The following is a 56,749-nucleotide window of genomic DNA, read 5'->3' as shown; positions in this document are numbered from 1 at the left end:
ATCGCTTCGGTCCCGCTCCCTTAGACGTACGCCCAAAGCTCCCCACCGCCCCAACCCACCCCCACGACGGGTGCCACCTTCCCGCCAGCCGCCAGCCGCCAGCCGCCGACCGCCAGCCGCTCTCCGCCAGCCGCTCTCCGCCCGCCGCGCCAGTCCCGCCAGCCGCCAGTCCCGCCAGCCGCCAGTCCCGCCAGCTGCCAGTCCCGCTGGCCGCTAGCGGCCAACCGCCGACGGTGAGCCGCCCGTGGCGTGGGTGGGCGCACACGTTCGCGGCTCGTGAGCGCTGACTAACGCCATGGCGTTGCTGAAAGCGCACGCTCGGCTTCTGTGTGCGCCGGCTGCCGCCGGGCAGGGTTCGCAGGCGCGCACGGTGTGCGCTGACTTCTCGCAGCACGACATGCGCTGACTCCTCTCGGCACTCGTGGGCGCCCACCGTGTGCGCTGACTTCTGCGGCGCGTGGGCCCTCGTGGTCGGCACCGATTGCCCCCGATGATGGGCGGGCGGTGAGAGGTCCGACACGGAGAGTGCAACTTGGGTCCGAAATTTGTTGAAATTCCTTGACATGATGGTTGCGGAGTGTGAATCTAGAAGCACGCAGCGTCATTGGTGATCGGGGGGTCCCACGGACGCGCGCGGTACCAAACCGGGGGGATGAACGGGGCGGCGGGCTCAGGCCTGTCGCCCCGTTCGCTATTCCGCCCCGAGTCGCTCCGGACCGGGCTGCTTCGGAATGGGAGTGGGGCTTCTGGGGGAGCTCTCGCCCGTACGATAAATGGGGTTAAATCGTCCCCACCAACGGCCAGGAGCTTTCGATGACCAGCACGTTGCCGGCAAGTCGTCCCACGACGCTCGCCGAGGGTGACTTCAAGGTTGCCGACCTGTCGCTTGCCGCGTTCGGCCGCAAGGAGATCGAACTGGCCGAGCATGAGATGCCCGGCCTGATGTCGCTGCGCGAGGAGTACGGGCCCGCTCAGCCGCTGCGCGGGGCACGGATCACCGGCTCGCTGCACATGACGATCCAGACCGCGGTGCTGATCGAGACGCTGACCGCGCTCGGTGCGAGGGTCCGGTGGGCATCGTGCAACATCTTCTCGACGCAGGATCACGCGGCCGCGGCGATCGTCGTCGGCCGCGAGGGTACGCCGGAGAAGCCCCAGGGTGTGCCGGTCTACGCGTGGAAGGGCGAGACCCTCGACGAGTACTGGTGGTGCACCGAGCGGGTGCTGCTCTGGCCGGACGGCGAGGCGCCCAACATGATTCTCGACGACGGCGGTGATGCGACGCTGCTGGTGCACAAGGGTGCCGAGTTCGAGCGGGCCGGTGCCGTGCCGTCGCCGGAGACCGCCGACTCGGAGGAGTACGCGGTGATCCTGAAGCTGCTTGGCCGCAGCCTGAAGGAGGACGGCAAGCGCTGGACGCGGACCGCGGCGGGCATCAAGGGTGTCACCGAGGAGACCACCACGGGTGTGCACCGGCTCTACGAGATGCAGCAGCAGGGCACGCTGCTCTTCCCGGCGATCAACGTCAACGACTCGGTGACCAAGTCGAAGTTCGACAACAAGTACGGCTGCCGGCACTCGCTGATCGACGGCATCAACCGGGCCACCGACGTGCTGATCGGGGGCAAGGTGGCGGTGGTGTTCGGGTACGGCGACGTCGGCAAGGGTTGTGCGGAGTCGCTGCGCGGCCAGGGTGCCCGGGTCATCGTGACCGAGGTGGACCCGATCTGCGCGCTGCAGGCGGCGATGGACGGCTTCCAGGTGGCCACCATCGACGACGTGGTGGAGTACGCGGACATCTTCGTGACCGCGACCGGCTGCTTCGACGTGATCACCCACGAGCACATGGCCCGGATGAAGCACCAGGCGATCGTCGGCAACATCGGCCACTTCGACAACGAGATCGACATGGCGGGCCTGCAGAGGCGCTCCGACGTCAAGAAGATCAACATCAAGCCGCAGGTCGACGAGTGGCGCTTCGCCGACGGGCACTCGATCATCGTGCTGTCCGAGGGGCGCCTGCTGAACCTGGGCAACGCGACGGGCCACCCGTCGTTCGTGATGAGCAACAGCTTCTCGAACCAGACGATCGCGCAGATCGAGCTGTTCACCAAGACCGAGGAGTACCCCGTTGGGGTGTATGTGCTGCCGAAGAAGCTGGACGAGAAGGTGGCCCGGCTGCACCTGGACGCGCTCGGCGTACGGCTCACCGAGCTGACCAAGCAGCAGGCCGCTTACCTGGGTATCGCCGTGGAGGGACCGTTCAAGCCGGAGCATTACCGGTACTGACGTGCAGGAGCCCTCGCTCGCCCGCGGAGCGAGGGCTCGCATCCGCCCGGCGGTTGCCGCCACCGGGTTCGGCCTTCGCCTTCTCATTACTCCACGCCACCGGCCGCGGTGCAAGTGCATTGTCGGCTGTGCAACTTGCAAAGCCCTATCGATACGCCGATATGGTGACCACGTGGCGAGGCCGACATCGACTGCGCGCCGCGAGCTCGGGGGAGAACTGCGCCGGCTCCGCGGTGAGCGCCGCGCTGTCGACGTGGCGACCGCTCTGGGCTGGTCCGAGTCGAAACTGAGCCGGATCGAGACGGCACACACGGGGATCACCGAGTCCGACCTCGACCGGCTCCTCACCCTGTACGGAGTGGCTGTCGAGGACCGCGGCCGCCTGCGTGACCTGGCCCGCCGCGGCCGGACCCGGGCCTGGTGGACGCCGTACCGCTCGTCGGTGCCGGATCCGTACGACGAGTATCTCGCCCTGGAGTCCGAGGCGGTGCGGATCTCCGAGTGGGAGGCCCAGGTGGTGCCGGGCCTGCTCCAGACCGACGAGTATGCGAGAGCCGTCATCGAGACCGGGGCGGACATCGAGGACATGTCCACGATTCAGCGCCGGCTCGCCGTACGCATGGCTCGTCAGGCCGTTCTGACCCGCGACCCGCCGCCGGCCCTGCGGCTCATCCTCGACGAGGGCGTTCTGCTGCGTGAGGTCGGTGGGCGCGACGTGCAGTGCCGCCAGTTGAGCCGGCTCTACGAGGCCAGCACCCGGCCCGGCGTGGAGCTGTTGATCCTGCCGTTTCACGCCGGTGCGCACGCCGGGCTGACCGAATCGTTCCTGGTGATGGAGTTCGGCGAGGGTACGCGTAACCCCGTGGTGCACATCGAAGGGCTGACCGGTGGCCTCTTCCGGGTGAAGGCCGACGAGATAGACGTTTATCAAGATGCCTTCGATGACCTGCTGGAACGCGCATTGTCGCCAGATCAGAGCCGAACGGCCATCGCTGAGACGAGGGATCGATTGGCCCGGTGAGCGGCTGCCATGGGTTCCAATGGAGAGGCATTCCATGGAAGGAGATGACCATGCAGGACGCCAAGCCCACCTGGCGCAAGAGTAGCCGCAGTGGCGCTGCCGGGCACTGCGTCGAAGTCGCTGACGTTCCGGCCGCTGTGCTGGTGCGTGACTCGAAGGACGCCACGGGCCCGGTGCTCCGTTTCGGCACCGGGGACTGGACCGGCTTCATCGCCGGAATCCGAGCAGGGGAGTTCGACCGGCCCGGCGCGTGACAGGTTGCGTGCCACGGGCGGTCCCGGAGCGGGACCGCCCGTTTTTCTATGCCGATTCGTGTCCGGTTTGCGAATACCGGGCCGTCCTCCTGGGCAAGATCGACCCCCAGGTCGCGCGAAGGCTGGGACGACAGTGCAATATTGGACCGCATGAGAGCCCGGGTACTGGTCGTCGACGACGATCCCGCGTTGGCCGAGATGCTCGGCATCGTCCTGCGCAGTGAGGGTTTCCTGCCGTCGTTCGTGGCGGACGGAGAGCGCGCTCTGGCCGCCTTCCGGGAGAACCGGCCGGACATCGTCCTGCTGGACCTGATGCTGCCCGGGATGAGCGGCATCGACGTGGCACGTGCGATCCGTGCCGAGTCGGGCATCCCGATCGTCATGCTGACGGCGAAGAGCGACACGGTGGACGTCGTGCTGGGCCTGGAGTCCGGTGCCGACGACTACGTGGTCAAGCCGTTCAAGCCCAAGGAACTGGTGGCGCGGATGCGGGCCCGGCTGCGCCGGGGCGAGGACGCCGCGCCGGAGATGCTCACCATCGGGCCACCCGGCAACCAGATCACCATCGACGTGCCGGCGCACACGGTGTCGCGTGACAGCGAGGAGGTGAAGCTCACCCCGTTGGAGTTCGACCTGCTGGTGGCGCTGGCCCGCAAGCCGCGCCAGGTCTTCACCCGTGAGGTGCTGCTCGAGCAGGTCTGGGGATATCGGCACGCCGCCGACACCCGCCTGGTCAACGTGCACGTCCAGCGCCTGCGCGCCAAGATCGAGCCGGACCCCGAGCGGCCGGAGATCATCCTGACGGTTCGTGGTGTCGGCTACAAGGCGGGCACCGGCTGACCGCCAACAGCGGTTAACCTTGCCGCGTAATGCGTGCTCCGGCCTGGCTCCCCATGCCCGTGCGCCGCGCCCTGCGAGTGGTGCGGCGCCACTGGCGCGTGGTCGCGCGCCGGTTCCAGCAATACACGGCACCGGCCCGCCGGTCCTGGCGGCGCTCGCTCCAGCTGCGGGTGGTGGCGCTCACGCTTGTCGCCTCCAGCCTGCTGGTCGGCACGTTCGGCTGGTTCATCGCCGACCGCAGCGCCAAGATCCTGCTCAGCCGCACCCAGGACGAGGCCGCCACCGCCATCGACGCCAAGGTCCAGTGGGCATCCAGCCAGTTGACCGTGCACCCGGCGGCCCGCGATCCCGAGCTGCCCAACACCATCAACGCGACGGTCAACGAGCTGTTCGACGGCGACCCCGCTGAGGACGGCGGCTCGATCGTCTCGATCCGGGCGGCGGACTATCCGGACCTGCGCTCGGTGACCCTGCCCAGCGTCGACGCCCGCAACCTGATCACGCCGGAGATGGTTCGCAAGGTCGCCGAGTCGGGCCTCGTGGCACATCAGATCCGGACCGCGGAGATCAACGGCAAGACCACGAAATATCTTGTGTACGGGTCTCCGGTGCCCACCAAGTTCGGACATCTCGAGCTCTACTACATGGTCCCGCTCACCTCCGAGGATCAGGACGCCAACCTCATCCGGACCACGGTGCTCGCCACCGGCCTGGCCCTGGTAATGCTGCTCGGCGTGGTGGCGGGCCTGGTCACCCGGCTGGTGGTGACCCCGGTCCGGGTCGCCGCCCGGACCGCGCAGCGGCTCTCGGCGGGCCTGCTCGACCAGCGGATGAAGGTGGACGGCGAGGACGACCTGGCCCTGCTGGCGGCCGCGTTCAACCAGATGGCGGCGAACCTGCAGCGGCAGATCGTCCGGCTGGAGGAGATGTCCCGGCTGCAGCGGCGGTTCACCTCCGACGTGTCGCACGAGCTGCGGACGCCGCTGACCACCGTGCGGATGGCGGCCGACCTGATCTTCTCCGAGCGGGAGGACTTCGATCCCGCCGTGGCCCGCAGCGCCGAGCTGCTCCAGGCCGAGCTGGACCGCTTCGAGGACCTGCTCACCGACCTGCTGGAGATCAGCCGGTTCGACGCCGGCTTCGCCGCGCTGGATGCCGAGCACACCGACCTGGTGCCGATCGTGCGGCGGGTCGCCGACCGCCTGGCCGGCCTGGCCGAGCGGGCCGGTGTCGAGTTGGACCTGCGCCTGCCGGACACCCCGGTGATCGCCGAGGTCGACCCGCGGCGGGTCGAGCGGGTGCTGCGCAACCTGGTCGGCAACGCGGTGGAGCACGCCGAGGCGAAACCCGTGGTGGTCACCATGACGACCGACGAGGCCGCGGTCGCGGTCACCGTGCGCGACTACGGCATCGGGCTGAAAGCCGGCGAGGAACGGCTGGTCTTCAACCGGTTCTGGCGGGCCGACCCGTCCCGGGCACGGCAGACCGGCGGCACCGGCCTGGGGCTCTCGATCAGCGTCGAGGACGCCCGCCTGCACGGCGGCTGGCTGGAGGCGTGGGGCGCGCCGGGTGAGGGCGCCCAGTTCCGCCTGACCCTGCCGGTGCGCGCCGGCGACAGGCTGGTCGCCGCCCCGCTGCCGCTGATACCGCGGGACCGGCCGGCCACGACCGCCGGCGAGCCCGCGGAGGTGAGCTGATGCGCCGCTCCAAGCCTGTCGCGCTGCTGCCCGTGGCCACCGTCCTGGTCGTGCTGGGGCTCGGCGGGTGCGGTATCCCGGACGAGACCGCGGTGACCGAGGTCGGTCCGGGTCCCTCGACCGGCATCTCCTCCGGCGACAACGACACGCCGGCACCTGTCACCCGGACGACGTCGCGGGAGCGCGGCCAGTTCGTCCGCAACTACCTGGAGGCCGCGGCCGGCGACTACGACACCGCGCTGGACCGGGTCAAGGCGTTCATGACGCCGGAGGCGAAGGCCAAGTTCAAGCCGGCCACCGCACCGCGGGTGATCCGCCTGACCGGCGATCCGCTCGTCACGCCCGGCGAGAAGGAGGTCTCCTTCAGGTACCAGGTGATCGGCACGCTCGGCAAGAACGGCATCCTCGAGCCGGCCCAGGAGGCGCTCTCCGGTGAATACGAGGTCACCGTCGAGGAGAGTCCCACAGACGGTCTCTTCGTCGCCGACGCCCCCGAGTATGTGCTGCTCAGCGACACCGCGCTGGCGAAGAACTACGCCGAGCGGACGATCTACTTCTGGAACATCGATCGCACCGTCCTGGTCCCCGACGTCCGTTACATGCTGGACGAGGTGCCGGAGGAGCAGGAACCCACGATCATCCTCGGCTGGCTGATCTCCGGCCCCTCGCCGCTGCTCCAGGACGCGGTCGAGAGGCTGCCGGAGGGCACCGCGACGATCGGCAAGGTCGTGCCCCGCGACAACCGGCTGGAGATCAACCTCAACGCTCAGGCCGTGCCGACCGAGGGCGCGTCCGGCGCCCTGGACCGGTTGCGCAAGCAGCTCCAGTGGTCCCTGCGGCATCTGCTTCCGCAGACCCTCGATCTCAAGATCGGCCATCAGGAGACGATGCACTACTCCGACAACGACTACCTGTCGAGCAACCCGGCCAACCGCCTGGGCGCCACGCCGGAGCGGTTCGTGGTGTTCGAGGGCCGGGTCGTCCGCCTGGCGGATTCGCTGCGGGACGAGGAGCCGGTTCCGGCCATCCCGGCGGCGGCCAACAAGGACGTGCGGACGGCGGGGCTGAGCTCGTCGGCGACACACACCTTCGCGGCGCTGATCACCGGATCCGGGCGCGGCGAGACGCTGCGGGTCGGCGGCGCACCGTTCAACCAGGAGGTCACCCTGCGGGCGGTCTCCGGGCTGCCGGCCGGCGCGGGTTACCCGATCTGGGCGATCACGCCGAACGGGACGACCGAGGGCGCGGTGGGCCTGATCGTGGCCAACGGCCGGATCTACAGCTTCCGGGCGGAGGGCGGCCCGGCCCGGCAGGTGCCGTGGGCGGGCGGGACGGGCCGGGTCACCGCCGTCTCGGTGGCGCCGGACGGGCACCGGGTGGCGTTCGTGGCCGGCGGCCGGCTCTACCGCGCGGCCCTCACGGTCAGCGGCGACGGTGTGGCGCTGAACGACCCGGAGCTGCTGCACCCGCCGCTCGCCACCGTCACCGCGGTCGGCTTCAGCAGCGAGAGCTGGCTCACCGTCGCCGGTACGACGACCGGCCGGGACAACCGGGTCGCGATCATCGACGTGTCGGTCGACGGTGCGCTCCAGGGGCCGCGGCCGCTCGACATCGGCGACGGCGCGGTCAACTACCTGGCCGTCTACCCGGTCAATCCGGCCACCAACCAGTACCACTCCAACTCGGTGGCCTTCACCACCGGTACGGCGGCCTGGGACGCGCTCTCGACAGCGGTCCCGATCGACGTCGGCGACCTCGCCAGCCCGCCCGCCGATCCGCCGGCCGGCCGGATACCGACGGCGCCGTTCTACCTCGACTGAGGACGCGAAGACATGGTCGCGGGGCTCCTCGGTGAGATCGCCGACCTGGTTCTCCCGGGAGTGTGCGCGGGGTGCGGCGCTGAGCGGGAGCGGCTGACCTACGGGACCTGCGCGGCCTGTGTGGCGGCCCTGGAGGCGTTGCGGCCGCATCCGGCCGCACCGAGTCCGCCTCCGCGGGGCTTTCCGGCTTGTGTGACCGTTGGGCCCTACGCCGGGTCGTTGCGTGGTGCGCTCCTGTCGTACAAGGAAAGAGGCCGCCACCGGCTCGCCCGGCCTCTCGGTGTCCTGCTGGCCGGCGCGGTCGCGGCGATCGCGCCGCGCGACCGCCCGGTGGTGCTCGTCCCGGTCCCCTCCACCGCTGCCGCCCGCCGGGAGCGACACGGTGATCACATGGTGCGGATGACCCGGCACGCGGTGCGGCGTCTGCGATCAGCCGGGTACGACGCGAAAGCCCTTCACCTGCTGCGTGCCCTGCCGCGCCCTGACTCCACGTCGCTGGATGCTGCCGATCGGTTGACCGCAGCTGTCAATTCGCTGCGAATCACACCCCGAATCGGCGTTCTGCAACGCGGCGATCGGAACAGGCGCACGCTGGTGGTGACGGACGACATCGTTACCACCGGGGCGACGCTGACCGCGGTGGTACGCCGTCTTGAGGAGGCGGACATGCAGGTCACAGGCGCTGCGGTACTGGCTGCGACACAACTTCGCAGGACCACTCCCGTCAATTGACCGCGATTCCGCCCCGGGCTCCGGTAGAGGCGAACGTCAGCCTTCCGGTATCCCGAACGAGGGGTGACGGGCGGGCAGAGTCACGTTAGCGTCTAGGTGACGAGGGTAAGCGCGAACTCTTACCCGCCGCCGGGGGCGCCGATACATCGGCCTGGTCGCCGCACCGGAAAGGAGTCGTCTCACCCACGTAGGCCGCGTCAGTGGCTGATCACGCGGCGTTTTCCCTGAGCTGCACGAAGCGCCGTGGTTCGGCGCCCGCAAAGAACACCGTTGGGGGAGGTCACGAGTGGACATTGTCGTCAAGGGCCGCAACGTAGAGGTTCCCGACCACTATCGAGAGCATGTCGCCGACAAGCTGAGCAAGGTCGAGCGTTACGACCAGAAGCTGATGAGGGCGGACGTGGAGCTCTTCCACGAACGCAATCCGCGACAGTCCGACACTTGCCAGCGGGTCGAGATCACGGTGATGACCAAGGGCCCGGTGATCCGCGCCGAGGCACAGGCACAAGACTTCTACGCAGCTCTGGACTGCGCCATCAACAAACTGGACGGCAGGTTGCGCCGCTCCGCCGACCGGCGCCGCGTCCACCGCGGACGGCACGCACCCGTGTCCGTGGCCGCCGCCACCGCGAACCTTCCGACCGACCTGACCGGAAGCACCGCCACGCTGACCGCTGAACCATCTGTCGACACCGAGCTGGTCGAGCACGACGAGAACCAGCCGTGGCGCATCGTCCGGGAGAAGGAACATCCGGCTGAGCCGATGACCGTCGACGACGCGCTCTTCCAGATGGAGCTGGTCGGACACGACTTCTATCTGTTCCAGGACAAGGACAGCGGCCGCCCCAGCGTCGTCTACCGCCGCCGCGGTTACGACTACGGCATTCTCAGCCTGGCCGTCTGATCACCCTTCGCTGGAGGCCTGCGCCAGTAGGTCTCCAGCCAGGAGGACGTGCTGGATGTCGTCGTTGCGTGCGCCGTCCGCACCGGGCAGTCGCGAGCGCATGTATCCCTCACGCTGGAAGCCGGCCTTCTCCAGGACCCGCTGCGAGCCGATGTTGGTGGGCAGCGTCCCGGCGATCAGGCGCACGATGCCGGTCTCCGCGAACGCCCAGAGCGAGAGAAGCTGGGCGGCACGTGTCGCCATGCCCTGCCCGCGGAACGCCGGCAGCATGCTGTAACCGATCATCGCCTGCCCGGTGGGCGGCTCCTGGTAGTAGAGCGAGATCTCACCGGCCGGAGCACCCGTGGCGTTGTCGAGGATGACCAGGTCGGCGGTCGTGCCGGCCAGCCACTGCGCCTCGGAGCGGTTGCAGCGGCGGCGGATCTCGTCGGCGCTCTTCCGGACCGGCGGAACACTGGTGTTGATCACGTCGGGCAGGCCGTGCAACTCCGCGTAGAAGTCGAGGTCGTGCTCGGTGACCGGGCGCAGCGTCACCACGCCGTCGGTGAGCTCGCCGCCGGGCAGGTCGGGAAGCAGGCGGGTGCCCGGCTTCTCCGGGTCGCCGGCGACGCGGGTCCAGACGAGGAGGTCGTCGCGGCCACCGTCCGGGTTGGGAACGGCACTTCGGCGTACGCCCTCGCGGGTGTAGCCGGCCGCCAGGGCGACCCGCTGCGCCGCCGCGTTCTCCCAGTGGGTCAGGACCTCCAGCCGTTCCAGGCCGGTGCCGAAGGCATATCGGCTCAGCGACTTCAGGGCCGCCGTGGCGACGCCGCGCCGGCGTGCCGACGGCGCGACCCAGAACGTCACCTCGGCCTGGCGCCGGCTGGGGATCACCAGGTCCAGGCCGGCGCCGCCGAGCAGCTCACCGGTCTTCTCGTCGGCGACGACATAACCTGTGCCGGTGGTGAGGCCGGTGTCGGGCCGGGCGAAGCGGCGGAAGACCGGATCCTCGTACGCGAGGGCGAGCGCCTCCGCGTCGGACGGTTCGTACTCCCGGAGCCGGATTCCGCCGGCCGGTTCATCAAGCTTGGGGTTCACGTAGTCATCCTTTCCCGGGACGCGCCCGGGCGCCAAACTAGTTTGAACATGCCGGCGGCTGCGCTATCAGCGAACTCGCCGACACGTTTCATACTTTTTGCGCGCTTCACGGGAGGCTCGGGTCACAGGTCTAGGGCGAAGGTGCCTACGATGGTTCAGCAGACTGTCTAGGGGAGCGTTGACCCGTGTCGATATTGGAAAAGATCCTCCGCGCCGGCGAAGGCCGCATGGTGCGCCGGCTCAAGGCGATCGCGGACGCGGTCAACTCGATCGAGGACGACTATGTCGACCTGACCGATGACGAGTTGCGCGAATGCACCCAGCAGTTCAAGGAGCGTTACGAGGAGGGCGAGTCACTCGACTCGCTGCTCCCCGAGGCGTTCGCTGTGGCTCGCGAAGGTGCCAAGCGCGTCCTCGGCCAGCGGGCGTATGACGTCCAGCTCATGGGTGGCGCCGCGCTGCACTTCGGCAACATTCCCGAGATGAAGACCGGTGAGGGCAAGACCCTGACCGGCGTGTTCCCGGCCTACCTCAACGCGTTGAGCGGCCAGGGCGTGCACATCATCACGGTGAACGACTACCTCGCCCAGCGTGACGCCGAGTGGGTGGGCCGGGTGCACACGTTCCTCGGCCTCACCGTCGGCGTGATCCTGCCGAACCGGCCGGCGGCCGACCACCGTGCCGCCTACCTGTGCGACATCACGTATGGGACGAACAACGAGTTCGGCTTCGACTACCTGCGCGACAACATGGCGTGGGCGAAGTCGGAGCTCGTGCAGCGCGGGCACAACTACGCGATCGTCGACGAGGTGGACTCGATCCTCATCGACGAGGCGCGGACCCCGCTGATCATCTCCGGCCCGGCCGAGCACTCCGCCCGGTGGTACGGCGAGTTCTCCCAGATCGTCAACCGCCTCCAGAAGGGCAAGGACGGCGAGGGCGACTACGAGGTCGACGAGGCCAAGCGGACCGTCGCGATCACCGAGCGCGGCGTCTCCCGGGTCGAGGACCGGCTCGGCATCGACAACCTGTACGAATCGGTCAACACCCCGCTCGTGGGCTACCTGAACAACGCCATCAAGGCCAAGGAGCTCTACAAGCGGGACAAGGACTACATCGTCAGCCCCGACGGCGAGGTCCTGATCGTCGACGAGTTCACCGGCCGCATCCTGCACGGCCGGCGCTACAACGAGGGCATGCACCAGGCGATCGAGGCGAAGGAAGGTGTGGAGGTCAAGCAGGAGAACCAGACCCTGGCGACCATCACCCTGCAGAACTTCTTCCGCCTCTACGACAAGCTCGGCGGCATGACCGGTACAGCGCAGACCGAGGCCGGCGAGTTCAACAGCGTCTACAAGGTCGGCGTCGTGAGCATCCCGACGCACCGCCCGATGATCCGGATCGACCACCCGGACGTCATCTACAAGACCGAGCGGGCCAAGTTCGACGCCGTCATCGAGGACATCGCCGAGCGGCACGCCAGCGGTCAGCCGGTGCTCGTCGGCACCGTCTCGGTGGAGAACTCGGAAATCCTCTCCACCCTGCTGCGCAAGCGCGGCATCCCGCACAGCGTGCTGAACGCGAAGTTCCACGCCCAGGAAGCCACGATCATCGCGCAGGCCGGCCGCAAGGGCGGCGTCACCGTCGCCACCAACATGGCCGGCCGCGGCACCGACATCCTGCTCGGCGGCAACCCGGAATTCCTCGCCGCGACCGAGCTGGCCCAGCGCGGCCTCGACCCGGTGGAGAACCCGGAGGAGTACGCGAAGGCCCTCGAAGAAGTGCTGCCGAACTGGAAGGAAGCCTGCGAGTCCGAAGCCGCCGAGGTCACGGCGGCCGGCGGCCTCTACGTGCTCGGCACCGAACGGCACGACTCCCGCCGCATCGACAACCAGCTCCGCGGTCGTTCCGGCCGGCAGGGTGACCCGGGCGAGTCCCGGTTCTACCTGTCGCTGCAGGACGACCTGATGAAGCGGTTCCGGGCGGGTGCTGTCGAGGCGGTCATGGAGCGCTTCAACATCCCCGAGGACGTGCCGATCGAGTCCAAGATGGTGACCCGGCAGATCCGCAGCGCACAGACCCAGATCGAAGCGCAGAACGCCGAAATCCGTAAGAACGTCCTCAAGTACGACGAGGTGCTCAACAAGCAGCGCCAGGTCGTCTACGCCGAGCGCCGCCGGGTGCTCGACGGCGAGGACATGCACGACCAGATCACCAACATGATCGACGACGTGATCGCCGACATCGTCACGGCGGCCACCGCCGACGGGTTCGCCGAGGACTGGGACCTGGAGCAGCTCTGGACCAACCTCAAGCGGCTCTACCCGGTCACCCTCACCATCGAGGACATCGTCGCCGAGTCCGGCGGCGAGCGGAACACGATCGACCAGGAGTTCCTCACCGCACAGCTCAAGCAGGACGCCCAGGCGTCCTACTCGGCACGTGAGGAGGAGCTCGGCCCGGAGGCGCTGCGCGAACTGGAGCGCCAGGTGCTGCTGGCGGTCATCGACCGGAAGTGGCGCGAGCACCTCTACGAGATGGACTACCTGCAGGAAGGCATCAGCCTGCGGGCGTACGCGCAGCGCGACCCGGTGGTCGAGTACCAGCGCGAGGGCTTCGACATGTTCAACCAGATGATGGAGGGCATCAAGGAGGAGGCCGTCGGCTTCGTCTTCAACCTGGAGGTTCAGGTCGAGGAGCAGCCCACCGTCACGGTCGACCCCAGCCAGGCCTACGAACTGCCCAGGGTCGGCGGCGACGCACCGGACGACACCGAGCCCGAGCGCGTCGAGGTGCACGCCAAGGGTCTCGGCGGTCCCGGCCGCCCCCAGAACCTGCAGTACACGGCCCCGGCAATCGACGGCGAGGCCGGCGACGGCCGCCCGGTGATCCAGCGGCCCCAGCAGCCGTCGGGCCAGGTCGGCATCGGCCCGGGCGGCTCGCCGGTCCCGGCCAGCCCCGCCCACACCGGCGCCCGCGCCGCCTCAGGCCGCACCCAGTCCGAGTCGAACGGGCCGTCGCGCAACGCCCCCTGCTACTGCGGCTCGGGCAAGAAGTACAAGCGCTGCCACGGAGCACCCGGCGTGGCGTAATCCCGCCTCCACGCTCCTCAACCGGCGGTCGCGCTTCGACGCGGCCGCCGGTTCTTGTTGCCGGGGCGGCTCTAGCTTCGGTTCCTGTTGCCGGGCGCCCTAGCCCAGGTTCTCCTGCCCGGGTGGCCCTGGCCCGGCTACCGGCGACTGCGTTACCCGCCGGCGCGAGCCCGGGACGGCCGTCGCCTGTGCCGCTCGCCGGCCGCCCTGGGAGTTCACGCGCCGCCGCCCGCCGCCGCCGCCCGCGCCGCCCGCCCGCGCCGGCTCACTGCCGTGCCGCCCCTGGCCGCACCCACAGGACGGGCGCGCCGCTCGCGTTGGGCCGTGTGGCCTTGGGCGATCAGATCAGCCGTAGGACGGTGGCGGACCAGCTCTGCTGGTGCAGTTCCATCCGCAGCGCCATCGCCCAGGTCCGGTCGCCGATCACCAAGGCGACCGCCGCCTCCACAGCGCCCGGCCGGGGCTCGCAGAGCCGCAGCTTCAGGACCGCGACGGGAACCGGTCGCCGCGCCCGCCGGTTGCCCATCCGGCTCGCGTTGCGGAAGTCGGTGACCCGCCGTGCGCCGGCCAGCCCTTCGGACACCACATCCGCCGCGTCCGAGGGCAGGGACAGCCGGCGCAGGTGACCGGCGGGCCGGTATCCGTTGAGGACCTCGACGCAGAGGTGCACGAACCGCCGGACGGCCAGTTTCGCGTCGCTGGAGGCACCGGCAACCACCGGTGGTGCGTCGGCAGCGCTCAGCGGTGCGCCGGTGTCGACCGGCGGCGTTGCGGGAGACCGGGCCGAGTCGGTGGGATCCGGTGCCGTCGGCGCCTGAGAAACGGACCAGGTCAGCGGCAGCTGCCGGGCCGAAGCCCACACCTGTGGAGACAGCTCGTCGTCGAACGGGGGTTCATACCGCGGCACCGGGCGGAGGCGGATCGCCGGCCGAGGCCCGGTGGGCGCGATCCCGGACGTTGAACGCTGGCCTGTTGCGCGCTGGCCTGTTGCACGCTGGCCTGTTGCACGCTGGCCTGTAGCGCGCTGGCCGGTTGCACGCGGGACCGTTGAACGCTCGACAGTTACCGGCATTGCCACCACCGTTCCCTACGTTTGCCTCCGTTTGCTTACGACAGCCTGAAGTCTCCTCGGCAACCGCACACCGGTCAATGTGCCGCCATCGATCCGGGGGAAGGCGCAAAAAGGGTCACTCGGGCTCCCGCTCGATCATCGGGTTCTCCCGCACCCAGGCAGCAGTTTCCGCGTACTTGTGCTGGATGTATTCCTCGAGCCTGGTGCGTTCCACGCGCCACTGACCGCGCCCACCGATCTTGATCGCGGGCAGTTCGCCGCTGCGCACCATGTGGTACACCTGCGAGTCGGAGACGTTCAACTCGGCCGCGACGTCGGACAGCAACAGGAATCTGGGCTCCACAGCCTCAGTTTGCCATCGTTTGCGTCCGGCAGCGTACTTGAGGTGGGAAGCCGCCCGGGTCACCACGATCCGGAGACGCCTGGTGGAATGATGCCCTCCCGGCCTACCGCGGCGATGTACTGACCGGGACAGCGCGAGTACAGGAGGACGAAGTGCCGATCACCGAGTTGGTCCGGGTCTATCTGCCGGCCACCGTGCCGATGCTGGCGGCCCTCAAGGCCTCCGGCCACCTCGGCAGCGCGAAAAGCACAACCAGCGAGGCCACATCAGGGGAGGGCGTGACGATCGCGCACGCGGTGACGCCCGCCTTGCGCGAGTGGTACGCGGAGGGCGACGAGGAGGAACTCGAGTACGTCGCCTTCACCCGTGCCGCCCAGGCCGCCCTGCAACTGCTGCGGCACGACCCGTCGGCTCCGCGGCGGCGCGTCGTGATCTCGGCCGACGTTCCGGCGGGCAGCCTGTTACGCGAGGAGATCGAGCTGGGGTCCAGCACCGTGCGGCTGCCGCAGCCGGTGCAGCTGAAGGAGATCGCGAGCATTCACCTCGACGGCGCGGACGCGGCCGAGGCGGTCGCCGCCGCCGCCGACGTGGTCGAGGAGGCGCTGGCCGGCGATCCCGACGCGCAGTTCACCGTCGACAGCGCGGAGGATCACGAGTTGGAGTGGTACGCGGTCTCCGAGCTGGACGAACTCGCCTGACCCTCGTCGCCCTCCACCTCGTCCTCGTCGTCGTCCGGGGCGGGGGAGAGGGTCCGCCCGACGGCGAAGATCACTGAGATGGCTCCGACGAAGAGCACGACCAGGGCGCTGTTGAGCCGGGCGGTGCTGAGGATCTGCTGCGCGAGCTGGTCCATGACGCTGACTTTCCCGGCCAGCTCGAGCACTTCGGAGCCGGCGGTGCGCGACAGCACCTCGCCGAGCACCATGATCAGCCCGGGGCCGGCGCCGGCCAGCGCGTACATCGGCCAGCGCAGGTCCTCTCCGCCGGTGCGGCGGCGGGCCCGGCGCAGCATCGCGAACGCGATCAGGCCGGCTGCGAGGCCGCTGAGCGCCGCCTGACCGTAGGTGAACCACTGAGCCGCGTTCGCCGACGACTCGGTGTCGCCGGCGCCGAGCATGTCGAGCACCGGCGCCTGGAACAGGTTGAGCACGAAGCCGATGACGAAGACCCCGACGGCGGCGGCCGAGGCGGCGGCGATCACCGGCGGGATGCGGAACCCGGCGATGGCGCCGCCGATGGTGGCGGCCGCGGCGACCGTGCCGCCGACGATCGCGTAGAGCGAGCCGGCGGTGTTGATCGTGATGATCGGGATCGCACTGAGGACACCGACGAGCAGGCCGGCTCCGGTGGCGACGGCGAACCGGACGGTCGCGCCGAGCGTCCGGCGGCCGCTGAGGAGAGTGAGCACGAGCAGCGCCACGGCGGCACCGGCGACCAGGTCGGCGGAGACGGCACCCGGAAGTGCGTACGCCGTGGAGGTCACCTCCATCTCGGCGTTGGCGCGCCCGGTGATGGTCACCCGGGCGGACCAGATCATCGCCGCTGTCCAGGCGAGGGCGGCCACCGCGAGCAGCACCACGGTGAGCCGGGACTCCTCGACGGTCTCCGGCGCTGTCTGGCGGTCAGTCATGGGGCTCAGGGTATCCGGCGGGCCCGCGGCGACCCGACCGGCCAGCCGTGAGGTGCGAAGATGGACGAATGGGACCCCTCGGCGAGGACGACTTCGCTGTGCCGCGCACCGACACGGTGGCACTATCCGCACATGGGCTGAATGTCGTGTTTTGCATGAGCGGTGTGGGCGTTTTGCGGGGCTTCCTGCCTCCGATGCGCCGTCTGACCGTTTAACTGCCCCATTTTACCTGGTCAACTCGCTTCTGGACGGTAAAACGGCCGCGACGCGCGCTCGTTGTCGGACTGTCTGTGCGGGACAGTCGCTTGTGGAGGCGCAAACTGGACGGATCAGGCGAAATCCTGGACGGCGGCCCGACAAAATGGCAGCGTAGAAGGCATGCCCGACTTCCAAATCAATCCGACTGCGGCTGCTCTCCTCGGGCTCCTTCACGAGGGGCCGATGACCGGTGGCCAGTTGATGGCGGCCGCCGAACGCCGCCTCGGGCCCTACTGGTCGATGACGCGTAGCCAGGTCTATCGCGAATTGCCCGTACTGGCCGAGATGGGGTATGTGCGCCTCGGCAAGCCGGGCCCCCGATCCAGTCAGCCCTACGCCATCACTGCCTCCGGCAAGCGCGCCTTCAGCCGCTGGCTCGCCGAGTCGCCCGGCCGGGACGCTCTGCGCAACCCGATAGCTCTCCGGGTGGCCTTCGGCCAGCAGCACAGTGGTGACCAACTGCAGGAGCTCTACAGCACTGCCAACACCTACCACGCGGAAGCGATGGCGATGGCGAAGGAGCAGGCCAAGGAGGCGAAGAAGAACGGCGATCCGTACGGCGCCGCCGCACTGGAGTTCGCGGTCGCTTATCACAAGGCCGCACTCACGTGGCTCAAGGCCGTTCCGTCGGACTGACTATCCGCCCGCCTGGCCGGTTGTCCGACCAGGCGGCGTAGTCTTGAGTGTCGTGACAGCTGCCGACTTCCCCGAGCAACTCAAAGCCCTGGACGCCACCCTCCGCAACATCGAGAACGTCTTGGACGTCGACAAGCTCCGCCGGGACAAGGCTGACCTCGAGGAGCAGGCCTCCGCCCCGGACCTCTGGGACGACCAGGCACGCGCGCAGGATGTCAACAGCCGCCTGTCGTACGCATCGGGTGAGATCTCCAAGCTGGAGCGCTTGCGCTCACGTCTCGACGACGCCGGTGTCCTCCTCGAACTCGCCGAGGACGAGGGGGATGCCGGCTCGATCGCCGAGGTCGGTGACGAGCTCGCCACGCTGACCAAAGCCATCGAGGAGATGGAGGTCCGCACCCTGCTCTCCGGTGAGTACGACGAGCGCGAAGCCCTGGTGGCGATCCGCGCCGGCGCCGGTGGTGTGGACGCGGCCGACTTCGCCGAGATGCTGATGCGGATGTACCTGCGGTGGGCCGAGCGTCACGGCTACCCGACCGAGGTCTACGAGACCTCCTATGCGGAAGAGGCCGGGCTCAAGTCCGCCACCTTCACCGTCAAGGTGCCGTACGCGTTCGGCACCCTGAGCGTCGAGTCGGGCACCCACCGGCTGGTCCGGATCAGCCCGTTCGACAACCAGGGCCGCCGGCAGACCAGCTTCGCCGGTGTCGAGGTGATGCCGGTCGTCGCGCAGACCGACCACATCGACATTCCGGACAACGAAATCCGCACCGACGTCTACCGGTCCTCCGGCCCGGGGGGGCAGAGCGTCAACACGACCGACTCGGCCGTCCGGCTCACGCACATCCCCACCGGCATCGTGGTGACCTGCCAGAACGAGAAGTCCCAGCTGCAGAACAAGGCATCCGCGCTGCGCGTGCTCCAGGCGCGGTTGCTGGAGCGCAAGCGCCAGGAGGAAGACGCCAAGATGGCCGGCCTCAAGCAGGACACCACCGGATCGTGGGGCGACCAGATGCGTTCGTACGTTCTCCACCCGTACCAAATGGTGAAAGATTTGCGGACCGAGTTCGAGAGCGGCAACCCTTCGTCGGTGCTCGACGGCGAGTTGGACGGGTTCATCGAGGCAGGCATCCGTTGGCGCAAGCAGAACCAGGTTGTCTCCTGAGGAGATCCGTCACTCACCGCTACCCCGCCTGAACGCTGGGTCAGGCGGGGGATGCCCCATTTCGCTGTTACCGCAGGTCGCCAATATTCCGGCCCCCGGCAGGCTTGGCGATTTCGTTACACCGCGTAGACTCCCATCCCGTGATTCAGCTTGAGAACGTGACTAAGACGTATCCGAAGGCGTCTCGGCCGTCGTTGGACAATGTCAGCGTCGGGATCGAGAAGGGTGAGTTCGTCTTCTTCATCGGACCCTCCGGTTCCGGCAAGTCGACGATCATCAAGCTGCTCCTGCACGAGGTCGCACCGACCCGTGGCAAGGTAGTGGTGAACGCCAAGGACGTGACCACCCTCCGGTCGTGGAAGGTTCCGCACTTCCGCCGGTCGATCGGTTGCGTCTTCCAGGATTTCCGCCTGCTGCCCAACCGCACCGCGTATGAGAACGTCGCGTTCGCCCTAGAGGTGATCGGCAAGACCCAGGCCGTGGCCCGTCGTGTCGTCCCCGAGGTGCTCGAACTCGTCGGCCTCGGCGGCAAGGAGCACCGCTACCCGCACGAGCTCTCCGGTGGCGAGCAGCAGCGTGTCGCGGTGGCTCGCGCCTTCGTGAACCGTCCGCTGATCCTGCTGGCCGACGAGCCGACCGGTAACCTCGACCCGGACACGTCGATCGAGATCATGCGCCTGCTGGACCGGATCAACCGCACCGGTACGACGGTCGTGATGGTCACGCACGACTCCAACATCGTCAACCAGATGCGCCGGCGGGTCATCGAGATCGAAAGCGGACGAATCGTCCGTGACCAGGCCCGCGGTGTTTACGGTTAGGCCCGGCTCCGCCCCCGAATCGACAGCTGAAGCAACACGCGGAGTCCTGGAAGGATCCCCCCGATGCGCGTGAAGTACGTCCTCAACGAGGTCCTGGTGGGCCTGTGGCGGAACGTCACGATGACCGTCGCCATGATCATCACCATGTCGGTCTCGTTGACCATGCTGGGCGCCAGCGTGTTGATGTATATGCAGGTCGACCAGATGAAGGACTTCTACTACGACAAGATCGAGGTCTCGGTCTTCCTGACCGAGGACGTCAGCGAGGCGCAGAAGAGCGCGATCAACCAAACGATCGACTCCAGCCCGCTTGTCGAGACGAAGACCCACGAGACCAAGGAGCAGGCCTTCGAGCGGTTCAAGCTGCTCTGGAAGGACTCGCCGGACTTCGTCAACTCGATCAGCCCGGAGAGCCTTCCCGAGTCGTACCGCGTGAAGCTCACCAACCCGGAGAAGTACTCCGAGTTCGCGACGCAGATCGAGGGCCTGCCCGGCATCCGGCAGATCATCGACCAGCGCACCCTGCTCGACAAGGTGTTCAACATCTTCAACTCGATCCAGGTGATGTCCCTGGTCGTGGCGGCGGTGATGGCGTTCGCCGCGTTGCTGCTGGTCGGTAACACGATCCAGGTGGCGGCGTACAGCAAGCGGCGTGAGGTCGCGGTGATGAAGCTGGTCGGTGCCTCGAACTGGTTCATCCAGGCGCCATTCGTGCTCGAGGCGGTGGTCGCCGGCCTGGTCGGCTCGATCCTCGGCTTCATCGCGCTCTTCGTCGGCAAGGTGGTCCTGCTCGACAACAAGCTGCAGGCTCTCACCACGATCCTGACGCCGATCCCGGACGGCAACGTGTGGCTGATGTTCCCGCTGCTCGCCGGCGTCGGTGCGCTGGTCAGCGCGGTCACCGCGTGGGTCACGCTGCGCTTCTACCTCAAGGTCTGACGCGCAGGCACCCGAACGTCGTAGCGACGGCCGCGATCCCTTCAGTGGGGTCGCGGCCGTCGGGCGATTTACGGCTTTGCGAGTGATTAGTCAGAGTACGGTGACTCCTCGTGAGGTATCGCCGATCTGAGCCGCTGCTCGCCGTCTGCCTCTGTCTGCTCAGTTTCGCCGGACTGGTGCTTGTTGCTCCGGTTCCAGCGGCGGCTGACCGGGGGGACGACGCCGCCCGAGCGGTACGGCGGGCGGAAGCGCTCCTGGAGAACGCGAGCGCTGCTGCTCGTACCGCTGCCCGGAACTTGGCTCGTGCCACCGCCTCCCTGCCGGCGGCGCAGAATGAGGTGGCCACCACCCGCGGCGTGGTCGTCGCGACCCGGGTCGAGGCCGGCACGGCCCGGCGCCGCGCCGCGACCGCCCGCCAGGAATACGGCCGTGTGGCAGGCACCTACGAGGTCGCGGCCGAACGCGTACAGGGTGCCCGGGAGCGGGTCGACGAGATCGCCACCGCCAGTTACATGGGCAGCGGCTTCGCGCGGCTCAACGTCCTGGTCTCGGCCGGCGGGCCGCAGGACCTGATGGACCGCCTCGGGCTTGTCGATCAGCTGATGGAGCACGAGCGCGGCGAGGTTCGTACCCTTGTCGGTGCTCGTCGCGACGCCCGCGTCGCCTACGACCGCGCCCGGTCCGCGAAGCGTGCCGCCGAGGAGGCCGAGCAGCGGGCCGTCTCCAAACTCCGCGACGCGCACGCCGCGGAAGCCGCCGCGATCCGGGCCCGCCAGGCCCTCGACAGCCTGGTCGTCGCCCGCCGCACCGCCCTCGGCGCCGCCGAGGCGCAGCGGTCCACAGTGCTGGCGCAGTACCGCGCGGCCGTCACCGCGGAACGGCGGGTCCAGGCCGGTCTGCGCAGCTGGGAAGCACGCGCCGGCAACACCACCGGCAGCTACGGCGGAGGCCGGCTCACCATGCCGGTGCAGGGGTGGAAGAGCAGCGACTTCGGTAACCGGTACGACCCCTACTACCGGGTCTGGCAACTGCACGCCGGCGCCGACTTCGCCGCCGGCTCCGGCACCCCGATCCGCTCGGCCGCCTCCGGACGGGTCATCCAGGCCGGCTGGGCCGGCGGCTACGGCAGGTACACGTGCATCAACCACGGCCGTCTGGGCGGCTACGGGTTCACCACCTGTTACGGCCACCAGTCGCGGATCTACGTCGGCGTCGGCGAATACGTCCGCCGCGGCCAGGTGATCGGCCGGGTCGGCAGCACCGGCGCCTCGACCGGTGCGCACCTGCACTTCGAAACCCGCTTCGGCGGCGTGCCGCGAAACCCGCTCAACTACCTGCCCGGTTGTCTCTGCTGAGTCACGGGTAACCTTGAAGGCCGGGTTTCCACCTTCAGGAGGTTGCAGTCGTGCCACGGGAACAGGGGCGCAAGCTCGTCGCCTCCAACCGCAAGGCCTATCACGACTACGCCATCCTGGACACGGTCGAGGCCGGGATGGTCCTCACCGGCACCGAGGTCAAATCGCTGCGCGCCGGTCGCGCCTCGCTCGTCGACGCGTTCGGCCACGAGAACCACGGCGAGATCTTCCTGCACGGCATGCACATCCCCGAATACACCCAGGGGACCTGGACCAACCACGAGCCGCGCCGGGTGCGCAAGCTGCTGCTCAACCGCGAAGAGATCCACAAGATGGTGGGCAGGCTGCGCGACGACGGCGTCACCCTGGTGCCACTCTCGGTCTACTTCCAGAATGGGTACGCCAAAGTCGAACTCGGCGTCGCCAGGGGCAAAAAGAGTTACGACAAGCGCCAGGACCTCGCGGCACGGGATGCGCAGCGGGAGATCAATAAGGCGATGGGGCGCCGGGCCAAGGGCCACGACTGACGGGTATTCTCCCGGGCCTGAGCTCTCTTTGATCTTTCTCACGCCCCCTCCGAGGAGATTGCTCGTTGTCCAAGCACTCCGTCCGTCAGCTCACCCCCGCACGCCTCATCCTCGGCTCCGCCGCCGCGATCCTGGCAGCGCTCGTCGGCTGGGTCGCCATCCGCGCCGGCGGCCCCGCCAACGCCGACGAGCCGGTGATCGTCCACCCGACGGCCGCCCTCCAGGCGGCCACGCTGCCTCCCATCGACACGCCCCCACCCGCTTCCGCCGCGGCCTCCCCCTCAGTCTCGGTGCCGGTCTCGGCCTCCGCGTCAGCCCCCGGATCGGCCCGCACGTCGCCGCGTGGGTCGTCCCGCGCCTCAGCTACGGCGTCGCCCTCCCGTTCCTCCTCCGCTCGTCCCCGCGCTTCGGCCTCCGCCTCGCCCACACCCTCGCGCGCCGCATCACCCACCCCCGTGAACGACCTGGACGCCACCTACACCACCACCGCCTCCTGGCGTGACGGCTTCGTCGGCGCAGTCAAGATCGTCAACAACGGCTCCGTGGCGCGCGACTTCACTGTCACCGTCACCTACCCCTCCGGCGCAGACCTCCGTATCCGCGGCGACTGGAACGGCTCCGCCGAAGCCTCCGGCAACCGGGTGACCCTGCGCGGCACCGCCCTCGCCCCCGGCGCCTCGATCACCGCCGGCTACCAGGCAAGCAAGGACGGCAACGACAGTTCGAGGGCTACCGGCTGCACCGTGGGTGGCGGGACCTGCCGGGTGAGCTAAGATTGACAGGCTGTACCACTAGCCAGGGGGTGACTGGTTTCGACTTCGTACGTGGAGACAGGGGAAGCGAGCCGAGGAAGCCGACGTCGTCTCGAGAATCGGTCGTCGGAAACTTATAAGCGCCGATAACAATCGCGCTGAGTTCGCTCTCGCCGCCTGAGGCGAGTAGCGACTCTGTCGGGCTGGGAACACCTCCGTCCCAGACTTCCGGCATCAGCTAGGAGGTTGGCCAACAGGTCCCGGTCGCGGGGGCCTTGCGGCGAGATTAATCAGCGACTGGGCCCGTCATCCGAACTTGCTCACGTGAGTCGGAGGGCCGAGTAGAGGCATAGTGAGCTGCGCTCGGAGAAGCCCTGACGAAACACCGAAGGACCCGGGTTCGATTCCCGGCACCTCCACTGCAAGATGATCGACCGTGTCGCGGATTGCGACACGGTCGATGTTTTTTGCCGTCCCATCGCGCCAGCGCCTGACTGCTTTGACCCGGCGCCGGGTTGGTTACCTCAGGAGTTGAAGAAATTCGCCTGTGGTCAGGCCGGCCTGGCGGAGGATCGAGGCGAGCGTTCCCCGTTTGACCGTAGGGTGCTGGGGGACCACTGCGACCCGGCCGTTCGGATGCTGGTAGACGGCGTGGCTGCCTTTGGTACGGACGTGGACGAACTCCGCCTTCTTGAGGCGTCCACTACTTTTCGGAGAGGGAGATCGGCCAGAGCCGGGCTCATGCCGCCGAGGCGATCTGGAACGCGGTCACGAACGGCGTCGCCTCAATCTGGGGCTGAGCAACCTGCTCCAGGTATAGCTCCACCGCTTCGCGGAGATTCGTCAGGGCTTCATCCAGTGACTCGCCTTGGCTAGCCACGTCAAGTTCGAGGCAGCGGGCGACGAACCAGTCGTCTTCCCGGTGGACCGCGGCGGTCAGCGTTCGGGTCATGGTGTTTCCCCCGGGGGTGTGCTCAACGGTCCTCATTCTGGGTGGTCGCCGACGTCCGGCGGTCCGAGCGTGCGCCGCCGGCGGTCCGAGCGTGCGCCGCCGGCGTCCGAGCGTGCGCGTCGGCGTCCGAGCGTGCGCGTCGGCGTCCGAGTGCGGAGTTCGTGTGTGCGAGTGCTTGGTCGTTGGTATGTCGCCGATGCGTCAGACGGCCGGCAGCAGATCGGTCCGCTGGTCGACGCGCTCAACGCCTGGCTGGCGAGCGGGCCGCCCGAGCCTCCGATCATCGAGGATTGGCTACAGCGAGCCTGAGCGAGGCTGTTTCCGAGCCTGCTTGATTGGCATATCCCCTGGACACTGAGCTGACGAAGGCGGTCGGCTCCTGGGCGTACCCCTAAGGCAGTTCGAAAGGCAGTTTGATGCCCGCAAGGGCGTCGCCGCAGGGGCAGGTGCGGTTGGCAGGGAGCTTGCCCACCGCGTCGAGGAGGACCCCGCGCAGGCGTTCTGTGTTGTCGGCGAAGACCTTGAAGACCTCGTCCTGTGTCACGCCATTGTCGCCCTCGACGCCCGCGTCCAGGTCGGTCACCAGGGCGATGGCGGTGTAGCAGAGGGCCAGCTCCCGGGCCAGGACCGCTTCCGGGTGCCCGGTCATGTTGACGATGGTGCCGCCGATCGCTGTGAACCAGCGGGACTCGGCGCGGGTGGAGAAGCGCGGGCCCTCGATCACCACCATGGTGCCGCCGTCGACGGCGTTCACCCGCTCGGCGGAATTCAGCACGGCGGCGCGGCCGTCCGGACAGTACGGGTCGGCGAAGGAGACGTGCACGGCGCCGCTGTCGTAGTAGGTCTGCACCCGGCCGCTGGTGCGGTCGATCAACTGGTCGGGCACGACGAAGGTGCCGGGGCCCAGCTCGGGGCGCAGGCCGCCGACGGCGCACGGGGCGAGGATCTGCCGCACGCCCAGTGAACGCAGAGCCCACAGGTTGGCACGGTAGGGAATCTTGTGCGGAGGATAGCGGTGGTCACGCCCGTGGCGGGGCAGAAATGCCACCCGGCGTCCGCCCACGTCGGCAACGGTGATCTTGTCTGAAGGCGCGCCGTAGGGCGTCGAGACCTCGAGTTCCGTGGCGTTGTCGAGGAGCGCGTAAAGCCCCGACCCGCCGATGACGCCGATCTCTGCTGCCGTAGGTGGCGGGTTCATGTCCAGACCTTATCGGTGGCCGGAATCGCAGGCTAATGTGCGAGGCATGGCAACGTCGAGCGGACGGCGGTATGCACGTGTTCGGTGAGGGGCAGCGGATCGGAGGCCGGTCGGTGGAGTCGATGACCGGTCAGCTGCTTGTCGCCACGCCCACCCTCAAAGATCCCAACTTCGACCGTACGGTCGTGCTGCTGGTGGCCCACGAGACCGGCGGCGCCCTCGGCGTCGTCCTCAACCGCGCCACCGAGGTGCCCGTCGCCGAGGTCCTGGGCAACTGGGGTGAGCTCGCCGGCGACCCGGCGGTCCTGTTCGAGGGCGGCCCGGTCCAGCCCGAGTCGGCGATCTGTCTGGCACGCACCCGCCCCGAGGTGAAGAAGCGGGTGACCGGTTTTCACACCGTCAGCGGTGCGCTCGGCACCCTCGACCTCTCCGCCGATCCGGACCGCATGCGGGAGAACGTGGCAGGCATCCGCGTGTTCGCCGGCTACTCCGGCTGGTCCGCCGGCCAGCTCGAGGACGAGATCGCCTCGGGTTCCTGGTTCGTGTTCGACGCACTGCCCGGCGACCCCTTCGTGGAACGCCCGGACGACCTCTGGGCCATGGTCCTGCGCCGGCAGGGAGACATCCTGGCCGCTGTCGCCCACTTCCCGCCGGACGTCTCCCTCAACTGAGGGGGTGCTTCGGACCGTGCCGGAGAAGTGTGTAGTATTTCCAGCGTGCCCGGGCGACCGGGGACGATAGCAAGGGGCTGTGGCGCAGCTGGTAGCGCACCACACTGGCAGTGTGGGGGTCAGGGGTTCGAGTCCCCTCAGCTCCACCCCGAGCATCAGGGGCCTGATCGGAGTTTTCCGGCAGGCCCCTTTTCTGTGTCCGGAAATCGCTGGAGCGCAGCGGTCAGGGCCGAGGCGCAGGCCGAGCCCGAGAGGGTGGCGCTGCTTATCTCTGTGGTACTACCGGCGATACTATGCGGTATAGCTTCACTGGCGAAGCTCCTCGAGGAGATGCGAAGAAATCCGCAGAACGGCCCGCTGGCCACCGGCGGCATCGGCCTCCTTCAACGATCTCTACAAGGTGTGCGAGCACTACTTCGGTAAACCGAGGCAGCAAGGAAGCTCGCACGTGGTCTTCAAGATGCCGTGGCCAGGCGATCCTCGCGTGAACATTCAGGACGACAAGGGCAAGGCGGAGGCCTACCAGGTGAAACAGGTGCTCAGGGCGATCGACAAGATGGAGGCCGTGTGATGGGCAGCGACTCCCGTCCTAATGTTTCTCACTACGCCTACTGCGTGACCTGGTCCGCTGAGGACCAGGAGTTCGTCGCGACCTGCGCCGAGTTTCCGTCGCTGTCCTGGCTGGCGCCGTCGCAGGTCGATGCGTTCCAGGGCCTGCAGGCGCTGCTGGCCGATGTGATCGCCGATATGGAGGAGCGCGGCGAAGAGGTGCCGCTGCCGTTCGCTGAACGGAGCTACTCGGGCAAGTTCCAGGTCCGGATGGGTGAGAGCCAGCACCGGGCGTTGGCGAAACGAGCTGCTCAGGACGGCGTCAGCCTGAACCAGTACGTCGTGCGCAAGCTGGCCGACATCGGCTAGCGTCAACGTCAGGGCTACCACGAGCGCACCGGGCCGGACACCGGCTACGGGAGGTGTCCGGCCCGGTGCGCTTCGGGCTCAGGTGAGGGCGGCCATGACGATGCGCTCGGCGGCCTTCGGTGATTCGGTGCCGCCCATGTGCAGTGTGTTCACCGAGTAGACGAGGCGCCGGGAGAGGTCGCGGGTTGCGCCCATGGCGTTGTTGTAGCCGGGGCGATCGCCGCTCTTGACCCAGATCGTTTGGGTGCCCGACTGGAACTCGGTCAGCCCGGCGGAGTAGACCGCGTCCTTGTCCGTGCCGTAGATGTCGACGTCCGGGACGGTGAACATCTCCTCCAGCTGGCGCGGGGGCAGGAGGCGGCCGCGGAAGAGGGCGACCAGGAAGCGGTCGAGGTCGTCGGCGGTGGAGATGATCGAGGCGGCGGACCACTGCAGTGAGGGGTTCGCCTCGGTGACGTCGACCCAGCCGGTGTCGGTGGCCTCGTATCCGTGGGCGTGCGGGCCGTGGATACGCGGATCGTCACCGGGCACCGAGGTGCCGGTCAGGTGGAGCGGCCGGATGATGCGACGGTTGATCTCGGAGGCCCAGCTGTTGCCGGTCACCTTCTCGATCAGCAGTCCGGCGAGGATGTAGTCGGCGTTGCCGTACCGTTGCGCCTTTCCCGGATCGAATGCCAGTGGCTTGGTGAAGTCGAGTTGGCTGCCGGGCTCGAAGTGCTGGTAGCGGTTCGGGAAGAACCAGTCGGGGTTCTTCGAGTCGATGCCGGCGCCGTTGATGCCGCTGGTGAAGTTCAGCAGCGAGCGGACCGGGATCGGGGCGTAGGAGGCGGGCAGCAGGCCGGGCAGGTAACGCTGGACCGGCTGGTCGAGGTTCAGTCGCCGTTCGGCGGCGAGTTGCAGGGTGACGACGGCGGTGAACGTCTTCGTCATCGAGCCGATCCGGAACCTGCCGTCGAGCCGCGGTGGGGCGGTGCTGCCCAGCTCGGAGATGCCGGAGCTGCCCGACCAGCTGCCACCGCTGCCGCGGATCTGGACCAGGGCGCCGCTGACCTGGGCGTCGGGAAGGCCGGCGATGGCGGCCGTGAGGCGGGCGGGATCCAGAGCGGGCAGGGCGGTGGCCGCGGTGGCGGGGCTTGCGATGGAGCCGGCCAGGACAGCGGCGGCCAGCGCGATGCCGGCGGCGCGGCGGGTGATCGTCATGCGGTCACCCTGCCGTCCACAACGGAGGATCGAATCAGGTGTCACACCCAGGGAGAACCCTGATCTACGACTTGGGCTCGGTGAAGCGGATCAGGTTGCCGAAGGGGTCGCGCAGGCCACAATCGATACCGTACGGTCGCTCCTCCGGCTCTTCGGTGAACTCCACACCGAGGCCGAGCAGGGTTTCATAGGTCTTTCGGCAGTCAGCGGTCCGGAGGATGAGCCGGCCGCCCATCGCGCCCTTGGTCACCAGGTCGCGAACCTGTTGCGCGGTCTCCTCGGACATCGACGGCCCGCCCGGACGCTCCAGCAGGACCTGGTGGTCGGGGTCACCGGGGGCGTTCACGGTGAGCCAGCGCATGAAGCCCAGATCGATGTCGGTGTTGACTTCCAGGCCGAGCTTGCCGACGTAGAAGTCGAGGGCTTCGTCCTGGTCGAGAACGTACATCTGTGAGTGCGTGATCGCGTTGAACATGCTGTCGACGCTAGTGCGGCACCCTGGCGGAAAACTTATCCGGAACTGCTCGGTCTCATCCAGGCCATCGCGAAACAGGTCGGCACGCTCAGGGCCGCGGCGCCCTTGCGGTAGTCCCGGGGAGACCTTCCGACGATCGACCGAAAGGTACGGCTGAAGGTGCCCAAACTGCCGAAGCCGACCTGGAAACAGATGTCGGTGACGCTGCGATCGGTCTCCCGGAGCAGGAACATCGCTCGTTCCACCCGGCGGCGCTGCAGATAGCGGTGCGGTGTCTCGCCGAACGTGGCCCGGAACGTGCGGGTGAAGTGCGCCTCCGAGACGTGCGCGATGCGGGCCAGCGTCGGGACGTCCAGCGGCTGGGCGTACGCCCGGTCCATCGCATCCCGCGCCCGCAGCATGCGCCGGTTGGTCTGCTCGGTCGCGCGGCCCACCGCGCCATTGCATCACGGAGCGCCGAGGGGTCGCGCGGCTCACCGTCATTGCGTCACAAGCGGCGAGATCTCAGGAGCCGAGCTGGCGGCGGGTGATCAGCGACGAGCAGGCAAAAGGAACCGGCCGAGCCTTGAGGGCCCGGCCGGTTCAGAGGTGGTTCAGCTGACCTTCTCGGTCACCGTAGAGGTGACGTACGCGTTGAGCGTCAGCGACAGCGTGGTTCCGTTGTCGTCGGAACCCAAGGTGGCGCTATTGATCATCACTGCTCGTGGCTGCGTGCTCTGCAACTGCTTGACGAACCTGGTGATGTCCTCGACGTCGCCGTCGACGTTCAACGTGATGGGCAACTCCGTCACCGTGTTCACCGACTCGATCTTCACCGCGACCGAGGCGCTGTAACCGCTGACCTCGACGTTCATCTTCGTGCCCAGGGTCTGCAGCTGCTTGAGGAAGGCCGGGATGCCGTTGGTCTTGCTGGAGATCGGCAGTGCCGCCTGGTACTCCTTCAGCTGGTTCTGGTATTCGTTGAGCTTCTTGGTCTCCGCCTTGAGCCCCGCGAAGCTGCTGCGCGCTTTGGAGAGCTGGGCCGCGGTCTCTTCGGTGTTCACCTGAGCCTTGGCCTCGTCCACGTACTTGGGGCTGATCAGCAGGAACCAGCCGGCCACGACGAGCAGGACGACCAGGGCCAGTCCGCCGAAGAGCCAGATCTGGTCGATGCGGCGTGCGTTCATCACTTGCCTCCGGTCTCGCAGCTGGTGGTGAAGCGGCCGCACAGCCCCACATCGGTGATGGTCACCGTGAGGGTGTATTCGACGATGCCGTTTTCCTCGGTCACGTTGCTGACGAACGGGTCCGAGACGTAGGTGAGTCGGCCCAGCGCATCGACGTACTCGGCGATCTCTTTCTTGCTTCCCGCGGTGCCGGAGACCTGCAGCGTGCCGATGCTGCTGGTGTCCTCGGCCTTCGCGCTGCCCTTGTTGTCCACGGCCACGCCACCGATGATCTCGGTGACCTTGACCTTGGTACCGACGGCCGTATCGCGGATCAGATCCAGCAGGTCCGCCCAGGACAGATCCTTGGCGAGCAGTACGTTCAGCTCCTTGTCCAGCTGCGTGTTGCCCTGCTTCACCTTGATCATCCTCTGGACCTCATCGTCCTGCTTCTGCTGGTTCTGCACCACGGCCAGCTGCTCGAGGGTCTGGTTGTACTCCGTCTCGGCGGCGTTCTTCGCGGTGGTGGCGATGACGTACCAGCCGCCGAGGCCGGCCAGTACCAGTACCAGCATGATCAGCACGAGAGAGCGGGTGCGCCGGGCTCGCCTGCCGTCCCTGATCTCGGGTGGCAGCAGGTTGGCCCGGATGGCGACCACCCGAGCCGCCTGCTGCGGCGAGACCGTGGGATCCAGGGGCATCAGTGCCGTTGTGGTCATCGGGATGCTCCCAAGGTAAGGCCGATCGACACGGCCGCGGACGGCACGAAGCTGTCGAATCCGCGTTCCCGTGCCTTACGGGTGTCACGGAGCCGGGTGGCGCTGTCCGCGTACATCACCGCGACGCCGAGTTGCTGCTGAAGGTGTTCGGCGAGCCCGGGCATGAGTGCGCCGCCGCCGCAGAGCGAGATCCGGGTGACCTGCTTCTGCCGTTCGCCGGAGGCCAGGTAGGTGAATGAACTGCGCAGCTCGGTGGCGAGCGGGCGGACAGCGTCGGAGAGCGCAGCGACGCTGTCCGGGTCGCCGTTGCCGTGCAGGCCGTGCCGGCGCTTCAGGTCCTCGGCCTCGCCGACGCTGAATCCGAGCCGGGTGGCGATGCTCTCGGTGATCTCGGCGCCGCCACGGGGGAGCGTCCGTACGAAGATCGGCTCGCCGTCCGCGTGCACCACCACGCTGGTGATGTTGGCGCCGATGTCGACGATCGCCTCGACCTGGGCATCCAGCCGGGAGGCGGCGCGCAGCATGGCGAACGAAGCGAGGTCCACGCCGGCGACGTGCAGGCCGGCTTTCTCGACCGCGTGCACCAAACCGATGACGGCGTCCTTCGGCATGGCGATCAGCAGGCCACGCACTGTCGGATTGTCTCCGGCCTGCTCCAGCGGGTAGAAGTCGAGCAGCGACTTCTCGACGGCGAGCGGAAGCTGCTCCTTGACCTGGAACGGCAGCGCCTGGCGCATCTGGTTGGCCGGCAGATTGGCGATCGACATCTCACGGACCACCAGCTGGGGGTTGGTGACGCCGAGGTTCACCCGCTTGCTGCCGAACTTCGACGCCGCCCACAGTTGCTTGAGGGCCGAGGTGACCGCCAGCGGGTCCTGGACCACGCCGGCGGAAACGGTGCCGGCGGGGAGCGGGAATTGACCGAAGTTGACGAGCGTGTACTCGTCCTTGTTGCGGCGGACCTCCACGGCTCGAATGGAGGATGAACCGATGTCGAGCCCGATCGGCGTTGCGCCAGCCATCGGATTTCCTTTCTTCGAGCGGTGGTGTGTGGGTGTCAGGAGGAGGGGAGCAGCAGGGTGACGTACCAGTCGGCGAGCGGTGCCGCGGCGAAGACCGCGAGGAACGCGCCGGCCAGCATGTACGGGCCGAACGGGATCCGGCTCTTGCGGCTGGCCAGCTTGAGGGCCATCAGGACCGCGCCGACCGCTCCGCCGAGCAGGAAGCCGGCGAAGGCGCCGATCGCGACCGCGCCCCAGCCGAGCCACCCGAGGTAGAAACCGAGCAGCGGGGCGAGCTTCACGTCGCCGAAGCCCATGCCCCAGCCGGCGAGGAGCCGGTACAGCAGGAACAGGATCGCGGCGGCGGCCAGCCCGCGCAGTGGGGCGGTCCAGTCACCCTCGGCCACCGAGACCGGCACGAGGAGGGCGGCTGCCACGCCGTACGAGGGAAGGACGATCTTGTCGGGGAGCCGCATCACGTCCAGGTCGATGAGAGCCAGGGCGATCGCGATGGCGGCGAGGTAGAGGTAGGCGGGTAGCTCCCAGGACCAGCCGAACCGTGCCGCGACCGCCACGAACAGGGCGGTGGTGCCGGCCTCGACGAGCGGGTAGCGGGCGCTGATCCGGGTGCCGCAGTCGGCGCACCGGCCGCGCAGCAGCAGCCAGCCGAGCACCGGGATGTTGTGCCGATTGCGTACGGCGTGGCCGCACTCGGTGCAGTGTGAACCGGGCTGGACCAGCGACTCGTCGCGGGGAACCCGGTGGATCACGACGTTCAGGAACGAACCGACGGCCAGGCCGAGCAGAGCGACGATCCCCAGCAACAGGGAGTGTGGCATGGTTGATCCTCCTCAAATCGGACAGTGTCGGTATGGGAGCCGGTAGGTGGTGGCGCCGGTGGCGCCACCACCTATCGGTGTGTATCGCGGTTGGTGTCAGCAGCCGGAGGTCGGCAGACCGCCGGTCTGGTCCTTCACCGAGCCGCCGCCCGCGCTGTCGTAGAGGAACCACTTGTCCTTGGTGCCGCCCTCGTTCTCGGCGCAGATCTTGTAGGAGTCGGTTGCGCCGACGGCCTGGTAACGCAGCGTGGTGCCGTCGGAGATGGTGATGGAGCCGGCCTGACCGTCGGTCTTGGCCGCGAGCGCAATCTTGCCGTCGGTCGGGGCGGCCACGTCGGCGTCGGCCGGGTACTCGTTGCCGTTGCTGGTGTAGTACTGCTCGACCGCGCTGATCGCGCCGCGAACGTCCGACTGCGCCGACTTGTCGGCCGCGCCCTGCCGGTAGTTCAGGTAGACCGGGACCGCGATCGCGACCAGGACGCCGATGATGACCACGACGACCAGGAGCTCGATCAGGGTGAAGCCTTCGTCGTCCTTCTTGGTGCGGAGCCGAGCGATGGTGTCCTGCAGCATGTGGGGTGCCTCCAGTAGGCGTTTCTGGGGTGGGGGTGACGGCCGGGCTCGGGTGCCCGGTGTTGCGATCCGACGGTTGGGAGCAGTCGGAGGGGTGCGGCACGCGCTTCGTTGCGCGCGGGTCAGCTCAGGCGCCGATGCTCTGGTAGATCGTGAACATCGGGAGGTAGAGGCAGACCACCATGCCGCCGACCACGGCGCCCATGACGAGCACCATGATTGGTTCGATCGATGCGGCCAGGGACTCGGCGGCGGAGTCGACTTCTCTGTCGTAGAAGTCGGCAACCTTGTCGAGCATCTGACTGATCTGACCGCTTTCTTCGCCGACTTCGATCATCTGAGTGACCATCGTCGGGAAGACGGGGTGATGGCGCAGCGCAGAGGACATCGGCTGACCGTCACGTACGGTGGCTTGGACGTCCTTCATGGCGGCGTTGATGACTTCGTTGCCGGTGGTCTCACCGACCACCGTGAGTGCCTGCATGATCGGAACGCCGACGTTCAGCAGCAGGCCGAGGTTGCGGGCGAAGCGGCTCATCGCGAGCTTGCGGAAGAGTGAACCGAAGACCGGCATGCGGATCTTCAGCTGGTCCACCTTCAGGCGAAACTCGGAACTCTCCCTGAGCTGCCGCTTGTAGAGGACGGTGACAGTCACCCCGATCCCGATGACCAGGGGACCGATCCAGCCCATGTTGTGGCTGGTCGTGACGAGGAACTGGGTGATCCCCGGCAGCTCACCGCCCAGGTTCTTGAACATCCCCTCGAAGACCGGAACGATGAAGATGAGCATCGCCGCGATCAGCACGAAGGTGAAGCCCAGCACGATCGCCGGGTAGGTGAGCGCGCTCTTGATCTTGCCGCGGAGCGCGGTGTCCTTCTCCAGGCTGTCGGCGATCTGCTCGAGCGCTTTGTCGATCATACCGCCGGCCTCGCCGGCCCGGATCATGGCGATCATGAGCCGGGGGAAGACCCGGTCGTGTTTCGCCATCGACGCCGACAGCCCGCCGCCGGCAGCCACGTCGGTGCTCACCTCGCCGATCGCCCTCTTCAGCGGCGGTGAGGAGGTCTGCTCCTCCAGGATCGAGAGCGAGCGCAGCAGCGACATGCCGGACGCCGTCATCGTGGCGAACTGGCGGGCGAAGACCGCGAGGTCCTTGAGCTTGAGCCGGCCACCGAGACCGGGAATCTTCAGATCGCGCTGAAGTCCTTGGCCGGCTTCGGTGACACCGAGTGGCACCTCGCCGCGGGTACGCAGCATGTGGGTGGCGGCTGCCTCATTGGGGGCCTCGATGGTCCCCTTGGCCTTCTTGCCGGTGGCGTCGATGGCCTCGTAGTGGAACGTCTTCGTCGTCGGCATCGGATCAGCCCCGTCCTACGAGCCGCTTGAGTTCCTCGGCCGAGTGGCAGATCTCCAGCGCGCTCGGCATGCTGACCAGGCCCTCCCGGACCTTCTCGGCCAGGTGCTGGTCGAAGGCGAGCATGCCCTCGCTCGCGCCGGCCTGCATGAAGGACGGGATCTGGTGCGTCTTGCCCTCCCGGATCAGGCTGCGGATGGCGGGGGTCGCGGTGAGGATCTCGGCGATCACCACGCGGCCCTTGCCGTCCGCCTTGGGCGCCAGCGACTGGGTGATCACACCCTGGAGGCTGGCCGCCAGCTGGGCGCGGATCTGCAGCTGCTGGTGCGGCGGGAAGATGTCGATGACGCGGTCGATGGTCTGGGTGGCGCTCTGCGTGTGCAGCGTCGCCAGCACCAGGTGACCGGTCTCGGCCGCGGTCAGCGCGGTCGACGTGGTGGTCAGGTCGCGAAGCTCGCCGACCAGGATGATGTCCGGGTCCTGCCGCAGCGCGTGCTTGAGTGCGCTGGCGAAGGTGTCGGTGTCGGTGCCGACCTCGCGCTGGTTCACCACGCTGCGCTTGTGCGGGTGGAGGAACTCGATCGGGTCCTCGATGGTGATGATGTGGTCGGCCCGGCTGCGGTTGGCCAGGTCGAGCAGCGAGGCGAGCGTCGTGGTCTTGCCGGAACCGGTCGGGCCGGTCACCAGCACCAGGCCACGCGGCAGGTGGGCGAAGCGGGCCACCGACTCGGGCATGCCCAGCTCGTCCAGCGGCTTGATCTTGTGCGGGATGGCCCGGAAGACCGCGCCGCAGGAGGTCCGCTGGCGGTAGAGGTTGCCGCGGAACCGGGAGACGCCGACGATGCTGTGCGCGAAGTCCATCTCTTGCTCGCGGGAGAAGGTCTCCCACTGATCCCGGCTGACGGCCGCGCGGGCCAGCAGCTCGGTGTCGGAGGCGTTCAGCTTGCCGTACCCGGGTACCGGGCGCAGCGAGCCGTCGACCCGCATCATCGGCGGTGACCCGACGGTCAGGTGCAGGTCGGACCCGCGGGACTCGACCAGCGTGATGAGCATCTGGTCGAGCACGTCCAGGTCGTCCGAGGAGCCGGCGGCCTCGGCCTGCCGTACCTCGTGCTCGATCGTGTTCATCTCGTCCCCCGGCCTTTTCTCACGTTTCCGACGCCAGTTGAATCGGCACCGAGGGGACCCGGTTTAGTAGCCAACTCGGAGCACAACGGGCGCTAAACGGCTACTCGGGAGACCTCGCGGATCGATGTGAGGCCGCCGGCCGCCTTCGCGAGGCCGTCGGCGCGGAGGTCGTACATGCCCTGGGCCAGGGCGACCTCCCGGATCTCACCGGCCGAGGCGCGGCGGATGGTCAGCGATTCGATCTCCGGGGAGATCGGCATGACCTCGTGGATCGCGATCCGGCCCTTGTACCCGGTGTTCGCGCAGTTGCGGCAGCCGACGGGGCGGTAGAGCACCTCCGGGAAGGCCAGATCCTCCAGCGGCCAGTTGGCGGCCCGGATCTCCTCCTCGGTGGGCGCGTACGCCTCCTTGCACCAGTCGCAGATCCGCCGCGCCAGACGCTGGGCCAGTACGCAGTCCAGCGACGACCCGACGAGGAACGGCTCGATCCCCATCTCGGTGAGACGGGTGACCGCTCCCGGTGCGTCGTTGGTGTGCAGCGTGGAGAGCACGAGGTGACCGGTGAGCGACGCCTCGACCGCGATCTGCGCGGTGTTGCCGTCCCGGATCTCTCCGATCAGCACCACGTCCGGGTCGGATCGCAGGATGGCCGGGAGCACCGCGGCGAACGTCAGGCCGGCCTTCGCGTTCACCTGGACCTGGTTGACGCCGCGCAGGCGGTATTCGACCGGGTCCTCGACGGTGATCACGTTGACCTCCGGCTTGCTGATCCGGCCCAGCGTCGCGTAGAGCGTGGTGGACTTGCCGGAACCGGTCGGGCCGGTGACCAGGACCATGCCGTGCGGCTTGCCGAACGAGGCGGAGAACCGGTCGAGGTTGTGCCGGGTGAAGCCGAGCTTCTCCATGTCGAGATCGATGCCGCCGGTGTCGAGCACCCGCAGGACCAGCTTCTCGCCCCAGACCGTCGGCAGTGTCGCGGTGCGCAGGTCGACCGTACGGTCGCGGATCATCACGGTGATGCGGCCGTTCTGGGGCACCCGCCTCTCAGTGATGTCGACCCCGGACATGATCTTGATGCGGGAGGTCAGCGCCGCCATGACGCCGCGTGGCACCACGTCCACCTCGTGCAGCACGCCGTCGATCCGGTACCGCACCCGCATGTCGTCCTCGGTCGGCTCCAGGTGCAGGTCGGAGGCGCGGTTCATGACGGCCTGCTCGATCAGGCTGTTGACGTACCGGACGATCGGGGCGTCGTCGGTGCTGGTGGCCTGAGCGGACATGGCCGAGTCGTCGGCCGTGTCGGCGAGCTCACCCAGGTCGGCGCCCTCACGCTGGAGGCGCTCGATGATCCGGCGGGTCTCGCTGCGGGCCACCACGACCGGGCGGATGGTCATGCCGGTCGCCGCGCGTACGTCGTCCAGGGCCACCACGTCGGCCGGGTCGGTCACGCCGACGACCAGCTCGCCGTCGTCGTTGATCGCCAGGCCCAGCACGCGGTGCCGGAGCACCACCGGCAGCGGGATGCGCTTGAGCGCTGTCGGATCCGGGGTGAAGCCGACCAGGTCCAGGGTGTTGATGCCGAACGCCGCGGCCGCTGCCTGGGTGAGCTGCTCCTCGGTGACGACCTGGTCGTTGATCAGTACGGCCCGGACCGGCCGGCCGCTGCGTTGCGCCTCCTCGGCGGCGGCGTCGACGGCCTGGGGGTCGACACCGATCTGCTTCAGAGCATCAAGCAGCGGGCGGAAGGTCTGGTCCATGGAGTCCTCAGTACGGGCCGGACAGGGTATACACCGTTCCCATCGGACATTTCGCCGCGAATCTGAGCCCTTGGGCGCTTACCCCGCGTGGCGGAATGTCCGCCGGTACGCCGAAGGTGCCACCCCGATCGTGGCGTGCAGATGCTGGCGCAGTGCGGTGGCACTGCCCAGTCCGGCCCGCCGGGCGACCGCCTCCACCGCCAGATCGGTCGACTCCAGCAGGATCCGGGCATGCTCCACGCGCTGGCGGAGCAGCCACTGCCGCGGGCTCAGGCCGGTCTCGTCACGGAACCGCCGGGTGAACGTCCGTACGCTCATCCGCGCGTGCCCGGCCATCTCCTCCAGGGTGACCGGCTCGGCCAGCCGTTCGAGCACCCAGGTCCGCGTGGTCTCGGTGCCGCTGCCGCTCGCGGACGGCACCGGCCGCTCGATGTACTGCGCCTGCCCGCCGTCCCGCCACGGTGGCACCACGCAGCGGCGGGCCGCCCGGTTCGCCACGTCGGCACCGTGATCGGTCCGGATGATGTGCAGGCAGAGATCCACCCCGGCGCCCACCCCGGCCGAGGTCAGCACGTCACCGTCGTCGACGAAGAGCACGTCGAAATCCCAGTCCACCCGCGGATAGAGGCCACCGATGCGCCGTGCCCAGGCCCAGTGGGTGGCGGCCGGCCGCCCGTCCAGCAGGCCGGCCGCGGCGAGCACCGAGGCGCCCGTGCAGATCGAGACGATCCGGGCGCCCCGGGCGGCGGAGGCCCGCAGCGCTGCCGCGACGGCCGGATCCAGCGTCCCGTCGGTGACCGGGCCGCCGGTGTGGATGCCCGGCACGAGCACGGTGTCGGCCGTCTCCAGCGCCTCGAGGCCGTGATCGGGCACCACGGTGAAGCCGGCTTCGGCGCGGATCGGGCCGGTTCCGCAGACCACCACCTCGTAGAAGCGGTTGCGCTCGGCGTCCCGTGCCGCACCGAACACCTGTGGGGGAACACCCAGGTCGAAGGGCACCAGGCCATCCAGGGCGAGCATGACAATGAGATGGCTTCCACTCCGCTTTCGGGTGGTGGGCGGGGCGGTTGGATGGGGAGGCATGGCTCGATTCTTGCGCATCATGGCCCCCGGGCCACTCGTCCGCCGGGACGTGAATGACGAGAATCGGTCAGGTGAAATACCGTTTCCACCCCGCCTGGCTGGTCGCCGTCGCGGCCTTCGTCGCGCTGATCGGCGCCGCCGGCTTCCGCGCCACCCCCTCCGTGCTGCTCCAGCCCCTGCACGAGGAGTTCGGGTGGTCGCTGGCCACCATCTCCGCCGCCGTCTCGGTGAACCTGCTGCTCTACGGCCTGACCGCGCCGTTCGCCGCGGCGCTGATGGACAAGTTCGGCATCCGGCGGGTCGCCACGTTCGCCCTGCTGCTGGTCTCGGCCGGCTCCGGGCTGACCGTGTGGATGACCGAGAGCTGGCAGTTGATGCTCTGCTGGGGCGTCCTGGTCGGGCTCGGCACCGGGTCGCTCGCCCTCGGTTTCGTCGCGACGATCACCGGGCGGTGGTTCGTGCGGCACCGCGGCCTGGTCACCGGTGTGCTCACGGCAGGCGGTGCGACCGGCAACCTGATCTTCCTGCCGGTTCTGTCCAGGATTTCCGAGTCGAACGGATGGCGGACGGCAGCGCTGACGGTGTCGGTAGCGGCGCTGTGTGTCGTACCCCTGATTCTCTGGCGCCTGCGTGACCACCCCGCGGACCTCGGCGTCAGTGCCCTCGGAAGCACCGAAGTGCTGGAGAAGCCGGCGAAGCCGGCCGGAGGCGCCGCCCGCAACGCCCTGCGCGGCCTGCGCGACGCCGCCCGGACCCGGCCGTTCTGGCTGCTGGCGGGCGGTTTCGCGATCTGCGGCGCGACCACCAACGGCCTTGTGGGCACGCATTTCATCCCGGCCGCTCACGACCACGGCATGCCGCAGACCACCGCGGCGAGCCTCCTCGCGCTTGTCGGGCTCTTCGACATCGCCGGCACCATCGCCTCCGGCTGGCTGACCGACCGGGTGGACAGCCGGATCCTGCTCGGCGGCTACTACGCGCTGCGCGGACTCTCGTTGCTGGTGCTGCCGTCGCTGTTCGCCGCGACCGCGCACCCCAGCATGCTGATCTTCATCCTCTTCTACGGCCTGGACTGGGTCGCGACAGTGCCTCCGACGGTCACGCTGTGCCGGGAGTACTTCGGTGCGGCCGGGCCGATCGTTTTCGGCTGGGTCTTCGCCTCGCACCAGTTCGGCGCCGCGATCGCCGCCACCTCGGCCGGCCTGATCCGCGACCAGTGGGGTGCATACACCTGGGCCTGGTACGGCGCCGGCGCGCTGGCCCTGCTCGCCTCGGTACTCAGCCTGATGCTCTTCGCCGGCAAGCGGATCAAGCCGATCGCCCCCGGGATCGGTTTGGCGGTACCCATCAAGGGGTGAGCTCGACTACCTCCAGCAGGCCGCTCAGCACGAGGATCTGCCGCACGTTGGCGCTCGGGCGGGCCAGCCGAAAGGGGATGCCCTTGTCGCGAGCGCGCTGAAACCCGGAGATCAGCGCGCCCAGGCCGGTAGAGTCGATGAACGCCACCTCGGCCATCTCGACCACGATCAGCCGCGGGTCCGCAGCGACAGCCTCGCCCAGCACGACGCGCACCTGCTCCACGGTGAGGATGTCGATCTCACCGTGCAGCGACACGGTGGCCGTGCCGTCGGCGACATCAAGGCTCGTCACACTCTCTTCGGCCACAGGTGGACCTTCCGTCTCGGGTGCGTGCCCGCTTTGCGTTGGCGAGCGTTCCACGTACGGTAATCGGCATCACCAACACGTGAGGAGCACAGTGTGCCGATCCGTGGCGGTCTGCCGCCGCGCAACCCCCGCTTCGTCGGCCGGGAAGAGCTGCTGACCCAGGTGCGCGGCATGCTGGGCAACGGTCCGGTCGTGCTGCTGCCCAGTTCTGAGCACCAACTCGGCGGTACGGGGCGTACCCAGTTGGCGGTGGAATATGCCTACCGGCACGCCGAGGGGTACGAGCTGGTCTGGTGGATCCCGGCCGAGCAGAACGCGGGGATGCGAGCCGCGCTGGCCGGGCTGGCGCAGGAACTCGGGGTGCCCGAGGCGCGTGACCTGAACCGGACACTCGGCGCCGTCCGGGACGCGCTCAGCCGCGGCGAGCCGTACCGGGACTGGCTTGTCGTCTTCGAGAACGCCAACCGGCCCGAGGACATCATGCCGTACCTGCCGAGCGGAGCCGGCCATGTGCTGGTAACCAGCCGGAATCCGCGATGGACCGCCGAGGTGGCGCAGGCGCTCCCGGTGCCGGTCTTCGACCGCTCGGACAGTGTGGACCTGCTGCGCGGGCGCACCGCCGACCTCTCGGTGACCGACGCGGAGCTGCTCGCCACCCACCTCGACGACGTGCCGATGGCCCTCGACCTGGCCGCCGCGGTTCGCGACGCGACCGGGTGGACGGTGGCGGAATACCTCGAGCGGTACGACGTCCGCGCCGCCGAACTCGCGTTCCCCACCCCGATCCGGGTGGCCTGGGGACTGGCCGCCGAGGCCTTGGGCGACGCCGCCCCGGCCGACCGGATCCTGCTGGAGCTCTGCACGTTCCTGGCCAGCGCCCCGATCTCCTGGCGGCTGCTCTGGGCGGCGCGCACCCTCCCGCTCGATCCGGAGCTGGCCCGGACCGTTCGGGTCGAGCGGCGGCTGCGCACGGCGATGCGGCGGATCAGCCGGTACGGCCTGGCCGAGCTGGACCCGGCCGGCGAGGAGCTGACCGTGCACCCGATCGTCCGGGGCATGTTCGGTCAGGCGCTCAGCTCGGAACGGCACGCGGAGCTGCTCCGTACCGTGCGGGGGATGTTGGCGGCGGCCGATCCGGGTGACCCGGACAACCCGGCCGGCTGGTACCGGTACGCCGAACTCGCCCCGCATCTGATCCACTCCGACCTGCTCGGCGGCGACGCCGAGGAGGTACGCCAGCTGGTCATCAACTGCATCCGGTACCACTTCGCCCGCGGCGACTACGACTCCAGCCGTGACCTGGCCAACTCCGCCGTCGCCCGCTGGCGCGACGGGCTCGGCGAGACCGCAGAACAGACCCTGCTCGCCGCGTTCCACCTGGCCAACGCCATGCGGGCGGTCGGTCGTACGGCCGACGCCCGCAACCTGAACCTCCAGACGCTGCGCACCCAGCGCGAGGTCTTCGGCGCGGACGACGAGGCGACCCTGGCCACCGCCAACAGTGTCGGCGGCGACCTGCGGATCCAGGGGCACTTCGGGCAGGCCCGGCAGCTCGACGCGGACAACCTGGTGCGCTACCGGCGGCTGTTCGGGGAGAGCTTCCCGACCGCGCTGCGGTGCGCCAACAACCTCGCCGCTGACCTGCGGCTGCTCGGTGACTTCCGCGGTGCCCGGGCGCTCGACGAGCAGGTGCTGCGGCACCGGCAGGCGATCTTCGTGACCGGTCACCCCGAGACGCTGTCGTCACGGACCGGGCTGGCGTACGACCTGTTCGGGCTCGGCGACTACGCCGGTGCGGCCGCGGTGCTCGCCGCCGGGCACACCGATCGGATTCCGGCCGACCACCCGTTCGCGCTCTGGGCCGGGCGGTTCGCCGCGATGGCCGCCCGCCGTCGCGGTGACCCGGCAGCCCGCCGGATGGCCGAGACCAACCTGGCCACCTGCCGGCAGAAGTTCGGTGACCTCAACGTCGACACGCTGGCCTCGGTGGTCTCGCTGGCGAACTGCGCGCGCGCCGAAGGTGCCCTGGACGACGCCCATGAGCTGCTGGAACGGGCCGTGATCCGGTACCACGCCGTGCTCGGCGACGAGCACCCGTTCACCCTCGCCGCCTCGGCCGGCCTGGCCGGCGTGGTCCGGGCGGCGGGCCGCCACACCGAGGCCCGCACCATCGACCTGGAGGTGCTCAGCGGGCTGCGCCGCAGCGTCGGAGCTGACCACCCGTTCACGCTGAGCTGCGCCAACGGGCTCGCCGCCGACCTGGCCGCGGCCGGCGAGGCACAGCCGGCCCGCGAGCTGGCGGCGGACACCCTGCGCCGCTCCCGGGCGGTCCGCGGCGTCGACCACCCCGACACCGCGGCGTGCGCCTGGAATTTGGCGCTCGGCGACGGTGACGAGCCGGCGCAGCAGCAGGCCCTGGCCGGGCTGGCAAAGGCGTACGGCGACGGCCATCCGGTGTTCCGGACGACCGCCGCCGGTCTGCGCCTCGAGACCGATATCGATCTCCCGCCCCTCTGAGCGGTCTCAGCCCAGGTTGATCGGCATGCCCTGCTTGTCGAGCAGCTCGGTCACACTGTCGGCCGGCATCGGCCGGGCGAAGTGGTAACCCTGTGCCCGGCCACAGGCCAGTTCCCGCAGTCGGGAGGCCTGCTCGGCGTTCTCGATGCCCTCGGCGACGGGTGACAGGTTGAAGGTGCGTGCGATGTGCAGCACTGCCTCCGCCACCGACGCGTCGCCGGTCTCCGGCATCGCCTGCACGAACGAGCGGTCGATTTTGATCACGTCGACCGGCAGCGTGCTGAGGTGGCTGAGCGACGAGAAGCCGGTGCCGAAGTCGTCGAGGGCGATCCGTACGCCCAGCGACTTGAGCGCGCTCAGCACCCGCGCCGACTCGACCAGGTCGGTGAGCGCCACCGACTCGGTCAGTTCGAGCACCAGGTCGTTCGGCGGCAGGCCGGTGGCCTCCAGGATCGCGCGCACCTCGTCAATCAGCCTCGGGTTGCCGAGCTGGGACGCGGACAGGTTCACGTTGAGCTCGAAACCGGGGAACTGGTTCTGCCAGTCGATCGCCCGCCGGCAGGCCTCCTCCAGCACCCACCCGCCGAGCCGGGGCAGCAGGCCGAGCGACTCGGCCAGGTCCAGGAACACGGCCGGCGGAACCAGGCCCTGCACCGGATGCTGCCAGCGCACCAGCGCCTCGACACCGACGGTCCGGCCGCCGTCCAGGTCCACGATCGGCTGGTAGTGCACCTCGAACTCGCCCGCCTCCAGGCCGCGGATGATGTCGGCCTCGGCGATCCGGCGCCGCTCGGCGGCGGCGAACAGCTCCGGGTCGAAGCGGCGGGCCACCCCGCCACCCTCCACCTTCGCCCGCAGCAGCGCCTGGTCGGCGCGGCGCAGGACCGAGTCGAGACCGTCCTCGATCGAGGCGACCGCGACACCGGCGCGAGCCCGGATGGTCACCGGCACACCCGCCACGTCCAGCGGGCGGTGCAGTTCGGCCAGTACCCGCTCGGCGACGGCCAGGGCCGCCTGCTCGTCCTCGAGGCCGGGCAGCAGCACCGCGAACTCGTCGCTGTCGAGACGGGCCACGGTGTCGTGGGCACGCACGTTCTCGGCGAGCCGGTCGGCGGCCGCCCGCAGCAGGTCGTCGCCGATGATGTGCCCGAAGTGGTCGTTGACGTGCTTGAAGCCGTCCAGGTTGACGAGGATCACCGCGGTCTTGGTGCGGGCCGGCTCGGCGAGCACCTCCTCGGCGTACTCGACGAACATCTTCCGGTTGCCGAGGCCGGTCAGCGGGTCGCGGAAGACCTGCTGGGCCAGCAGCACCTGCTGCCGGTTCACGTCGGCTTCGGGCCGCTCGGTGACCGACTGCCGGATCACCACCGCGGCGGCGACCAGCATGACCAGCCAGGTCGCGGCGGGGGACAGGTCACCGTGCAGGTGCCGGATCCCGGCCGCGGTCAGCGCCGCGGCGACAGTGGTGTACCGCAGGAGCGGCCGGCCCCCGTCGAGCAGCAGAACAGCCAGGCCCAGGCAGAGTGCCGCGACCAGCGGCACGATCCGGCCGAGCAACCCGTTCGGGTGCACGGCGTCGGCCACCGGCCAGGCCAGCAGAATCAGCGACGCGAGCACAGCGGCGTCGTCGACACCGACCCGTACCCGATCCAGCAGCGCATTGCGACCCACAATCCACCTCCTGGCTGCACAGATCGGTACAGCGGTGGCGCAGATGAGCTATCCGCCGAGCCAATCAGCGAGCACGTCGACCTGCGCCTCCGGGACCCCCAGCGCCGCGGCCCGCACGATCTCCGGTCGCCGGCGCAGCGCCACGTGCGGGGAGACCAGGGCGAGGCCGGCCCAGGCCGCGTCGTTCCCACGATCAACTTCAAGGGCTTTTTTGTACGATCGACGAGCAGTCCCGCCATCGCCACGCACGCAGGCGACATCCGCGGCCGTTGCGCGACCGCCGGGCTGAACTGCCTGGTCACCCTTGGCGAGCTCCCGGGCCAGGCGGGCTCGGGGACTGTTCTCCAGGGCCCGGCCGGGCGCTTTCACCAGAACCGGGTCCACGTGCGGCGGCCGTTTCCCGTCCCGCCAGGCCTGACCCAGAGCGGCGGTGTCGCCGGGTGTCACGGCCAGGTTCCGCAGCCGCCACCGCACGTGGTGATCGGCGCGTGCGAGCTCCGCCAGCCGGAGGGTCTCCGGGTCGACCGGATCGTCCCGCCACGGGCCGACCTCCGCCCGCAGGGCCGTCACGAACCGGGTACCCGCCGCCGTCAGCTCCCCGCCGTCCAGCAGCTGGTCCGCCGTCCCCGCCACCGCCGCCCGCCACCTCGCGAACTCGAATCCGCTGGCCCCGCTCGCCCCGCTCGCCCCGCTCGCCCCGGCCTCCACGCGCCAGAATCGGGTCACGCTCAGATAGGCGTAAGCGCCGTGCAACACCCCGAGCCCCGGCCGCGGATCATCCCGCCACGGTGAGTAACCCAATCCGCCACCCGGCAGGACCAGCTCGAACAGCTGATGCACGGCGTTCAACACGCTGTGCTGCACCTCGTGCAGCAACCCGACAGCCAGCGCCGTGGCGTCGACGGGAGCCGACATGGCCACCGCACCGAACGCCTCCGCCGACGTCGAGCTGATCCCCTCCGCGGCCGGATCCGGCTCCACCGGAACGATCACCCGGAGCACCGCGGCGAGGGTCTCGGCCGCCGCTCGATGCCGGGTGACCAGGATCTGCCACGCCGCGTCGAGGCAGCGCCGCCAGTGCTCCACCTCGTCATCGGAGAGCGGGCCGGTGGGCGGGAGACCGAGGAGGTGTCGGAGAGGATCGGCGTCGTCCACCCGTACGCTCAGAACGAGATCAGCGCAGGTGGCGCGCAAAGCGTGACCACCCGGGGAAGGCCCCGCCGTGCCGCCGGCACGCAGCGTGTGTGCCGCCCAGAGACCCGTCATCGGATCGGCGATCCGCCGGTTCGCCTCGGCAGTGTCGATGCTGGTCAGGTGCGTGTACCAGGCGGGGGTCGGCGGCTGCGCGCGCCGGATCTCGCGGAGCAGGAGCAGATGGCGGCTGAGCTGCGCGCGCCGCAGCGTGGCGAGGGTGGCTGCATCGGGCCGCCCGGCGCCGAGTCCGGCGAGCTCGGTGTCGGCGAGCCGGAAGGTGGGCGGGCCGGTGGTCACAGCGCGGAGTTGAAGCCGGCGATCGGCTCGCCGGGGCGGGCCAGATCGTCGGTTACGCGGCGCAGGGCGCGGGCGAGGGCGGTGTCGTCGTCGCCCTCGACGAGTTCAGCGAGTGAGGATCCGGAGAGATCGACCATGACGGATCGCCATTCCGCCGGCCGCCCGTCGCCGTCCTGGCCTGCGTCCACGGCACCTCCTGCGGTGTCGGCTCGGTGTCGGTCGATACGTTGCCGCAAGGTTACGGCGGTCGTCGGGTCGGGTGACCGGCGGGAGTCGCTACCGTGGGTGCTCGCACGAGTTTGCGCGGACGTGATCTGATGGGACGTGACTGCGCAAGTCGGTTACGGAGGGCAAATAGTGCTGGGTGGAGAACGAGGCGCCGGAGACAGTGCGGTGGACACCGCAACGACCCCGACGATCGGAGCGGAGGAGAGGTCGGCCGAGCCGGTGATGCCGTCGCCGCCGTTCCCGACCTTCCAGAACACCCGCTCGCTGCCACATCAGGCGCCGGGTAACGGATTCGAGAGTGGGCGGGACAGCCGTGCCCGGTGAGCCGAAACCGTCGCTGCCGCAGCGCGGCCCGGCCCCGGCGGTGGACCGGATGAGCAACGCGGAGCTGACGCGGATGATCGAGGCGGAGCACGCGTACCGGGGTAAGGCTCTCTTCGAGCTCTGCGATCGGGTGCCGCAGGACGACGACGCGGCGACCAAGGTGGCGATGCTGTCGCGGCTCGAGTCGCTGCGCAAGGCGCGGCTCTTCGACCGGGTGTCGCTGGCGTGGTCGGCGATCATCGCGCTGCTGGCGGCGGAGACCGGGCACGCCCGCGAGGAGGCCTACGCGGCGTTCGGTGCGCTGAGCACGGTCGAGCAGCAGGACATGCTGGACTACCTGGAGGTCAAGTCGATCGAGGAGGCCCACCCCCGTATCACGTGAGCGGGCCTCGTGAGCAGGTCAGGCTTCCACTCGGACGTCTCTGCGGAAGGCGACCCTGTCGCGCACCGCGGAGGCGTCCGGCTTGGGGTCGGGGTAGTACCAGGCCGCGTCCGGCGCGGTCTCCCCGTCGGCACGTAGTGAGTAGTAGGACGCCTTGCCCTTCCAGGGGCAGACGGTGTGTGTTTCCGAGGGGACCAGCACATCGTCACGCACGCTGGTGCGAGGGAAGTACGTGTTGCCCTCGACAACCACCGTGTCGTCGCTGTCGGCGATCACTTCGTCGTTCCAGATGGCCTTCGGCATGCCTCCGAACGTAGCGCGCCGCGGCCTTTGTGTCTGATACGTGCGCTTTATTCACCTCTGGTGGGTGAAACATGGCGAGTCGTCCGGCCATTGGCAGTGCACTGTACGAAGATCTACAGTAGTCCCCTCGGTGCGGGAGAACGGTGGCCATGCAGAAGCTTGACCAACTCCGTGGCCCCGGACGGGCCAAACGGCACAACGCGCGCACGATCGCCGCACTCACCGGCAACCCCGGATGCTCCCGCCGCGCGGTGCTCGACGCCGCCGGCGTCGACAAGGTGAAGCTCGCCGAGCGGATCGGATTCCCCGGCAGTTTCGGCCAGTCCCGCTTCGCGCTGTCCCGAGGCAACGCCTTCGAGGCGATGCTCAAGGCGGACGGCTGCGCCCTGCTGCGCTCGGTGCTCGGCGCCGGCTCCCTGGACTACCAAGACCTGGGCGCCGACTCCGACGACACGCTCGGCGACCGCCACGACCGTACGGTGAAGATGCTCGCCGGCGCCCGGGCCGCGCTCATCGACCACCCGCTGCTCACCCTCGGGGTGGCCGGCCAGACCGTCTTCCTCGAACCGGACCTGATCGCGTTCGCCAACCAGGGCCGCCTCCAGGTGGTCGAGATCAAGTCGTTCGCGATCGTCGACGGGCAGGCCGACAGCGCCAAGGTCTCCGCCGCCGCCGTGCAGGCCGCCGTCTACGTGCTGGCCCTGCGTGGCCTGCTGGAACGCCTCGGTCAGGACCCCGCGCTGGTCAGCCACGAGGTGGTGCTGGTCTGCCCGGAGAACTTCTCGCTGAACCCGGTCGCGGTGACGCTGGACGTCCGCAAGCAACTCGCCACGCTGCGCCGCCAGCTGTCGCGGCTCGCCTCGGTCACCGCGCTGATCGACTCCCTGCCCGACGGCGTGACCTTCGACCTGGCGCTCGGCCCCGAGGAGCTGACCGCGGCCCTCGGCCACGTCGAGCCCCGATACGCGCCCGAGTGCCTCTCCACCTGCGAGCTCTCCGTCTTCTGCCGCGACGAGGCGAGCGGCAGCACAGCGGTGCTGGGCCGGACCGTCCGCGAGGCTCTCGGCGGGATCGAGAGCGTCGGTGAGGTGCTCGCCCTGGCCGACGGCAGCCGCGAGCCGACCGAGGAGCAGGCCGAGGCCGCGGCGCTGCTGCGGGCCGCGGCACGGTTGCGGTCAGAGACACTTCCTTGAGTACGCTGACCGCGCTCGCACGTGTGCAGGCGGTCGCGTCGGGCACTGCCCAGCCGATCGCCACCGTGCGTCACCTGCACGTTCACGACCACCCGCTGGTGCTGATCCCGCTCGCGATGGCCGGTGAGGCGAACGCGCCGCTGGCCGCCGCTGTCGGCACCGGCCCGTCGGCCATGCGGCTCCTGGTCGTCGAGCAGCCGCGCAACCGGGACGACCGGTTCGCCTTCTTCGCCGCGCTCGCCGAGGAGCTGGTTCCCTACCTCGACTCGTTCGCCACCGAGACCGAGGACGTCCCGATCGACCGGGGTAAGGACGTGCGGCAGCGCTACGTCGACGCGCCACAGATCTGGGTGCCGAACCCGGGCGGCGTGGACTTCCTGCGGCTGCTCGGCCGGTCCACCCGGTTCCGGACGACCGACGGCGAGTACCCGGTGCCTGCCGGGGTGCCGCTGCTCGGCCGCTGGCTGACCTTCTTCGCCAACAGCGCCGAGGTGCCCGGCTCGTCGCTGCTGCTCACCGCGGTCCAGGCGCTCACCCTGCACTGGGCGACCGGGCAGAGCAGCGCCGAGGACGCGCAGCTAGGGGCGCTGCTGGCCTGGATCGAGTCGGGCGCGGACGCCGCCCGGGAAGCGGAGAACGGCCCGGTCGCCGGGCCCGCCACCGACCCGGACTTCGACAACCGCGTACTGGCCCCGCTCATCGAGCGCTCCGCACCGGAACTGACCGAGGTGATCCGCGAGCTGCTCGTGCCCACCTGGGACCGGATGTGGCGGACGCTCAACGTGCTGCGGACCCTGCCGATCGGCGAACGGGTCAGATCACGCTGGGACTCCGACCGGGACGCGTTCACCGCGTTCGCGCAGTACGTCGCCGAGGGCGGAGCACCCCAGCCCCGCCGCGACGGAGCGGTAGCCGCCGCGGCCCGGCTCCAGCGGCTGGAGAACGCGGCCGCCCGGTACGCGGTGCAGCGCGCCTTCGACGACCCACTGGTCCTGGCCGAATACCGGCTGACCGGCGCGGCCTTCGCCGGCACGGTGACGCTCGCCAACCCGGACCGGATCGACGACAGCGGCAAACGGCCGGTGCTCCGCCCGCGGATCATGGTGCACACGACGGAGGAGGTCCGGGTCGAACCGGGCACGTCGCTGACCTCGCCGACCCGGCCGGCGCAGAAGGCCAAGGTCATCTCGATCAACCCGGCGGGGGATGGGCGGGACGTGCTGCTGGAGTTGTCCGGCGGAATGGGACGCAAGCTGGTCGCTGAGCCGGGGAGTGTGCCGGCGGTGGGGGAGCGGCTGGTGCTGACGACGCTCAGCGAGGCGTACCGGCCGGGGGGAACCTTGCCGGACCCTGCGGAGACTCCATGGACGCATGGTGGCCCTCCCGAGTCTGCGCCTGAGCTACCCGCTTTCGCCCCTGCCTGATGTGCCCGCTTTACCCCAGTTTGACCAGCAGTAGGGCTATGTCGTCGTTGCGGTGCGGTGCCACCTCGAGCAGGCGGGAGCAGAGCTCGTCGCCGGGGGAGGCGGCATTTCCCCGCAGCACCTCGCAGAGCCGTTCCACCCCGTCGTCGAGGAGCTGCTCCCGGCTCTCCACCAGGCCGTCGGTGTAGAGGACAAGCGTCGAGCCCGATGGCACGTACCGATGGGTGGTGGTTCTCGGGTCCCGGGGTGGCAGGCCGAGCAGCGGTTCCGGCGGCACCCACCAGACCTGGACGCTGCCGTCCGGCAGGAGCAGCAGGGGCGGCGGATGACCGGCGTTGGCGAAACTCACCGAGTGACCCGACCAGGACTTGCGGATCCGGGCCAGTACCGCTGTCGCCGAAGCCGGGACGCGCAAGCCGTACAGGGTCTGATCCAGGGCGCTGAGCAGCGCACCCGGCTCCTCGTCCCGGCCGTACGCGTCGCCGCGCACCAGGTTGCGCAACTGGCCCATGGTGGCCGCGGCCTCGATGTCGTGCCCGGAGACGTCGCCGACCGCGACCATGACGCTGTCGTCGGGCTGGGCGAAGGCGTCGTACCAGTCGCCGCCGACCGCCGCACCGTCCTGTGCCGGCAGGTAGCGGGCGTGCAACTCCACACCCGGGATCGCCGGCAACTCGGTCAGCAGGCTCCGCTGGAGCACCTCGGCCATGTGCCGCTGCTCCCGGTAGAGCCGGCTGTTCTCCACCGCCAGACCGGCCCGCCGCCCGATCTCCAGGGCGGTCCGCTCCTCGTCCGCGGTGAACGGCCCCCGCTCCGGCCGGTTGACCAGCAGCACCGCGCCCAGGGTGGTGAGCCGCACCGGTGAGGTGATCGGCAGCAGCAACGTCGAACCGAGCCCCGCCCGAGCGGTGATCGAACCCAGGTCGGCGTCGCTGATCCGGCTGCCCAGATCCGACGTGCGCACCGCCCGGCCGTTGCGGCGCACCGCGAGCAGCATCGTCCGCAGATCCGTACGCGAGCGGGCGAGCAACTCGGACAACGCGCCCATGTCCTCCGCCCGGTGCGGGTCCCGATGCGTGGCGAACACGTGCGCCGCGCCACCCGGATCCTCGGCGACCGTCACCACACACCAGTCGGCGAGCCGTGTCGTGGCGATGGCACCGAGCCGCCGCATCGCCTCGTCCACATCCATCGTGGCCGCGAGCGACTCGGTCAGCTCGGCGAGCAGCTCCAGCTGGTGATGTGCCGACTCGGCCGCTCGGCGTGCCCTCTCAGCGGCGCCCCGCGCCTCCTCGGCCGCCCCTCGTGCCTCCTCAGCCGCGCCCTGTGCCTCCTCGGCGGCGCGCCGGGCCTCGTCTGCAGCGCGCCGGTCATCCTCGGCGGCGCGCCGTGCCTCGTCAGCCGCCCGCCGGTCGTCCTCGGCCGCGGCCCGGGAGATACGCAGGGACGCCTCGGACGAGCAGACCGCGGCCAACTCGCTCAGCAGGGCCACCTCGCTCGCCGTCCAGATCCGCGGCTCCACATCCACCGCGCAGAGCGCACCCACCACCAGCCCGTCCTGGTCGGTGATCGGCGCACCCACATACGCGATGGCTCCGATCTCCGCGATCGACGGGTTGTCCCGCATCCGAGGATCGGTACGCACGTCGGCGACGGCCAGCAACTCCCCGGAGACGACAACGTGCCGGCTGAACGAGTGCGTCAGCGGCATCTCCCGCACCGACGCCAGCTGATCGGGCAGCCCGACCTGCCCGGCGAAATGCTGCTTCTCGGCGTCGACCAGGCAGACCACACCCATCGGAACGTCCACGAGCATCCGGACCAGCATCGCCAGCCGATCGAAAGCCTCATCCGGCAACGGGCCCCCGACGATCCGCCGCACCGAACGAAGGCGCGACGCATCAACGAGCACGCCCCGCTCGGCGTCGCCGATCACGTCCCAACGCAGCACGTCGCCCCCCGGCCGATCTGCACGCAAGGCTACCGGCGCTACCCCGGCCCGCACCTCTCCAGCCGCGACCCGATCATCCGTTTCCCCCGGCCGAACGGCTCACCCCCACCCCTCAACGGGTCCACCCCACCCCACCCAGCCCATCCCGACCACGCACAGCCTCGTCCCAGGCGCCAGCCGACCTCGCCGCGTGCGCCGGCTCGCCGCGTGCGCCGGCTCGACGCCGCGTGCGCTCGCTTGACCACTGCGCGCCAGCTCGACTCCACGCGCCAGCTTCCCCGCCGGCCCGTCACCCTCGCCTTCCTGCCTGTCCCGTCATCGCCCGCTTTCCGCCTGCCCTCCCCTCCCGCCTGCGTCACGCGGCCTTGCGGGGCCGGCCTTCGAAAGGCTGCCGGCGACCCGCTGTCATGCCCGACCGGATCGTGGCGCTGGTCTCCGCCACGCCGAGGCCCGCGTGCCGGGCCGCTGCCGTCAACTCCCAGCGCACCGTCGCGGCATCCAGCAAACCCGCACCGACGAAGCGGCCGAGCACGAACGCCGCCCGGTTCAGCGTGTCGTTCCGCGCGCCCACCGGGGCGGTGGCCACCCGGTCGGATTCGGCGTCGAGAGCAGCTTCCGCGTACCTATTGGGGTGGGTTATCGGGTGGTCCCGGAAAGCCGGCTGCGGCCCCTCGATGAGCGCCCGCAGCGCGGCCGGGCCTGTCGGCAGGCCGCCGGTGGGCCGCCGCAGCCAGGTGTAGTCGCCGCCGCTGGCGTGTCTCGACGGCGGGGCCAGCACATATCCACCGGCGCCACGCCAGTCGAGGCCGGGCAGCAACCGCACCCGATTACCGAACCCGGTCGGCTGGAACCACAGGTGGCGGCCGCCCCCGCCGGTGCGGACCTGCGGCCCACCCGGGAGATCGCCCCCGAGCACGTGACGCAGGCCGTGCCAGCCCTCCACCGAGTCGATGTCGGCGACGTCCATCACGACTCCGGTGCGGAGGCCGACGTTCGCATGTGGCCAGAGCAGCCACCACAGCCGGATCTGCCGTGAATCGGTGGACGCCTCGGTGAGACCGTGACGCAGGCGGGGATGTTTGCCGGAACTGTCGCATCGCGCTCCTCGATCGCAGGAACAAGCACCACCCCGGTCAGGCGTGTGCACCGGCAGAACGGGGATGCCGTGCCGGGCGAACGCTAGGGCAGCCATGAGCGACATTAGAACAAGCGTACGACAATTTTCGGACTCGGGCAGGGTTCGCGGGAGTCGCCAGACGCGGAGCTGATGCGCCCGGGCCCGCATCGCCTGCTGCCCTGGGTCGCGTCAGCCGCACTCGGTCATGTCCGATAGAGGTGCGCGAGCATCGACTGGTTCGCCTCCCACCCGTCCGGGAACTTGACCGGGACGTTGATGTGGAGGGGTTCGGTCGACGGGTGCGCGTCGAGCAGCTCGGCGATCCCGGCTCGCGCCACCACCACGCAGGCGTGCCGGTGCCGGGAGGTCAGCACGCAGAGGCGGCCGGACTCCAGGTGGAACGCCGTGGCGTCACGCCGCCCGGAGAGCGGGTGCAGCACGACGGTCAGGTCGTACTCCCGGCCCTGCAGCCGGTTCGCCGTGTCCACGGTGACCCCCGCGGCTTCCGGCGGGAGCATCGAGCGGATGACTGCCACCTGATCGCGGTGGGCGGCGCCGATGGCGATCCGGTCGGCGGTGAGCGGCCGCGTCCCCGACTCGGAGACGGCGACACCCTCGCGGGCCAGCGCTCGGCCGGCCAGGGCGGCGCAGGCGGCTGCGGCCTCGGCGTCCGTCCGGACCGTGAACCGTGCCGGCAGCTCGTGCAGCCCCCACCCGGTGGCCGCCGCGGTGTCGAGGACCTCGTCGAACGCGCCTTCCGCCGACTCGGCGAACGCGCCCCCGGCCGGCTTGGCGAACGCGCCTTCCGCCGGCTTGGCGAACGTGCCCTTGGCCGGATTGGCGAACGCGCTCCCCGCGGGCTTAGTGAAGGTGAGCGAGCGATCCGCGGGCCCGGTGCCCGACCGGAACCCGGTGAACGGGTAGAACGCCGCGGCCACCACCGGTGCCGCCGACGCGGGCAGCCGCCAGGAGACCGGCAGCCGGTGCACCGGAAGGTCGGGGTTGTGGCGGAGCAGCACCGCCACCGCGCTCTGCATCGGGTCCCAGGAGAGCCCCGTCCATCGGTCCACCTCGACCGTCGAGAACGGGTCCAGCTGCCCGGGGTCGCCCACGAACAGAGCCCTCTCGAACCGCGGCGCGACACGCAGCAGCGCGTCGGACCGCATCTGGTACGCCTCGTCGACGATCGCCCACGACCAGGTCCCCTCGGTGACCGTGGCCCATTTGGCCGCTGTCCCGATGGTGACCGCCGGCGACCCCAGATCGGCCACCTTGGCCGCGACCCGGCACGCGGGATGAGCGCGCACCCGGGCCGACGCCTCGTAGTCGACGGCTGACAACCGCCCCACGGTGACCTCGGGGGAGCGCACGCCGAGCCGATCGATCAGGTCGTCCACCTGCTCGTTCGTCTGCGCCACGATCATCAGCGGCGCACCGCCCGCGGCCAGCTCGCCGGCAGCCCGCACCACCAGCGTCGACTTGCCGGCACCCGGCGGAGAGTCGACCACCACCCCGCGATGGGAACCGGACCTCAGATCGCCCAGGACCGCGGAGATGACCGCGGCGGCTTCCTGAGCCGGGCTGAGGAGCTGGGCCGGGCTGAGGAGCTGGGCCGGGCTGACGAGTGCGTTCGAACTCACCCGGGCACCGTAGCGCCTGCCCCCGACAGAACGCTCAGTCGCCGCTTGGACACATCCGGTGGGTACGCTGGCGAGATCATGGATCATCCGGAGTGGATGTGGCCCCCGGTGGAGCTGGCGGCGCTGCGACTCGGCCGCCGCCTGGGCGTGCAGGTCCCGGCATCCCAGCCGCACCGATGGTCGTTCGTGCACATCGTCCCCAGCGTCGGGCCGGCCGACGAGGCGGCGATCCGTTCCGGCCGTGTGCACAGCGATCCGGAGCGCAGCTTCCGCGTCGCGCACTGGGAGTTCGAGGCCGACCGCCTCGAGGGCTACGACCATGACCTCGGTGGTGTCCGGCTGCGGCACGCGTACGCCGCGGACGAGGAAGAACTCCTGGCTGTGCTGCGGGAATGGCGGCTTCCGCCGGGCGGCTTCCGGTATTCGTGGGACACGGTGGATCCGGTCTGACCGGGCCTGCCCGTAATACCTGAACACTGCGAGCGCGTCCTGTTCACGTTCTCTCCATAAACTAGCGGCCTCCGCACCCTGCGTGTCCTTCGGGTGTACTCCGGCGCCACGCGGGCGCCATGGCCTGCCGACTCCCGGCGACGGCAACCCGTGCGGGGTGATCGGAGAATTCGCTCTGTAATCGCTGAACCGTCGGCGGGTCCGTGCGACTGCGGCGGATAATTGTCGATTCGTTTCGTGGAGAATGAATGCGGTGCTTCGGGGGACGGATGCGGGAAAACAATTGACTGCGCTATTAAAATCAGCCTGCATTCCCGTACGGAATAGCGGGGTGGCTTGGATTTCGATGCAGTGGGTGTCGCCCGCGCCGGCGTTTCTTCGTCGCTGGGCGGTCGCTGGTCGTTGTCGGGGTCGCCGCCGTTGCGGTTGATCTCCGCTCGGGTGCTCGGGTGGGCTTGCTCGGACCCGCCTGTCCCGCTTGGCGGGACGTGATCGCGGTCGGTCGGCGGTGCGGACGATCACGCCGGGGAGGATCGGCGCCTGGACACGGAAGGTGACTCTGTTGATCTCCGGCGCGCTCAGGAACCGGCGCAAGTGACGGGTATCCGACAGTCGCTCTGTCGTCTGCCTCCTAGCGTTCAGCTGGCCCTCTGGGGCCAGAGCCTCCAGTGGACCATTCGCAAGTCACCTCCTCCGCCTGCAACCGGTTGCGGTCGCCCGTGCCCACCGTCGCACCAGGTGGAAAATGATCATCGGGCAGGCCGAGGTCCAGGTGACATGCGGTTTGATCACGATGCGTGAAATGATGTTTCCTTCTCCGTCACCGCACGGAAATAACCCTCGTGTTCAATATTGGGTACGGGTGAAAAGCGAAACCGGCTTGCAACTTGCGCGTGCGGTTCGCCGCGCAAGTTGCAGGTTTCACCGCCCTGAGCCCGCTGGCTCCGACGTCGTGGCTAACTATTGATCGACTTGCTCGATTTCATTCACGGTTGTTTCTATGATCTCGGAACAACCCCCTTCCAGTCGATCATTGGAAGTGCAACTCTTCTAGCCAGCAGTGACGTCAGTAACACGGACGGTGGTGGTGAGGAATGCGCCCAGACGTTCTCGTCGGTCCGAGTGATTGGCTCATCGAGCAATTCGGCGACAAGATCGCCGACGAGTTGTGGACCAGGGTCCCCGAGGCCCTGAGCACTGCGATCGATCGCGAGGTCCACGCTCATCCAGCCATGACCCAGACCATGGAACGTGTGCTGGCAAATCCCCGGTGGGCATTGCCCTATGAGGAACTGGTGCTCTTCCTGGGCACCCTTCCCGGAGCCGAGATCATCAGTGTCCCGCGCTCCGTCTACCAGCTGGTCCTCATCAACGGGCACGTCGTCGTCCCGTGGTGCTATGGCCAGTCCGCCCGCATCTCGATGCGCGACGCCCAGGTCGGCCGCTCCTTCGGCCGCCTCGCGCGCGAGTTGCTGCGCCGCTTCGGCCCGCCGTGGCGCCGCTCCCCGATCGAGGCACCCCTCCCGCTCGACGCCGTCGACGAACGCGAGGTTGCCAAGATCTGCGCCGCGATCGCGCAGATCGCCCCCAAACCCGAGGTCGTCATCGCCGGTTTCGCCGGAGCCCCGAACCTGGGCCTCCTCCGAGCCTGCCTGGGCGAGATCAAGTCCACCGACAACGGCACCCTCAACTGGAGCCACCTCGACGATCTCCCCCTACCGCCCCCGGTCATCCCTCGCCCCCGCCGCATGCAATTCCCCTGACCACCAGCGGCCCTACCCCCTCCACAGCCCAGGCACGTAGTCGCCGACGATTACGTGCCTCCCGGCCGTCCGCCCTCAGCCGTAGCCCAGTCACCACATCGCCTCGCGGTCAGGTGCCTCCCGGACGGCTCGCCGCCCTCGGCCGTAGCTCAGTCACCAAACCGCCTCGCGATTACGTGTTTCCTGGACGGCTGGGTGTACTGGACCGTCCGCGAGGCACCTAACCGGCCGACGCGCCCTCGCGGGCCGGCATCCATGCACGTTATGGCGCCCGGGTTACGTGCGTGGTTGCCAGCCGGGCGGGTCGGGCTGGCGTCCATGCACGTTATGGCGCCCGGGTTACGTGCGTGGTTGCCAGCCGGGCGGGTCGGGCTGGCGTCCATGCACGTTAT

Annotated in this window: 54 protein-coding genes, 1 tRNA gene, 1 other RNA gene and 2 pseudogenes (1 of these 58 only partly in view); 31 read left to right on the top strand and 27 right to left on the bottom strand. The window is 69.3% G+C overall.

The annotated features are described in order from the left end of the window. From manA to hpf, 9 genes are all read left to right on the top strand, one after another. A protein-coding gene (manA, locus tag ACFQV6_RS22095; RefSeq protein WP_378029435.1) for a mannose-6-phosphate isomerase, class I crosses the window boundary here: on the top strand, positions 1-24 show its 3' end. It extends 1,176 nt beyond the left edge of the window; 24 of the gene's 1,200 nt are visible here — the last part of the coding sequence; its start codon lies beyond the left edge, outside the window; it ends in the stop codon at positions 22-24. A gap of 789 nt (positions 25-813) precedes the next feature. Beyond that, entirely contained in the window at positions 814-2,289 is a 1,476-nt protein-coding gene (gene ahcY, locus ACFQV6_RS22090) for an adenosylhomocysteinase (RefSeq protein WP_378029434.1), read from the top strand. 172 nt (positions 2,290-2,461) lie between these two features. Further along, a complete protein-coding gene (locus ACFQV6_RS22085) occupies positions 2,462-3,310 on the top strand; it encodes a helix-turn-helix domain-containing protein (protein WP_378029433.1) in 849 nt (282 codons plus the stop codon). A gap of 44 nt (positions 3,311-3,354) precedes the next feature. Then, positions 3,355-3,564, top strand: coding sequence for a DUF397 domain-containing protein (locus ACFQV6_RS22080; RefSeq protein WP_378029432.1), 210 nt, complete (start codon positions 3,355-3,357; stop codon positions 3,562-3,564). Positions 3,565-3,714: 150 nt separating this feature from the next. Continuing rightward, positions 3,715-4,404, top strand: coding sequence for an MtrAB system response regulator MtrA (gene mtrA, locus ACFQV6_RS22075; protein ID WP_378029431.1), 690 nt, complete (start codon positions 3,715-3,717; stop codon positions 4,402-4,404). 29 nt (positions 4,405-4,433) lie between these two features. Further along, a complete protein-coding gene (gene mtrB / locus ACFQV6_RS22070) occupies positions 4,434-6,101 on the top strand; it encodes an MtrAB system histidine kinase MtrB (RefSeq protein ID WP_378029430.1) in 1,668 nt (555 codons plus the stop codon). After that, positions 6,101-7,921 carry an LpqB family beta-propeller domain-containing protein gene (locus tag ACFQV6_RS22065; RefSeq protein ID WP_378029429.1) on the top strand — a complete coding sequence of 607 codons (1,821 nt, stop codon included), beginning with the start codon at positions 6,101-6,103 and terminating at the stop codon, positions 7,919-7,921. Before mtrB ends, ACFQV6_RS22065 begins: the two co-directional genes overlap by 1 nt. Before the next feature lie 12 nt (positions 7,922-7,933). Beyond that, the gene (locus tag ACFQV6_RS22060) at positions 7,934-8,653 is read left to right on the top strand and encodes a ComF family protein (protein WP_378029428.1); all 720 of its coding nucleotides are present in this window, start codon (positions 7,934-7,936) and stop codon (positions 8,651-8,653) included. A gap of 286 nt (positions 8,654-8,939) precedes the next feature. Further along, complete coding sequence (hpf, locus tag ACFQV6_RS22055; RefSeq protein WP_378029427.1) at positions 8,940-9,557, top strand: ribosome hibernation-promoting factor, HPF/YfiA family; 618 nt, start codon at positions 8,940-8,942, stop codon at positions 9,555-9,557. On the opposite strand, the gene ACFQV6_RS22050 is transcribed toward hpf, so the two are convergent. Beyond that, complete coding sequence (locus ACFQV6_RS22050) at positions 9,558-10,634, bottom strand: GNAT family N-acetyltransferase (RefSeq protein WP_378029426.1); 1,077 nt, start codon at positions 10,632-10,634, stop codon at positions 9,558-9,560. Positions 10,635-10,819: 185 nt separating this feature from the next. Between ACFQV6_RS22050 and secA the strand changes: the two are divergent. Together secA and ACFQV6_RS22040 are read left to right on the top strand one after the other, a co-directional pair. Next, positions 10,820-13,340 (top strand): annotated as a pseudogene (secA, locus tag ACFQV6_RS22045) (preprotein translocase subunit SecA); the annotation flags it as partial. Positions 13,341-13,426: 86 nt separating this feature from the next. After that, positions 13,427-13,726 (top strand): SEC-C metal-binding domain-containing protein, encoded by a 300-nt coding sequence (locus tag ACFQV6_RS22040; protein WP_378029536.1) that lies wholly within the window; start codon positions 13,427-13,429, stop codon positions 13,724-13,726. Positions 13,727-14,066: 340 nt separating this feature from the next. On the opposite strand, the gene ACFQV6_RS22035 is transcribed toward ACFQV6_RS22040, so the two are convergent. Next, positions 14,067-14,633, bottom strand: a complete 567-nt coding sequence (locus tag ACFQV6_RS22035; RefSeq protein WP_378029425.1) for an Rv3235 family protein — start codon at positions 14,631-14,633, stop codon at positions 14,067-14,069. 280 nt (positions 14,634-14,913) lie between these two features. Beyond that, entirely contained in the window at positions 14,914-15,141 is a 228-nt protein-coding gene (locus tag ACFQV6_RS22030; protein ID WP_378029424.1) for a helix-turn-helix domain-containing protein, read from the bottom strand. Between the two features lie 200 nt (positions 15,142-15,341). Between ACFQV6_RS22030 and ACFQV6_RS22025 the strand changes: the two genes are divergently transcribed. After that, complete coding sequence (locus ACFQV6_RS22025) at positions 15,342-15,839, top strand: DUF6912 family protein (RefSeq protein WP_378029535.1); 498 nt, start codon at positions 15,342-15,344, stop codon at positions 15,837-15,839. On the opposite strand, the gene ACFQV6_RS22020 is transcribed toward ACFQV6_RS22025, so the two are convergent. Continuing rightward, the gene (locus ACFQV6_RS22020) at positions 15,791-16,771 is read right to left on the bottom strand and encodes a hypothetical protein (RefSeq protein WP_378029423.1); all 981 of its coding nucleotides are present in this window, start codon (positions 16,769-16,771) and stop codon (positions 15,791-15,793) included. The genes ACFQV6_RS22025 and ACFQV6_RS22020 overlap by 49 nt on opposite strands. A gap of 378 nt (positions 16,772-17,149) precedes the next feature. On the opposite strand from ACFQV6_RS22020, the gene ACFQV6_RS22015 reads away from it, so the two are divergent. From ACFQV6_RS22015 to ssrA, 8 genes are all read left to right on the top strand, one after another. Further along, positions 17,150-17,665: a PadR family transcriptional regulator gene (locus ACFQV6_RS22015; RefSeq protein WP_378029422.1), complete on the top strand. Its 516-nt coding sequence runs from the start codon at positions 17,150-17,152 to the stop codon at positions 17,663-17,665. 52 nt (positions 17,666-17,717) lie between these two features. After that, the gene (prfB, locus tag ACFQV6_RS22010; RefSeq protein WP_378029421.1) at positions 17,718-18,830 is read left to right on the top strand and encodes a peptide chain release factor 2; all 1,113 of its coding nucleotides are present in this window, start codon (positions 17,718-17,720) and stop codon (positions 18,828-18,830) included. A gap of 140 nt (positions 18,831-18,970) precedes the next feature. Then, entirely contained in the window at positions 18,971-19,651 is a 681-nt protein-coding gene (gene ftsE / locus ACFQV6_RS22005) for a cell division ATP-binding protein FtsE (RefSeq protein WP_378029420.1), read from the top strand. 63 nt (positions 19,652-19,714) lie between these two features. After that, positions 19,715-20,590: a permease-like cell division protein FtsX gene (ftsX, locus tag ACFQV6_RS22000; protein WP_378029419.1), complete on the top strand. Its 876-nt coding sequence runs from the start codon at positions 19,715-19,717 to the stop codon at positions 20,588-20,590. A 110-nt stretch (positions 20,591-20,700) separates the two neighbouring features. Further along, the gene (locus ACFQV6_RS21995; protein WP_378029418.1) at positions 20,701-21,945 is read left to right on the top strand and encodes a M23 family metallopeptidase; all 1,245 of its coding nucleotides are present in this window, start codon (positions 20,701-20,703) and stop codon (positions 21,943-21,945) included. Positions 21,946-21,995: 50 nt separating this feature from the next. Then, positions 21,996-22,472 (top strand): SsrA-binding protein SmpB, encoded by a 477-nt coding sequence (smpB, locus tag ACFQV6_RS21990; RefSeq protein WP_378029417.1) that lies wholly within the window; start codon positions 21,996-21,998, stop codon positions 22,470-22,472. A gap of 65 nt (positions 22,473-22,537) precedes the next feature. Next, a complete protein-coding gene (locus ACFQV6_RS21985) occupies positions 22,538-23,245 on the top strand; it encodes a cellulose binding domain-containing protein (RefSeq protein WP_378029416.1) in 708 nt (235 codons plus the stop codon). Positions 23,246-23,270: 25 nt separating this feature from the next. Continuing rightward, positions 23,271-23,646: a transfer-messenger RNA gene (gene ssrA / locus ACFQV6_RS21980) on the top strand. A gap of 97 nt (positions 23,647-23,743) precedes the next feature. Here ssrA and ACFQV6_RS21975 read toward each other — a convergent pair. From ACFQV6_RS21975 to ACFQV6_RS21965, 3 genes and pseudogenes are all read right to left on the bottom strand, one after another. After that, a pseudogene (locus ACFQV6_RS21975) lies at positions 23,744-23,860 on the bottom strand (type II toxin-antitoxin system HicA family toxin); the annotation flags it as partial. Positions 23,861-23,963: 103 nt separating this feature from the next. Beyond that, a complete protein-coding gene (locus ACFQV6_RS21970; protein WP_378029415.1) occupies positions 23,964-24,176 on the bottom strand; it encodes a type II toxin-antitoxin system HicB family antitoxin in 213 nt (70 codons plus the stop codon). Positions 24,177-24,567: 391 nt separating this feature from the next. Continuing rightward, positions 24,568-25,374, bottom strand: coding sequence for an S-methyl-5'-thioadenosine phosphorylase (locus ACFQV6_RS21965; RefSeq protein WP_378029414.1), 807 nt, complete (start codon positions 25,372-25,374; stop codon positions 24,568-24,570). A gap of 71 nt (positions 25,375-25,445) precedes the next feature. Here ACFQV6_RS21965 and ACFQV6_RS21960 point away from each other — a divergent pair, with 71 nt between their 5' ends. From ACFQV6_RS21960 to ACFQV6_RS21945, 4 genes are all read left to right on the top strand, one after another. Continuing rightward, positions 25,446-26,045, top strand: a complete 600-nt coding sequence (locus ACFQV6_RS21960; protein ID WP_378029413.1) for a YqgE/AlgH family protein — start codon at positions 25,446-25,448, stop codon at positions 26,043-26,045. A gap of 73 nt (positions 26,046-26,118) precedes the next feature. Next, a tRNA-Ala gene (locus ACFQV6_RS21955) sits at positions 26,119-26,191 on the top strand. 302 nt (positions 26,192-26,493) lie between these two features. Next, positions 26,494-26,616 (top strand): hypothetical protein, encoded by a 123-nt coding sequence (locus tag ACFQV6_RS21950; protein ID WP_378029412.1) that lies wholly within the window; start codon positions 26,494-26,496, stop codon positions 26,614-26,616. Beyond that, entirely contained in the window at positions 26,616-26,963 is a 348-nt protein-coding gene (locus ACFQV6_RS21945) for a type II toxin-antitoxin system HicB family antitoxin (RefSeq protein ID WP_378029411.1), read from the top strand. Before ACFQV6_RS21950 ends, ACFQV6_RS21945 begins: the two co-directional genes overlap by 1 nt. A 78-nt stretch (positions 26,964-27,041) precedes the next feature. Here ACFQV6_RS21945 and ACFQV6_RS21940 read toward each other — a convergent pair whose 3' ends face one another. The 12 genes from ACFQV6_RS21940 to ACFQV6_RS21885 all read right to left on the bottom strand — a co-directional run bounded on the left by ACFQV6_RS21940 (position 27,042) and on the right by ACFQV6_RS21885 (position 38,256). Next, entirely contained in the window at positions 27,042-28,163 is a 1,122-nt protein-coding gene (locus ACFQV6_RS21940) for a serine hydrolase domain-containing protein (RefSeq protein ID WP_378029410.1), read from the bottom strand. A 64-nt stretch (positions 28,164-28,227) separates the two neighbouring features. After that, on the bottom strand, positions 28,228-28,638 hold the full coding sequence (locus ACFQV6_RS21935; RefSeq protein ID WP_378029409.1) for a VOC family protein: 411 nt from the start codon (positions 28,636-28,638) through the stop codon (positions 28,228-28,230). A gap of 35 nt (positions 28,639-28,673) precedes the next feature. Next, positions 28,674-29,072, bottom strand: a complete 399-nt coding sequence (locus ACFQV6_RS21930; RefSeq protein ID WP_378029408.1) for a helix-turn-helix domain-containing protein — start codon at positions 29,070-29,072, stop codon at positions 28,674-28,676. 159 nt (positions 29,073-29,231) lie between these two features. Further along, positions 29,232-29,804: a type 4a pilus biogenesis protein PilO gene (gene pilO, locus ACFQV6_RS21925; protein ID WP_378029407.1), complete on the bottom strand. Its 573-nt coding sequence runs from the start codon at positions 29,802-29,804 to the stop codon at positions 29,232-29,234. Continuing rightward, positions 29,804-30,502, bottom strand: a complete 699-nt coding sequence (locus ACFQV6_RS21920) for a hypothetical protein (protein ID WP_378029406.1) — start codon at positions 30,500-30,502, stop codon at positions 29,804-29,806. The genes pilO and ACFQV6_RS21920 overlap by 1 nt, the downstream gene beginning before the upstream one ends. Then, positions 30,499-31,524, bottom strand: coding sequence for a type IV pilus assembly protein PilM (pilM, locus tag ACFQV6_RS21915; RefSeq protein WP_378029405.1), 1,026 nt, complete (start codon positions 31,522-31,524; stop codon positions 30,499-30,501). Before pilM ends, ACFQV6_RS21920 begins: the two co-directional genes overlap by 4 nt. A gap of 35 nt (positions 31,525-31,559) precedes the next feature. Then, positions 31,560-32,342, bottom strand: coding sequence for a prepilin peptidase (locus ACFQV6_RS21910; RefSeq protein ID WP_378029404.1), 783 nt, complete (start codon positions 32,340-32,342; stop codon positions 31,560-31,562). 96 nt (positions 32,343-32,438) lie between these two features. Next, complete coding sequence (locus ACFQV6_RS21905) at positions 32,439-32,915, bottom strand: prepilin-type N-terminal cleavage/methylation domain-containing protein (protein ID WP_378029403.1); 477 nt, start codon at positions 32,913-32,915, stop codon at positions 32,439-32,441. A 127-nt stretch (positions 32,916-33,042) separates the two neighbouring features. Further along, the gene (locus ACFQV6_RS21900; protein ID WP_378029402.1) at positions 33,043-34,272 is read right to left on the bottom strand and encodes a type II secretion system F family protein; all 1,230 of its coding nucleotides are present in this window, start codon (positions 34,270-34,272) and stop codon (positions 33,043-33,045) included. Positions 34,273-34,276: 4 nt separating this feature from the next. After that, on the bottom strand, positions 34,277-35,398 hold the full coding sequence (locus tag ACFQV6_RS21895) for a type IV pilus twitching motility protein PilT (protein ID WP_378029401.1): 1,122 nt from the start codon (positions 35,396-35,398) through the stop codon (positions 34,277-34,279). Positions 35,399-35,490: 92 nt separating this feature from the next. Then, the gene (locus ACFQV6_RS21890) at positions 35,491-37,155 is read right to left on the bottom strand and encodes a GspE/PulE family protein (RefSeq protein ID WP_378029400.1); all 1,665 of its coding nucleotides are present in this window, start codon (positions 37,153-37,155) and stop codon (positions 35,491-35,493) included. Between the two features lie 78 nt (positions 37,156-37,233). After that, on the bottom strand, positions 37,234-38,256 hold the full coding sequence (locus tag ACFQV6_RS21885) for a GlxA family transcriptional regulator (RefSeq protein ID WP_378029399.1): 1,023 nt from the start codon (positions 38,254-38,256) through the stop codon (positions 37,234-37,236). Positions 38,257-38,309: 53 nt separating this feature from the next. Between ACFQV6_RS21885 and ACFQV6_RS21880 the strand changes: the two genes are divergently transcribed. Continuing rightward, on the top strand, positions 38,310-39,596 hold the full coding sequence (locus ACFQV6_RS21880; protein ID WP_378029398.1) for an MFS transporter: 1,287 nt from the start codon (positions 38,310-38,312) through the stop codon (positions 39,594-39,596). Here ACFQV6_RS21880 and ACFQV6_RS21875 read toward each other — a convergent pair. Continuing rightward, a complete protein-coding gene (locus tag ACFQV6_RS21875; RefSeq protein ID WP_378029397.1) occupies positions 39,586-39,903 on the bottom strand; it encodes an STAS domain-containing protein in 318 nt (105 codons plus the stop codon). The genes ACFQV6_RS21880 and ACFQV6_RS21875 overlap by 11 nt on opposite strands. A gap of 93 nt (positions 39,904-39,996) precedes the next feature. On the opposite strand from ACFQV6_RS21875, the gene fxsT reads away from it, so the two are divergent. Continuing rightward, positions 39,997-42,420 carry an FxSxx-COOH system tetratricopeptide repeat protein gene (fxsT, locus tag ACFQV6_RS21870; protein WP_378029396.1) on the top strand — a complete coding sequence of 808 codons (2,424 nt, stop codon included), beginning with the start codon at positions 39,997-39,999 and terminating at the stop codon, positions 42,418-42,420. 6 nt (positions 42,421-42,426) lie between these two features. Here fxsT and ACFQV6_RS21865 read toward each other — a convergent pair whose 3' ends face one another. The 3 genes from ACFQV6_RS21865 to fxsA are packed head-to-tail and all read right to left on the bottom strand — an operon-like array spanning position 42,427 to position 45,770. After that, on the bottom strand, positions 42,427-44,091 hold the full coding sequence (locus tag ACFQV6_RS21865; RefSeq protein WP_378029395.1) for a putative bifunctional diguanylate cyclase/phosphodiesterase: 1,665 nt from the start codon (positions 44,089-44,091) through the stop codon (positions 42,427-42,429). Positions 44,092-44,139: 48 nt separating this feature from the next. Next, positions 44,140-45,582 (bottom strand): HEXXH motif-containing putative peptide modification protein, encoded by a 1,443-nt coding sequence (locus tag ACFQV6_RS21860; protein WP_378029394.1) that lies wholly within the window; start codon positions 45,580-45,582, stop codon positions 44,140-44,142. Then, entirely contained in the window at positions 45,579-45,770 is a 192-nt protein-coding gene (fxsA, locus tag ACFQV6_RS21855) for an FxSxx-COOH cyclophane-containing RiPP peptide (RefSeq protein ID WP_378029393.1), read from the bottom strand. Before fxsA ends, ACFQV6_RS21860 begins: the two co-directional genes overlap by 4 nt. A gap of 338 nt (positions 45,771-46,108) precedes the next feature. On the opposite strand from fxsA, the gene ACFQV6_RS21850 reads away from it, so the two are divergent. After that, positions 46,109-46,516: a hypothetical protein gene (locus ACFQV6_RS21850; RefSeq protein ID WP_378029392.1), complete on the top strand. Its 408-nt coding sequence runs from the start codon at positions 46,109-46,111 to the stop codon at positions 46,514-46,516. 18 nt (positions 46,517-46,534) lie between these two features. Here the strand turns inward: ACFQV6_RS21850 and ACFQV6_RS21845 are convergent, their stop codons facing one another. Further along, positions 46,535-46,819, bottom strand: a complete 285-nt coding sequence (locus ACFQV6_RS21845; protein WP_378029391.1) for a DUF427 domain-containing protein — start codon at positions 46,817-46,819, stop codon at positions 46,535-46,537. 149 nt (positions 46,820-46,968) lie between these two features. Here ACFQV6_RS21845 and ACFQV6_RS21840 point away from each other — a divergent pair, with 149 nt between their 5' ends. Together ACFQV6_RS21840 and ACFQV6_RS21835 are read left to right on the top strand one after the other, a co-directional pair. Beyond that, positions 46,969-48,012: a hypothetical protein gene (locus ACFQV6_RS21840; RefSeq protein WP_378029390.1), complete on the top strand. Its 1,044-nt coding sequence runs from the start codon at positions 46,969-46,971 to the stop codon at positions 48,010-48,012. After that, positions 48,009-49,436 carry a hypothetical protein gene (locus ACFQV6_RS21835; protein ID WP_378029389.1) on the top strand — a complete coding sequence of 476 codons (1,428 nt, stop codon included), beginning with the start codon at positions 48,009-48,011 and terminating at the stop codon, positions 49,434-49,436. Before ACFQV6_RS21840 ends, ACFQV6_RS21835 begins: the two co-directional genes overlap by 4 nt. Before the next feature lie 10 nt (positions 49,437-49,446). Here the strand turns inward: ACFQV6_RS21835 and ACFQV6_RS21830 are convergent, their stop codons facing one another. From ACFQV6_RS21830 to ACFQV6_RS21820, 3 genes are all read right to left on the bottom strand, one after another. Continuing rightward, entirely contained in the window at positions 49,447-51,387 is a 1,941-nt protein-coding gene (locus ACFQV6_RS21830) for a SpoIIE family protein phosphatase (RefSeq protein WP_378029388.1), read from the bottom strand. A gap of 355 nt (positions 51,388-51,742) precedes the next feature. Further along, positions 51,743-52,579: a bifunctional DNA primase/polymerase gene (locus ACFQV6_RS21825; protein WP_378029387.1), complete on the bottom strand. Its 837-nt coding sequence runs from the start codon at positions 52,577-52,579 to the stop codon at positions 51,743-51,745. A gap of 128 nt (positions 52,580-52,707) precedes the next feature. Next, entirely contained in the window at positions 52,708-54,060 is a 1,353-nt protein-coding gene (locus tag ACFQV6_RS21820) for an AAA family ATPase (RefSeq protein WP_378029534.1), read from the bottom strand. A gap of 162 nt (positions 54,061-54,222) precedes the next feature. Between ACFQV6_RS21820 and ACFQV6_RS21815 the strand changes: the two genes are divergently transcribed. Both ACFQV6_RS21815 and ACFQV6_RS21810 read left to right on the top strand, forming a co-directional pair. Beyond that, positions 54,223-54,594 (top strand): hypothetical protein, encoded by a 372-nt coding sequence (locus ACFQV6_RS21815; protein ID WP_378029386.1) that lies wholly within the window; start codon positions 54,223-54,225, stop codon positions 54,592-54,594. A gap of 1,094 nt (positions 54,595-55,688) precedes the next feature. Further along, positions 55,689-56,357, top strand: coding sequence for a hypothetical protein (locus tag ACFQV6_RS21810; RefSeq protein WP_378029385.1), 669 nt, complete (start codon positions 55,689-55,691; stop codon positions 56,355-56,357). Positions 56,358-56,749 lie beyond the last annotated feature (392 nt).

Source organism: Actinoplanes sp. GCM10030250 (assembly GCF_042666575.1).
Taxonomy (GTDB): domain Bacteria; phylum Actinomycetota; class Actinomycetes; order Mycobacteriales; family Micromonosporaceae; genus Actinoplanes.
The sequence above is the reverse complement of the archived record's forward strand: the minus strand, read 5'-3'. Positions and strand labels throughout refer to the sequence as shown.

Excerpts from the sequence above, each read along its gene's own strand:
- ahcY (WP_378029434.1), top strand. The coding sequence starts at position 814 with ATGACCAGCACGTTGCCGGCAAGTCGTCCCACGACGCTCGCCGAGGGT.
- ACFQV6_RS22080 (WP_378029432.1), top strand. The coding sequence starts at position 3,355 with ATGACCATGCAGGACGCCAAGCCCACCTGGCGCAAGAGTAGCCGCAGT.
- mtrA (WP_378029431.1), top strand. The coding sequence starts at position 3,715 with ATGAGAGCCCGGGTACTGGTCGTCGACGACGATCCCGCGTTGGCCGAG.
- mtrB (WP_378029430.1), top strand. The coding sequence starts at position 4,434 with ATGCGTGCTCCGGCCTGGCTCCCCATGCCCGTGCGCCGCGCCCTGCGA.
- ACFQV6_RS22065 (WP_378029429.1), top strand. The coding sequence starts at position 6,101 with ATGCGCCGCTCCAAGCCTGTCGCGCTGCTGCCCGTGGCCACCGTCCTG.
- ACFQV6_RS22060 (WP_378029428.1), top strand. The coding sequence starts at position 7,934 with ATGGTCGCGGGGCTCCTCGGTGAGATCGCCGACCTGGTTCTCCCGGGA.
- ACFQV6_RS22025 (WP_378029535.1), top strand. The coding sequence starts at position 15,342 with ATGCTGGCGGCCCTCAAGGCCTCCGGCCACCTCGGCAGCGCGAAAAGC.
- ACFQV6_RS22020 (WP_378029423.1), bottom strand. The coding sequence starts at position 16,771 with ATGACTGACCGCCAGACAGCGCCGGAGACCGTCGAGGAGTCCCGGCTC.
- ACFQV6_RS22015 (WP_378029422.1), top strand. The coding sequence starts at position 17,150 with ATGCCCGACTTCCAAATCAATCCGACTGCGGCTGCTCTCCTCGGGCTC.
- ftsX (WP_378029419.1), top strand. The coding sequence starts at position 19,715 with ATGCGCGTGAAGTACGTCCTCAACGAGGTCCTGGTGGGCCTGTGGCGG.
- ACFQV6_RS21970 (WP_378029415.1), bottom strand. The coding sequence starts at position 24,176 with ATGACCCGAACGCTGACCGCCGCGGTCCACCGGGAAGACGACTGGTTC.
- ACFQV6_RS21965 (WP_378029414.1), bottom strand. The coding sequence starts at position 25,374 with ATGAACCCGCCACCTACGGCAGCAGAGATCGGCGTCATCGGCGGGTCG.
- ACFQV6_RS21960 (WP_378029413.1), top strand. The coding sequence starts at position 25,446 with ATGCACGTGTTCGGTGAGGGGCAGCGGATCGGAGGCCGGTCGGTGGAG.
- ACFQV6_RS21945 (WP_378029411.1), top strand. The coding sequence starts at position 26,616 with ATGGGCAGCGACTCCCGTCCTAATGTTTCTCACTACGCCTACTGCGTG.
- ACFQV6_RS21940 (WP_378029410.1), bottom strand. The coding sequence starts at position 28,163 with ATGACGATCACCCGCCGCGCCGCCGGCATCGCGCTGGCCGCCGCTGTC.
- ACFQV6_RS21935 (WP_378029409.1), bottom strand. The coding sequence starts at position 28,638 with ATGTTCAACGCGATCACGCACTCACAGATGTACGTTCTCGACCAGGAC.
- pilO (WP_378029407.1), bottom strand. The coding sequence starts at position 29,804 with ATGAACGCACGCCGCATCGACCAGATCTGGCTCTTCGGCGGACTGGCC.
- ACFQV6_RS21920 (WP_378029406.1), bottom strand. The coding sequence starts at position 30,502 with ATGACCACAACGGCACTGATGCCCCTGGATCCCACGGTCTCGCCGCAG.
- pilM (WP_378029405.1), bottom strand. The coding sequence starts at position 31,524 with ATGGCTGGCGCAACGCCGATCGGGCTCGACATCGGTTCATCCTCCATT.
- ACFQV6_RS21910 (WP_378029404.1), bottom strand. The coding sequence starts at position 32,342 with ATGCCACACTCCCTGTTGCTGGGGATCGTCGCTCTGCTCGGCCTGGCC.
- ACFQV6_RS21905 (WP_378029403.1), bottom strand. The coding sequence starts at position 32,915 with ATGCTGCAGGACACCATCGCTCGGCTCCGCACCAAGAAGGACGACGAA.
- ACFQV6_RS21900 (WP_378029402.1), bottom strand. The coding sequence starts at position 34,272 with ATGCCGACGACGAAGACGTTCCACTACGAGGCCATCGACGCCACCGGC.
- ACFQV6_RS21895 (WP_378029401.1), bottom strand. The coding sequence starts at position 35,398 with ATGAACACGATCGAGCACGAGGTACGGCAGGCCGAGGCCGCCGGCTCC.
- ACFQV6_RS21890 (WP_378029400.1), bottom strand. The coding sequence starts at position 37,155 with ATGGACCAGACCTTCCGCCCGCTGCTTGATGCTCTGAAGCAGATCGGT.
- ACFQV6_RS21885 (WP_378029399.1), bottom strand. The coding sequence starts at position 38,256 with ATGCGCAAGAATCGAGCCATGCCTCCCCATCCAACCGCCCCGCCCACC.
- ACFQV6_RS21845 (WP_378029391.1), bottom strand. The coding sequence starts at position 46,819 with ATGCCGAAGGCCATCTGGAACGACGAAGTGATCGCCGACAGCGACGAC.
- ACFQV6_RS21840 (WP_378029390.1), top strand. The coding sequence starts at position 46,969 with ATGCAGAAGCTTGACCAACTCCGTGGCCCCGGACGGGCCAAACGGCAC.
- ACFQV6_RS21825 (WP_378029387.1), bottom strand. The coding sequence starts at position 52,579 with ATGGCTGCCCTAGCGTTCGCCCGGCACGGCATCCCCGTTCTGCCGGTG.
- ACFQV6_RS21815 (WP_378029386.1), top strand. The coding sequence starts at position 54,223 with ATGGATCATCCGGAGTGGATGTGGCCCCCGGTGGAGCTGGCGGCGCTG.
- ACFQV6_RS21810 (WP_378029385.1), top strand. The coding sequence starts at position 55,689 with ATGCGCCCAGACGTTCTCGTCGGTCCGAGTGATTGGCTCATCGAGCAA.